Consider the following 40,930-nt stretch of genomic DNA (forward strand, 5'->3'; position numbering starts at 1 on the left):
GCATCGTCACACGGGCCCGCTGCAGTGCGCTGGTCACCGATGCGATGGTCAACTCGAGGGCGTCGGCGGCTTTCGACGCCGGCCAGCCGAGGACGTCGCGCAGGATGAACACCGCCCGCTGCCGCGGCGGCAGGTGCTGGACGGCGACGATGAACGCCAGCTCGATCGTCTCCCGCGCCACCACCGATTCCTGCGGGTCCTCGGGGAGCATCCGGTCGGGGTACGGCTGCAGGTACAGCACCTCGGAGCCGGGGCCCGGCAGCTCGGACGATACGGGTGTGCGGTCGTTGCGCTTCTCCAGGAAGTCGAGGCAGGCGTGCGTCGCGATCCGGTACAGCCAGGTCCGCAGGGCCGCACGACCTTTGAACGACTCCCGCTTGTTCCACGCCCGCAGGAACGTCTCCTGCGTCATGTCCTGGGCGTCCTCGTAGTTCGCGAGCATCCGGTAGCAGTGCACCTGCAGCTCACGCCGGTGGCGCTCCGTGATGAGCGCGAACCGCGCCGCGTCGCCTGAGCGAACCACCGCGATGAACGTGGCCTCGTCAGCGCCCAGCGGTCCAGCGTCGGTCATGGTCAGCAATCCTTCCACGGTACGAGGGGGCTACCAGAACTGACGACGTGGCGGAGGATTTCTGATCGGTGACCGGGGCCACTTCAGAATGCCGAACCGGGGCCACGTCAACTTGCCGAAATCGCGCAATCCGGCTGCGAAGGAGTCGCGGGGATCTTCATAAGCCGAGTGTGACCGGGGCGGAGGGTATGCCGGACGTGAGCAAGTCGGTCAGCGGTGTGGCGAGGTCACGGGGCGAAAACAAGTCAGGTCTGGTGTAGTTGGTGATCTCAGAGAGTCGCCACCATCGAGAGCCGGCGAGTGCTCATCAGCGGCGAGTTGGTCGCCGGTGAACTCGCCTTCGGGCTCGAAGTGGGTGGCGCGGCTGTTCCAGGTCCTGCCGGAGGCTGTCGGTCGTGACGCGCGAGCGTGCGGCGACGCGAGACGCTTCCGGCCTTGGCTAGTTTGAGCAGGCGCCGATCGACGCCCCGAGGTGGCTCCGCCCACCCAAGAAATCGAGCGACACGTCCCGCGTACGCCCGTACGGTGTTGATCGACCGCTTGGGGCCATCGCCGCGTGCGGTCGATGCAACAACCGCAAGGGCGACCGGACGCCGAGCGAGGCGCGGATGCCGCTGCTCGTCCGGCCGTTCGCGCCGACCTGGGCGGCACTCGCCTGATTAACCCGGTTTCTAGGGGGAATTCGGATAAATGGTCTTTTAAGGAGGCCATTCTAGACGACGACCGGTGGGCCGGCACGGGGGCAGGTCCGCCGGTCGTCCATTCTCTGGATAATCCAGTTACGGATAATCCGGCGCTAGGATGACGTACATGGCAGCACCCGAACGCACCGAGCGCGACATCACCGGCCTGCTCAACATGGCCGGCCACGTGCTCTCCAACCGGCTGGGCGCCGCCCTCGCCGATGTCGATCTGACCCCGCGCATGCAGTGCATCCTCGTGCACGCGCTCGAGGAGGAGCGCACCCAGATCCAGCTCGCGGCGCTCGCCGATCTCGACAAGACCACCATGGTCAGCACCGTCGACGAGCTCGAGCGGCGCGGCCTGGCCGAGCGGCGCCCGTCGGCCACCGACCGTCGCGCACGGATCATCGCGGTCACCGAGAAGGGCCGGCTCGCCGCCGAGGAGGGCCAGCGCATCGTCGACCAGGTGCACGCGTCGGCGCTCGGCACGCTGCCCGACGAGTCGCGCGCCGCCTTCGTCGAGGCGCTCGGCGCGCTGGCCGGGGTCTCACGCGATCCGGGTCCGCAGCCGATCCGGCGGGCGCGAGGCAGGTGACAAACAGATAGTCCGCTAGCGGATTATCTGCTACGGTCTGGCCATGAGCCTTTCCGTTAGCCGCCGCGCAGCCGCACTCGCCGTGCTCTGCGCCATGTCGCTGATGATCGTTCTTGACAGCACGATCGTCGCCGTAGCCGTTCCGGACATTCAGCGCGATCTGGGCTTCTCCGCCGCCGGGGTGGCCTGGGTCGTCAACGCCTACCTGGTCGCGTTCGCCGGCCTGCTTCTGCTCGCCGGGCGCCTCGGCGACCTCGTCGGCGCCTGGCGCGTGTTCCTGGCCGGGCTGGGGTTGTTCACGATCGCCAGCCTGCTGTGCGGGCTGGCCGGCAGCGCGGGCCTGCTGGTGGCCGGCCGGTTCGTGCAAGGGGCCGGCGGGGCGCTGGCCGCCGCGGTCGTGATCGGCATGATCGTGCGGCTCTTCCCCGAGCCGGCCGAGCAGGCGCGGGCCATGGGGATCTACAGCTTCACCCAGGCCGGCGGGGCCGCGGTCGGGTTCGTCGTGGGCGGTGTGCTCACCGACGCCGTCGGCTGGCCGGCGATCTTCCTGGTCAACGTGCCGATCGGGGTGGGCGTGTGGCTGGCCGGGCGGCGGCTGATTCCGCGCGAGGCCGGGCCGGGGCTCGCCGGCGGGCTCGACCTTCCCGGGGCTTTGCTGATCACGGCGGGACTGTCGCTCGGGGTTTACGCCATCGTCCGTACGGGATCGCCCGACGCCACCGGGCCCGCCACACTCAGCGGAACCGTCGCCGTGCTGCTGATCCTTGGCTTCCTGCTGCGGCAGCGGCTGGCGCGACGGCCGCTGATCGCGCTGCGGGTTCTGTTCCGGCGATGGCTGCTCACCGCCAACGCGGCCGTGCTGCTGGTGTTCGCGACCGGGATGGGATTCCAGTTCCTGAACGCGCTTTTCGTGCAGCGGGTGATGGGGTACGACGCGCTGGGCACCGGGCTAGCGTTCCTCCCCACACCGATCGTGATCGGGCTGGTGTCACTCTTCGTGGCGCCTCGCGTGACCGGGCGGTTCGGCCCCCGGCCGGTGCTGATCGGTGGGCTGTCATTGCTGCTGGTCGGGTTGCTGTTGCTGTCGCGGGTGCCGGCTGAGGTGTCGTACGTGGCGGATCTGCTGCCTCCGCTGCTGGTGATGGGGCTGGGCGTGGGGGTCACCGTGCCGGCGATCATCATGCTGGCCATGACGGGGGCCGCGCCCGCCGACACCGGGATGGTGTCGGGGTTCAGCAACACGGCGCAGCAGGCCGGTGGGGCGCTGGGACTGTCGGTGCTGGCGGTGGTCGCGGCGGCTCATACGTCGGGGCGTGCGGCGGTGGGAGTTCCGCTGGTGGAGGCGCTGCGGGACGGGTATACCCGGGCGTTTCTGGTGGCGGCCGGCTTTGTGGTGGTGGCAATTCTCATCACTGCGATCTTGCTGCGCCGGCCGCCGGTCTTGGCGTCGGCTGCTGCCGCGACACCGGTGGGGGGTGGCGGTGGCGAACAGTTCAGGTCGCCGGTAGGGGTTGGCGGTGGCGAGCAGCCGAGTTCGCCGGGGGTTGCTGCGGGGTCCGGGTTGGCCGAGCCGCGGGCGGCGTGCAGCTCTGCTTCCTGACGGCCGGCCGCTTCGCTTCGCTTCGTGGAGATCGCTTCTGGAGATCGTTTCGCGGAGATCGTGGAGCGGGCTGGGCACGGTGCCCCACGGCGGGTTTCAGCCGTGATGAGTTGGCGGGCGGTGTGCGCGGCGACTTATCAAGGTCGCGACGGCGTTGGGGCTTTGCCTGCGGCGCGGGTTGAGCCCTGACGAGTAGGGGTGCGGTGTGCGCGGCAGTTCATCAAGGTTGCTGGTGGGTGGGCGGCGGAGCCTGGTGGGAGCTGGCTGCGAGTTTTGGCTGGTGCAGGGTTGTGGCGGCCGCGGTCAGGGACAAGATGGCGGTGGCCAGGAACAACGGGGTGGGGCCGAAGTGGACGGCGGCCGAGCCGAGGGGGATGGCCAGGGCCACCGGGCCGAACATGACGGTGTTGGAGGTGGCGGCTACCCGGCCCAGCAGGTGGTCGGGGGTGCGGGTCTGGACGGCGGTGACGCCGGCGATCAGCGACCACACCAGGCCCAGGCCGGCCAGGGCGCTGCCGGCGATCATCGCGGGCCACCACGGGATCGACGAACTGACGCAGCCGGCGGCGAAGACGGTGGCGCCGAGGGCGGCTACCGGCAGTGGGGAAAGGCGGGCCAGGAGGCGGCCCACGAGCAGGCCGCTCAGGATGGAGCCGGCGCCCTGGGCGGTGGAGAGGTAACCCAGGCGGGTGGCGGGGAGATGGAGGCCGTGGACGACCTGGCCGATCACCGCGGCGTTCGCCAGACCCGACAGGCCGATCGCGGCGGCGGCGACCAGGACGGGAGCGCGGACGGCCGGGTTCCCGAAGAGGGCCGCCAAGCCGACCCGGATCTCACCGCGTTCCGGTCGGTGTGCGCCCGTGGCGGGCGGCGCGGTTGGCGGCGTGCCGGCCAGCAAGACCGGCAGGTTGAGCAGGGCGTAGCAGGCGGCGGTCAGCAGGGGAATCGCGGCGCAGATCAGGACCACCGGAACGGGGCCTTGCCAGGCGTACAAGCCGGCGCCCACCAGCGGGGCCAGAAGCTTCATGCCCTCCTGCGCGCTCGATCGCCAACCGTTCACGTCGCCCAGCAAGGCGGTGGGCAGAGCGGCGGGGAGGATCGCGGTCTCGCCGGCGTCGAGGAGCACGTAGCTCACGCCTCGGGCCAGGAGGATCGCGTAGATCAGCCAGGCGTCCCGGGCGGCGGAGACCGTCAGCAAGCTCAGGAGCAGGGCGCCCAGGGTGACATCGACCCAGATCAGCAGGGGACGGCGGGGGAGGCGGTCCACCAGCGCGCCGAGCCAGGGCGCCGCGAAAGTAGGTGCGTAGATGCACAGGCCGGTCAGGGCGGCCAGGGACACCGAGCCGGTCAGGTCGACCACCCAGATGCCGGCCGACAAGGTCATCGCGGTGCTGCCGAAGCCGGACAGCAGTGAGATCAGGACCAACAGGAACGCATTTCGGCGCACGGCGACGGCCTCCCGAGGATTGAGTCGAGTGGACTCATATCTTCAAGAGTTGAGTGGCGATCTGTCAACGGGGAGTGGCGGCCTCCATGGCGGTGCTGAGCCGCTCGGCGCAGGTACGGGTCGGTCCGGGCAGGGCGACGCCGGCGAGGTCGGCCACCACGTCGGCCACCAGCGAATACAGGCCGGACACCGGGGCGTCGGCGGCGAACGAGAGGGTCTGGCGTACCAGGGTCGCTCGCCGGAAACGGGTGTCCCAGCGGCGGTCGGCCCCGACTCGCCGGAACAGCTCGACGGCCGCCTCACGCAGGGCCGCAACCTCCGGGCCGTACGGGGAATCGGTGCGCACGGGGCGCAACGCGGATGTTAACCGCAACCGGCGTTGCTCGGCCGCCTGCCGGCTGCCCAGGCCCAGCGCCGAGGCGATGTCGGCCCAGGTCGCTCCCTCGCGCCGGGCCTGGTCGATGAGTTCCAGCTCCGAGGCGTCCAGCCGCGCCCGCGCCGCGGGGATCTCGCGTAGCGCGGTGAGGTCGGCCATGCGGGGACACTATCAGTTGTCAACGTGTTGTTGACATATGGCTAGGCGCCGCGGCGGAGCTGGAAGTCCCTCTCCTCGGCGGCCAGGCGGGACGGGCGGTTGCCGTCGTCGCCGCGGACCAGGGCGGCGATCTCCTTGCGGGCCTCGTGACGCAGGCGGCGCAGGCGCGGCGCGGCCGGCTCGCGGGTGATGTAGCCCTGGATGTGCTTGATGCGGCGCTCGAAGATCTGGCGGAGCGTGAGCGGGGACTCGTCGTCAACGCCCTCGACGATGACCACGCGCGGGCCGTGGCTGGTGTCGCGGGCGACCGCCACCACCAGCGCCAGCTCTTGCAGCGCCTGGGGGTGGTGCAGGATCGCGCGGTCCACCTTGATCTGGGTCAGCGGCAGCTCGGCCATGCGGGACAGCGAGGCGTAGCCGGTGCCGAAGTCGTCGACGGCGAAGGCCACCCCGACGTCGCGGGCGATCGCGGCGAGTCGTTTGTGGAAGTACGCGTGGGGCTCGTCCGGCCACTGCTCGCCGTCGCGCGGCTCGATCGGGTCCTGCTCGGAGATCTCCAGGGTCACCGCGTCGGGCCGCAGCGACGCCTCGGCGATGGCCTCGCGCAGCGTCTCGACGTACGAGTCGTCGAGCAGCGCGCGCACGGAGACGTTTACCGACACCGGCTTGGGCTCGTCCCACGGGCCCTCGGCGTGCGCCACCGCGTACGACCGCAGCGCGGACCGCAGGATGACCTTGTCGCGCTCCACCACGAAACGGTCGCCCCAGGTCCGCGCGATCTGCAGCATCGCGAACGGCGCCCGGGACTCGTCGAGCGAGCGCCGCGCCAGGGCCTCGTAGCTGTGCACGCTCACGTTCGCGGCGGCGGGGCCGATCGTGATGACCGGCTGGAACACGATGCGGAACGACTGCAGCACCTCGTGGTAGAGGCGGAAGCAACGCTCGTACAGCGGGTTCGGCAGGCGGCCGAACGTCTCGCGCAGCGCGGTCAGCACCTGGATCTCGGCCTCGGCCGGCGACGCCGCGAAGTCGGTGCGCCAGATCGTCTCGATCACCTTGGCCATCGGCTGGCCGATCGCGACCAGCGCGGGCGGCGGATCGACCACGGCGAGCAGCAGGACCGTGTCGTCGCTTCGGCTGACCGGGACGCACAGCACCGTACGGGTCGCGTCGCGCGAGATCCGCCCGAACCACTCGAGGCTCGGCGGGCGCACCGGGTCGTCGGCGAAGTGCAGCAGCGTCTGCACGCCGTCCTGGTCGAAGCGGGCGGTCGCGTCGATGGTGGTGATGCCGGTGGGCGTGTATTCCAGCAGCGCCACCGACTCGGCGCCGGTCGCCGCCATGAGGTAGTGCACGCGGTCGGCCCGCAACATCGCGCCGGAGACCTGTGCCTCGCGGGCGGCGCCGGACAGCCGGTCGATGAGCCCGGCGATCGCGGTGGCGTGCCGGTCGATCGGGTTCTCCAGCGGCATGACCTCAACCGGACCCGGCCGTCGAGCGGAAACCGGCTGGGCAGCGGAAACCGTTTGGGCCGCGGGACGCGGCTCTGACGTGGAACTCGATCGCGGCGCGGGAATCGGCTCGAGCGTGATGACCGGGAGGGGATGCGGCGCGGGAACCGGGCCGGCATCGATCACCAGAGGCGCCGAACCGGGACCGAAGACGGTGAGCGCGGCCGTCGCGCCCCAGGACTGCACGACCGCCGACGGCAGCGGCTCGAGATCCTGGGACAGCACATAGCTGCTCAGCGCCGAGAACGTCACCCGCCCGTCGGCGTCGGCGGCCCCGCCGCGCAGCGCCTCGAGCACGTGGTGGGTGAGCACGCCGTGACCGTGTGACGGGTCTTCGCGGGCCGCGCTGTCGCCGGCGCAGGTGGCGAGCGCGCAGTACCGGGCATCGTCGCGGCCGGCGACGCTGATCAGGTCGACCGGCCGGCCGGGCGCCGCCAGGGGGCTCCCGGCGCGGCAGCAGTCGAGGATCAGCGTGGCCGAGCCGGCGAACAGCTCGAACACGTCCTGCTGCAGGTACGACATCCGCAGGCCGGCGTCGGGGTCGTAGCTGAGCGCGGCCTCGTCGAGGTCGGGGGTGACCAGGTAGACGTCGCTGCCGGGACTCCACGCCGGGGTCAGCGTGTGCCCGGCGAAGTAGACCAGCAACGAGTCGGTCGGGTCGGAGTTGAGGGCGATGCGGCGCAGCGCGGTCTTGATCGCGGCGGCGCTGCTCTGCGGGCCCGCGAAGATCTCGACGTCGGCCGGGTCGTGGGTGCCTATCCGGGGGTCGCAGAGCAGGTCACGGATCGCTTCGGCGTCGCGGACCGCGTAGCGCAGGCCGGGCAGGGACGCGCTGATACTCGAGTCGTCGACACCGACGACTACCGCAAAGCGCTTCTCTGTCACGGACTGTCCCCGGGGTCTGACGAATGCGGCGCCAGGTGATGGTACCGATTCGGCGGCGCCGATCAAGTTGATCAGATCTTGGGGACATCCACACTCGACCCTTGGGTCAGAAACCCATCGACGCACGGTAAGCGGCCACATGCGCCGGGTCGTGGGTTGCGCACCCGACGTAGTTGTCCGGTCGCACCAGCATCAAGGTCGGCGTGCTCACGTCGTACGCGAAAAATGCCGCCGGATCACTGATGCGATGGACCGGAAGCTGGGGTGTGGCGGCCGGTAGGTCGCCCGCCCAGTCGAAGGCGAGCAACGTGGCGTGCGGGCCGCGGAGAAGATCGAAGATCGTGGCATCGCCGCAGGGCGCGTCGGGCGCCCGGTCGCCGGCCCGGACGGCGCCAGGCGCATCGCGATGCTCGGCGGCCAGCGGACCGTGGCGGTAGTTGAGCGAGAGCTGGCGCAGCACCGGATCCTCGCGCGAGATCGCGTCCTCGTCGCCGTCCACGTGCCGGCGGTGCAGGCGGGTGCTGATGCCGAGGACGTCGGCGGCGACCGGCAGGCGCTCGGCCTCATAGGTGTCGAGCAGGGAATCGACGTCCGCCGCGAGCTTCCAGCCCAGGTTGTAGGCGTCCTGGATGCCGGTGTTGAGGCCCTGGCCGCCGGCCGGCGAGTGCACGTGCGCGGCGTCGCCCGCGAGGAAGACGTCGCCGACCCGGTAGCGCGAGACCATCCTGATGTTCGCTCGGAAGTGCGACGTCCAGCCGACGTGCGTGACCTTGATCGACGGGTCGACGGACGCCACGAGGTCGGGAATGGACAAATCGGATGGTGGCGCCGTGAGCTGGAAGTCTTCGGTGCCGGGGAGGGGGCACAGGCCAAGGCGGAACGAGTTCTCGGACGGCCATATGTGCCAATTTTCCCGGTCGAGCCCTTCGATCCGGACGTCGGCGATCATGAGGCGCTCGGTCTCGTGGGTCGTGCCCTCGAAGGGCACGCCGAGCAGCTTGCGAACCGTGCTCTGCCCGCCGTCGGCGCCGACCACGTAGCGCGCGGTGACGACCTCGCCGCCCTCGAGCGTGACCCGTACGCCGCCGTCGAGCTGTTCCAGGCCGGTGAGGCCGACCCCGAGCTCGACCGGTACCCCCTCGGCGAGCAGGGAGCAGGTCCGCCACTGCGGGACCATCAGGATGTTCGGGTACGGCACCTGGGGCGTCGGCGCGTGCAGCGGGTCCATCCGCCGCCGCATCTCGCCGCCGCCCGGCAGGTGGATGAGCAGCTCGGGGTAGTCGCTGCCGGCCGACCGGAACGCGTCGACGAGGCCGAGGTCGTCGAGCACCTCCTGGGTGCGCGGCTGCAGCCCCTTGCCGCGCGAGCCGGTGAACGGCGCGTCCGATTTCTCGACGATGCGGAACGGGACGCCGCGCCGCTGCAGGTCGCGGGCGAGGGTGAGGCCGGTCGGGCCGGCGCCGACGATCATTATGAACTTAGATTCACTGAACATGGATTCACCATACGGCGCGTTGGTATCCTGCGTCAATGGCGGAAACGGGTGTGCGCAAGCAGCGCGCGGCGCAGACCGAGGCGGAGCTCAAGGCGGCCGCGGTCCGGGTGTTCGCGCGCGTGGGCTACCTCAACGCCAAGATCATCGACATCACGGCGGAGGCCGGGCGCGCGACGGGCTCGTTCTACCAGCACTTCACGAGCAAGGAAGAGTTGCTGCAGCGACTGCTGGCCGACCTGCTGGCCGAGGGCGACGCGAGCGCCGGGATGGCCGAGCACTCCGACGATTTCTCGGACCGCGAGGCGATCCGCTTCCACGTCGCGGCGTACTGGGGGTTCTACCGCCGGCACCGCGTGGTCATGCAGGCGCTGCAACAGGCGGCCATCGTCGACCCGGAATTCGATCGGGTGCAGCGGGAGATGCTCGAGCCCGACCAGCGGCACATCGCCGATCACATGGCCAAGGCGGCCCCGTCGAGTGATCCGGTGGTGCTCGCGTCGATCTTCGCGGCCCTCATCTCGACGTTCGCGGCCACCTGGTTCGACAAGATCCCCGACGACGACGCGATCAAAACCTTGACCGATTTTCTGTACGGGGGGATCAACCGTTGATGCCGTGCCGGGCACCCCATTGTGCCCGGCACGGAGCCATCCGACCGCCCCGCCCGCCACCCAAAAGCGGACTAAAGCGTCACTTGTTCTTCAACGCCTTGCGGTAGTCGCTGTTGAGGCGGCCGATCAGCGTCAGCGGAATGCCCTTGGGGCAGACCGTGGTGCACTCGCCGGCGTTGGTGCAGCCACCGAAGCCGGCGTCGTCCTGCGCCTGGAGCATGTCGATGACCCGCGAGTCGCGCTCGGGCTGGCCCTGCGGCATCAGGCCGAGGTGGGCGACCTTGGCCGCGGTGAACAGCATGGCCGAGCCGTTCGGGCAGGCCGCCACGCACGCGCCGCAGCCGATGCAGGTGGCCGCCTCGAACGCCAGGTCGGCGTCCTTCTTGGGCACCGGGGTGGCGTGCGCCTCGGGGGCCGCGCCGGTGGGGGCGGTGATGTAGCCGCCGGCCTGGATGATCTTGTCGAACGCGGTGCGGTCGACCACCAGGTCCTTGATGACCGGGAAGGCCGCGGCCCGCCACGGCTCGACGTCGATCACGTCGCCGTCCTTGAAGTGCCGCATGTGCAGCTGGCAGGTGGTGGTGGCCCGCTCGGGGCCGTGCGCCACGCCGTCGATGACCATGCTGCACATGCCGCAGATGCCCTCGCGGCAGTCGTGGTCGAACGCGATCGGGTCGTCCCCGTCGAGGATGAGCTTCTCGTTCAGGACGTCGAGCATCTCCAGGAAGGAGGCGTCGGGGGAGATGTCCTTCACGTCGTACGTGACCATGCGGCCGTTGTCCGCCGAGGAGGACTGGCGCCACACGCGTACCTGGATGTCCATTACTTGTAGCTCCGGGTGCTGGGGTGGACGTACTCGAACTCGAGCTGTTCCTTGTGGAGGGTCGGCTTGCCGTCGGCTCCGGCATACTCCCAGGCCGCGACGTAGCTGAACTCGTCGTCGTGGCGCAGCGCCTCGCCGTCCGGGGTCTGCGACTCGGCGCGGAAGTGGCCGCCGCAGGACTCCCGCCGGTGCAGGGCGTCGATGCACATCAGCTCGGCGAGCTCGAAGAAGTCGGCGACCCGGCCGGCCTTCTCGAGGTTCTGGTTGAGCTGCTCGCCGGTGCCGGGCACCTTGACCCGCTGCCAGAACTCGTCCTTCAGCGACCGGATCAGGCCGATCGCCTTGGTCAGGCCCTCCTCGGTGCGCTCCATTCCGCAGTACTCCCACATGATGTGGCCGAGCTCGCGGTGGAAGGAGTCGACGGTGCGGTCGCCGTCTATCTCCAAGAACCGCTTTATACGGCCCTCGACTGCTTCGCGCGCCTTGACCACTTCTTCGTGATCTTGGGGAACCGGCGAGAACGGCCCGGCGGCCAGGTAGTTGCCCAGCGTCGTCGGCAGCACGAAGTAGCCGTCGCCCAGTCCCTGCATCAGCGCGGAGGCGCCGAGCCGGTTGGCGCCGTGGTCGGAGAAGTTGGCCTCGCCCACCACGAACAGGCCCGGGATCGTCGACTGCAGGTCGTAGTCGACCCAGAGCCCGCCCATCGTGTAGTGCACCGCGGGATAGATGCGCATCGGCGTCTCGTACGGGTCCTCGCCGGTGATCCGCTGGTACATCTCGAAGAGGTTGCCGTACTTGGCCTCGACCGCCTTCTTGCCCAGCCGGCTGATCGCGTCCGCGAAGTCCAGGTAGACGCCCAGCCCACCGGGGCCGACGCCGCGGCCCTCGTCGCAGACGTTCTTGGCGGCCCGCGACGCGATGTCGCGGGGGACCAGGTTGCCGAACGACGGGTAGATCCGCTCGAGGTAGTAGTCGCGCTCGTCCTCGGGGATGTCGCCCGGGGCTCGCTTGTCGTCGCCGCGAAGAGGCACCCAGACCCGGCCGTCGTTGCGCAGCGACTCGCTCATCAGCGTGAGCTTCGACTGGTGCGTGCCCGACTCCGGGATGCAGGTGGGGTGGATCTGCGTGTAGCAGGGGTTGCCGAACAGCGCGCCCTTGCGGTGCGCCCGCCAGCTTGCCGTCACGTTGCAGCCCTTGGCGTTGGTCGAGAGGAAGAAGACGTTGCCGTAGCCGCCGGAGGCGAGCACGACCGCGTCGGCCATCTCGGTGGTGATCTCGCCGGTGACCATGTCCCGGACGACGATGCCGCGGGCCTTGCCGTCCACGATGATCAGCTCGAGCATCTCGTGCCGGGCGTTCATCTCGATGTTGCCGAGGCCGATCTGCCGCTCCATCGCCTGGTAGGCGCCGAGCAGCAGCTGCTGACCCGTCTGGCCCCGGGCGTAGAACGTGCGCGACACCTGGGTGCCGCCGAACGAGCGGTTGTCGAGCAGGCCGCCGTACTCGCGGGCGAACGGCACGCCCTGCGCCACGCACTGGTCGATGATGTTCACCGACACCGTCGCGAGCCGGTAGACGTTGGACTCGCGGGCGCGGAAGTCGCCGCCCTTCACGGTGTCGTAGAACAGCCGGTAGATCGAGTCGCCGTCGTTGCGGTAGTTCTTGGCGGCGTTGATGCCGCCCTGCGCGGCGATCGAGTGCGCCCGCCGCGGGCTGTCCTGGTAGCAGTACGACTTGACGTGGTAGCCCGCCTCGGCCAGCGTCGCCGCGGCCGAGCCGCCGGCCAGGCCGGTGCCCACCACGATGACGGTCAGCTTGCGGCGGTTGGCCGGGTTGACCAGCTTGGCCGAGAACTTGCGGCGCTCCCACCGGGTCTCGATCGGACCGTCCGGGGCGGCGGTGTCGGCGATCGGGTCGCCGTCGTTCCAGTATTCGGACATTTTACTCAATCCACCAATCCCGTAAGGACCGCGAACGGCACCGACAGGTAGCCGACGACCAGGATCAGGCTCAGTACGAGGGCCGTGGCGCGGGCGATCACCTCGCCGCGGGCGGTCTGCTGGCCCAGCGTGCGGACCGCGCTGAACAGGCCGTGCCGCAGGTGGAACCCGATGGCCACGATCGCCAGCGTGTAGAAGAGCGTCACGTACCAGCGGCCGGGTGCGAAGTCGGCCACGACGTTCGCGTACGGCTTCCCGGCCTCGGCGTTCGGGTTCAGTGTGAGCGTCGTGAGATCCAGAACGTGGTAGATCACGAAGAGCAGGATGATCACGCCACCCCAGCGCATCGTGCGCGCCGCGTAGCTGCCCTGCACCTTGGGCCGGTGTGCGTACTTGACCGGCCGGGCCGCGCGGGCGCGCCGGGCGAGGATGGTCGCGGCCACGATGTGCCCGACCACCGCGATCGTGAGGCCGCCGCGCTGGATCCAGAGGTACCACTCGGTCGGCAGCAGAGGCGTGCCGATCGTGCGCAGCCAGTGCGCGTAGTGGTCGAAGGTCGTCTCGCCGAAGAAGATCTTCAGGTTGCCGATCATGTGCAGGTACAGGAACGCGACCAGCAGGATGCCGGTCACCGCCATGAAGATCTTCAGCGCCACGGACGAGGTCCGCTTCTTCGCCGGGGCGGCTGGCTTGGCCGCCGTCTTCGGGATTCTCGTGTCTACCGCCACAAGAGGAACGGTAGGAAGCCTCTGGCCATTCGTCTAATGCATGATCGGGTAGGTGTTCATAGAGATAGGCTATCCAGGTGCAGCTACAACAGCTTCGCTACTTCCTAGCGGTCGTGGAAACCCGGCATTTCACCCAAGCAGCGGACAATTCGGGCGTCTCCCAGCCGACTCTCAGTAAACAAATTCACACCCTCGAGCAGAGCCTCGGCGCGCCGCTGTTCGAGCGCATCCGCGGGGCCGTCACGCTCACCGTGGCGGGCGAGACGCTGCTGCCGATGGCCCAGCGGATGGTGGCCGACGCCGACGCCGCCCGCGAGGCCGTGCAGGACATCGTGGGCTTGCGCCGCGGCGACGTGCGGCTGGGCGCCACCCCCAGCCTCTGCTCGTCGCTGGTACCCGAGGTGCTGCGCACCTTCCGCGCCGAGCATCCCGACATCCAGCTGTACGTCAACGAGGGCAGCTCCCAGGACCTCATCGAGAACCTGCTGGCGCACACCCTCGACCTGGCCCTGATCGTCCAGCCCGACCAGGGCGTCGACCCGGCGCTGGCCAGCGTGCCGGTGCTGCGGGAGAGCCTGGTGGTGGCCTCGGCCTTCGACCGGCCGTCGCCGACGTTGTACCCCGAGATCGCCCTCTCCGAGCTCGAGCACACTCCGCTGGTGATGTTCCGGGCCGGCTACGACATCCGCGGCGTCACCCTCGAGGCCTGCCGGCAGGCCGGGTTCACGCCGAAGTTCGCGGTCGAGGGCGGCGAGATGGACGCGGTGCTCGCGTTCGTCGAGGCGGGGCTGGGCGTGGCGCTGGTGCCGAGCATGGTGCTGGCCAACCGGCCGATGCTGCGGGCGACGCCGCTGGCGCCGCCGGGAATGAGGCGGACCATCGCCCTGGCGCATCGCAAACGGTCCGTGCTTCCCCACGCCGCCGAGGCCTTGCGTACGACTTTGCTGGCGCACGTGGCAGCGGGGGAGCTGCCTTCGGGGGTGCGCCCGCTCTGATCGTCACCCGAAGTCGCGCTGAGTGTTGATCGAGGGCGGCCAGCGCTGATGCGTTCCAGACCCCACCCAATAGGGCGCTAGAACTGGCTGTTCTCCCACCAGCGGTCGTAAATGGTGGCGTCGCCCTCGATCAGGATCGGATCGCGGCGACGGTTGAGGATCAGCAGGAGATCTTTGACCGGCGCTTTGCAGATCGCGTCGGCCGGCCGCGCCTCGGTGATCCATTCCGGGCCGGCGGGGGTGAGCGTCACGTGCCAGCTCTGGCCGGTGTCGGTGGCGGTGAACAGTACGGTCTCGCCATTTCCGGTCAGCTTCTGGAAGTACTCGAAGGCCAGCAACAGATCGGCGATGCCGTCGGCCGCGAGGTCGGGGGCGAGATCGCCACCGGGGTCGGCGTCGAAGCGGTGGATGATCAGGTCGTGCAGCATGCGGCGCTGCCAGAAGCCGGCGGTCTGGAATTTCGGCTGCCAGGTCCAGACCTCGCCGTCGAAGCCGTGATCGGCGACGGCGGCATTCAGCCTCTGTGCGCCGGCCGTCAGCCAGGCCGCCCAGTCGTTCTTGTCGTCGGGCGCGTCGAGCAGCTTGTACTCGGCGGGGTGGTCGCGGCGCTCGACGATGATTCCGGCCGCGAGCCGGTGGCCGGTGCCGACGTGGGTGACGAGATCGCGAACGGTCCACTCCGGACATTTCTCGATTTTTTGGTCTTCATCCCGACGGGTCGCCGCGGCGGCGAAGCGGGCGGTCTCGGTCTCCAGTTCGACGGCGTACCGCTGTGGCGTCAGCCATTCCATGGGCGCGACCCTACCGTTTTCGACGTGGCTACCGCGCGCGGTTGTGACATTTCGATCTTGAATGGAGGGATCGCAGTTCACCGTGTTTCCGCCTGCTTGATCTTTCATTCGGTGGCTACTCTCCGTATTGAGTGGCGTTTCCCCGAAGAAGCGGGATCCACCTGGGATTTCTTCAGATTCCCTATTGCTTTCGACGGGCGGGTGGCTACTATTCGGCCTCGTTCCAAATCGACCAGGAGTAATCGGGCGGGAAAGGGTGGTGGGCAGTGTCGGACCTTGAGCCGGAACCCGAGCAGCCGGCCAGCCCCGCCGTCCGATTCCTCCTGGCCTTCATGATCGTGGTCGTGCTCATCGCCGTGGCCGGCGGCACGACCTGGTGGCTCTACTCGCAGAATCCCGGCGAGCAGAGCGCCCGCCCCGCGGGACCGTGCCCCGACACGCTCCTGCACGTCGTCGCCGCCCCGGAGATCGCCCCCGTGGTCCGGGACGCGGCGCGCACCGTCAACGGCGGTGCGGACTGTGGGGCGATCGGTGTCACCGCTCAGGAACCGGCCGTCACGGCCTCCGCCCCCGAGCAGCCCGACGTGTGGATCCCCTCCTCCAGCGCCTGGCTGCGGATCTCTCTGGTGGGCGGCGTCGAGGCGTACCGCGTGGACGGTGACCCGATCGCCCGCAGCCCGATCGTGCTGGCCGGGCCCACGACCATCGCCGGCCGCTACGCCAGCGGCGACCAGACCTCCTGGATGCGGCTGATGGCCGGCGTCGCGGGGCACCAGATCCCCGCGGTGACCATGCCCGACCCGCTGCACTCGAGCGTCGGCATGCTCGCCGTCTACGCCATCCAGACCGCCATGGCGAGCAGCACGCCCGACGCCGGCATCGCCCAGCTGCGGGCGCTGACCCTGCGCAGCCGGCTCAAGGACGCCTCCGCCGATCCGGCCGCGCTGCTGCAGAAGGTCGCCGCGCAGAGCGACGCGAACGCGGCCGCCAACGAGATCGGCGTCTTCCCGATCACCGAGCAGCAGCTGATCACCTATCAGCGCGGCGGGAACGCGATCGCGCTGACCGGGTCGTTCCCGTCCGACGGGCTGATCGAGGCCGACTACCCGTACGCGGTCTCCACCTCGACCAAACACGCCGGCCTCGCCGCGAAGCTGCGCGCGGCCATCGGCAAGCCGCAGCTGACCGAGGCGGGGTTCCGGACGTACGCGATGCCGCACACCGTCCCGGTGCCGGAGCGCTCCGACAAGCTGCTGGCGCCGGCCGTGCAGTGGGCGCAGTACCGCACCCTGGCGTTCCAGGTGCTGCTGCTGATCGACGCCTCGGGCTCGATGAACAAGCCGGCGACCGACAAGTCCGGCCGCCCCACGACGAAGGCGGGGCTGCTGCGCGACTCCGGGCTGGCCGCGACCCAGGTCCTCGGCGACGAGACCAGCGCGGGAATGTGGTTCTTCAACACCCCGACCCCGCAGAGCAAGCCGCACACCGAAGTCGTGCCCTACGGCCCGATCAACAGCAAGGTCGGCGCGGCGACCCGCCGTCAGGCGCTGGCCACGGCCATGAAGGGCTACAAGGCGCCCAACGAGGCGGGCACCCCGCTGTTCCAGACCATCCTGGACGGCCAGGCCGTCATGCGGCCCAAGGTGCAAGCCAACACGATCACGCTGCTGATCGTCCTGAGCGACGGCGCCGACGCCGAGTCGACGTACTCGATGCCGAAGAAGACGTTCCTCGACAAACTGGCGAAGTCACAGGACCCGCAGCGCCCGGTCCCGGTGATCGGGGTCGGCTTCGGCCCGGACGCCGACATGGCGACGCTCAACGACATAGCCAAGGCCACCGGCGGCAAGGCGATCGCCGCGAAGAACCCGGCCGACCTGTCGTCGGCGATGGCCAGGGCCTTCCTCGCCGCCCACGCCCCGGTCTGAGCCGCCCACGCCCCGGTCTGATCAGGGCGCCGGCTCGTCGCGCAGCAGATCTGTGACCAACTCGTCCTCGACTGTCGTCCCGTACTCCGCCCGGGTGGCCCGGTAGAACCTCTCGGCGCCGTCCACCAAGGACGGGTTTCCGTCGGCGCGGGCCTGGGCGAGCCGGATCGCGGCGTGCAGCGACGCGTGGCGCTTCTCGTACCGCTCGACCAGCCAGACCGACATCCGGCAGGCCTCGTCCGCCCGCTCCATCGCCTCGGCGCGCCGATCGGCCCGGGTGAGCAGGATCGCCCAGATGGCCATCGCCTGGGCGGCGCGGGGCAGCGCCGTGATGTCCCGATGCGCCAGCCGGCCGAGACCGCGCGCGGCGCGCTCGGCGGCCTTGAGACGCACGGCGGGCGGCGCGGCGCGGGTGACCGCGAGCACCGTCCAGGACGCGAGGAGATCTTGGTGGTAGCGGCCGTCCGGGGTGGCCTTGTCGATTCGCTGCCACGTCGCGGCGGCCTTGCGGGCGGCGGTGGCCGCCGCCTCGCGGTCGCCCATCGCCCGGCGGTAGCGAGCCTCGGCGGTCAGCGACCGGGCGAGCCGCACCTGCACGTCGGCGTCCTGCTCGGCCAGCGCCTCCCAGAGGACGGTTGCCTCGGCCTGGTGGGTGGCCGCGGCGCGCGGCTCACCGGCCTTGTCGAGCAGCCCGGCATGCGACTCGAGCTGGGTGGCGAGGCCGCTCGCGCTGCCCGCCGCCTCCCAGTGCCGCAGAGAGGTCAGCGAGTCTTCGACGGCCTCGGCGTGCCGGTCCAGGCCGGCCAGGGCCTCGGCCCGGCAGCCGTGCGCCCGGGCCAGGGCAAATGCCGGATAGCGAGGCCTGAGCCGCCAGAAGCCGATCGCCGTGTCGATCGGCTCGAGCGCCCGGCGGGCGGCGCCGGCCGCGACGAGTCGGCGTGCCAGGCGGTAGCCGAGGGGCGCGTACGTCGTGTCCGGCGCGCCCGTCCCGCGAAGCCGGCGGTAGAGGCGCAGGGTCAGGGTCGCCATCGGCGCCATGATCTCGGGCGGCCCGTCGAGGGGCATCGCCGCCTCCAGCGCCATCAGCGTGGCCGCGTCCAGGCCGGTCAGTCCGGCCAGGGCGTCGAGCAGCGGCCCGCCCGCCGCCAGCACGGCCTCCGGACGGCTTCGCAGCAGCACGCCGAGGTGATCGTGACCGAACGCGGCCCACCGCTGCGCCACGGCGACCGCGGTGGTGAGGAACGAGGACACCCGGTGGGGCGCCAGCACGGCGAGCACGACGGGCAGTTTGCCCGCGGTCCACGGGTCGGCGCCGAAGCCGCGGAGGCCGGTCGCCCAGAACGCGACGTAGTCCTCGGCCATGCGGTCCGGCCGGATCGGCGCGAGTACGTCGGCCGGGTAGCCCTCCCGGTGATCGTCGAGCAGGCGGCTTGCCTCGTCGCCGGTCGCGGCGAGCTCGGACGCGGTGACCAGCGCCGACGCCTCGCCGTGGCGCAGCGGGCCGGCCAAGCAGGCGAGGTAGACCGTGCGGGCCATGGCGTCTGTGCGGGCCATGGCGTCTGTGCGGGCCATGGCGTCTGTGCGGGCCATGGCGTCCGGGCGGGTTTCCAGGCCGGCTCTCTCGCGCAGCCGGGCCCAATGCTCGTACTCCCGGCCGAGCAGATAGGCGGAGATCGCGTCCGGCCCGGCGGGCACGTCGTCGTGGCGCTCGACGCCGTACACCTCGGCCAGCGCCCTCATCTCGATCTCCAGGGCGGTGACGCCGGGCGACCAGTCCTCGGGGGGCGGGACGGTCAGCGCCCCGGGGATCTCCAGCGCCTTCGCGAAGCCGTCCCGGGCTGCCTCGAAGAGCCGCTCCCGCTGGCCCGAGCCGGCCGGCAGGGGTTTGAGGGCCAGCACGGCGGGCTCGATGGCGAACTGGTCGCGCACATGGCGGCCGATCCGCTGCCACCAGCCGCCGGCCGGGCGGGTCAGCAGCAGGATCCTTGTCCGGCGGTCGTGCAGGCGGGCGTCGGCGAGCACCGACCTGATCAGCGGAGCCGGCCAGCGTTCGGCGTGGTCGACGACCACCAGCCGGCTGTGGCCGTGGGCGGGGACGCGGTCGGGCGCGGGGCGCGAGCCGGGCCGGGCCGTGAGCAGCGTCCAGCCCGCGACCGCGGACCGGCCGGCGAGCTCGCGGGCGAGCCGCGTCTTGCCCTGGCCGCCGGCGCCGTGGACGAGCATCACGCCGAACTGGTCGTGGCCGTCCCGCCAGGCGCGGAGGTGCTCGAGTTCCTCGGCGCGGCCATGGAAGGCAATGAACCGGTGCGCGTCGGCGAGCAGCCGGCTCGGCTGCCCGCGGAAACTTTCCGGCGTGGCTGCGGCCGGCAGGTCGTGCGGGACGATCCGGTAGCCCGGGTCGGTCCGGTGGGTGTGGAGGTCGCCGCCCCGCACGACGTTGACGATGCTCTTCGAGCCGGCATCATCCACCGGGCTTTCGAAGCGGTCCACTGGCACCCCCACCGTCGGAGGCAACAAGTATCGATCAGGCCGGGCCGATCTGGGTGACCGCAATCTGCGCGGAAAGAGCGACCATCGGCAGCCCGCCTCCGGGATGGACGGAGCCACCGACCAGGAAGAGGTTGTCCAAGGGACCGCGGTTGGCGGGGCGCAGCAGGGCGCCGGTGGTGCCGTAGATGGCGCCGCCCGGCGTAGCGGTGGCGGCGGCCAGGTCGGCGGGGGTGCGGGTCTCGCGGAAGAGGACGCGGTCGCGGACGTCGAGGCCCCGGTGTGCCAGCAGGTCGAGGATGTGGTCGGCGTAGGAGTCGGCGAGGCCGGGGCGGCGCCAGTCGGTGGCCTGCCGGGACGTGCCGTGGCGCGGGGCGTTGACCAGGACGAACCAGGCCTCGGCGCCGGGCGGGTGGACCGTGGGGTCGTTCGCCCGGGTGACGAAGATGGTGGGGTCGTCGGCGGGGCGGGCCCGGCGGGCAGGAGAGCCGAAGATCGCGTCGAACTCGGCGTCGTAGTAGGCCGGGAAGAAAACGTTGTGGTGGGCCAGTTCCCGTGTCTCGCCGCGGATGGCCAGGAGCAGCACGAAACCGGCGAGGCTGCGGTCGGTCAGGGCCGGCAGCCGGCCCGGCGTCGGTAGCAGGTCGCGGTAGAGGGTCAGGGCGTCCACATCGGACACGATGACGTCGGCCGGAACGAAAGTGTCGTCGGCGCGGACGCCGGTGGGCTCGACGGCGGTCACCTCCGAGTTGAGGACCAGGCGGGCGCCGAGGGCCTCGCAGCGGGCGACCATCGCGTCGGCCAGGGTGGTCAGGCCGCCGGGCAGGTACCAGCCGCCGAAGGCCAGCTCGGCGTACGGGATCGCGGCCAGTGCGGCGGGAGCGTGCCGAGGGTCGGCGCCGGCGTAGGTGGCGTAGCGGTCGAGGAGCATGCGCAGATGGGGGTCACGCAGGTAGCGATAGCCCAGGTGGCGCAGGGTGCGGCCAGGGGCGATCGCGGCCAGGTCGGTCAGGCGCCAGGACAGGGCGGCCAGGGTGGCGGGGGTGACCGGGCGGCGCAGGACGGAACGCCAGGAGGCGCGCCAGATGCGTTCGGCCCGGCGCCAGAAGCGGTGCCAGTCGTCGGCGGCTTCGGGGCCGAGGACGGCGGAGATGCGGTCCAGGAAAGTTTCGTGGGAGGACGAGGAATCGAGGACGGCGCCGTCGGCGAAGACGTGCCGGACCACCGGGTCGAGCGGCTGAAGCGGCAGGGTGAGGCCGAGGTCGGTGAAAACCTGGGGGAGTGTCAGCAGGCTCGGGCCGGTGTCGAAGCGAAAGCCGTCCCGCTCGTAGCGGCCCAGCTTGCCGCCGGGGGCGGAGGCGCGCTCGTGGACCTCGACGTCGTGGCCGGCCTCGGCCAGGCGGATGGCGGCCGCCAGACCGCCGACGCCCGCGCCGATCACCACTGCGCGGCTCATAGGGAACGGCCTCGCCAGGTGAGGGCGCCGCGGCGGCGCAGGGCGAAACTGCGGGCGGTCAGCCAGGCGAACAGGATCACGGACACGGGGTGGGCCAGGGCATCGGGCCAGGCGCGGGCACCGGTGGCGTACGCGGTGATGGCGCGGCCCGCTACGGCCAGGACATACGCGCCGAGGGCGACCAACGACGCGCGCGAGAAGCCGGTCACGGCCAGGATCGGCGTGGCCGCGGCCGGCAGCGCGTACAGAAAAAGCAGAAAGACCACGACGAAAGCCGCCGCCGGACCGGAGCCGAACGATGCCCAGAGCGACTTGGTGTATCCGGCCGTGAGGTCGCGCCAGGAGGTGTACATCCGACATGTCGCCTGGTGGGAGGCGTCGGCGAGGGCGATGCGGCCGCCGGCGCGCTTGATCTGCCGTGCGAGCGCGATGTCCTCGAGGATCTCGGCGCGCACGGCGGCGTGACCGCCCGCCCTTTCGTAGCCGGCGCGATCGATGACCAGCCATTGGCCGCCGGCGGCCGCCAGCGACGGGCGCGGGGAACGCTCCATCAGGCGCAGCGGCAGGAAGGTGATCCAAGACCATTGGAGCAGCGGTTGCAGCAGGCGGCCGGTTCCGGTGATTTTCGGGTACGGCGAAAGCAGCGTCACCCGGATTTCGCGAAACATGGTCGTCGCCCGGGCGAGGGCATGCGGGCCGAGAATCACGTCGGCATCCACGAAGGACAGGACGTCGGCATCGCCGGCCGCCGCGGCCAGTTGCTGGCAGGCGTGCGGTTTGCCCAGCCAGCCGTGCGGGAGCGGGGCGCCGGCGATCAGGTTGACCTTGTCGCCGACGATCGATCGGACCAGTTCGGCGGTGCCGTCGGTGGAGTTGTCGTCGAGGACGTGGATCGTCAGATTCGGGACGTCGCGCTGGGCCAGCAGCGCCTCGAGGCAGGGGGTGACGCGGTCGGCCTCGTTGCGCAGGGGCAGGAGAACGGCGACTTTCTCGGTGATTTCGTTCGGGGTTTCCGTCGTTGTCCGCAGGCGTCGCAGGAGGGCGGCGTTGACGGCGGTGTGCGCGGTCAACGCCGCCCAAGGGAGCAGAAGCAGCCAGATCATCGGCGTTTCACCTGATGGGCGGCCAGCGGAAGGATGGCGATGCCCATCAGGAGGGCGCCCCAGGCCGCGGACACCGGGAGGCCCAGGAACACCGCGTGGGCTAGCACGGAGGAAGCGTACGTCCAGAACCAGAGCGCGATGATCGGCGCGTCGGCGCCGGCCGGGGTTTTTATCGAGTTTCCGCCGGCGACGGAAAGCGCGGTCATCAGAAGGATGGCGAAGGCCAGCCAGCCCAGGTAGTTGCCGAGCGGGACGCCGGGGATGCCGGGGAGCGCGGGGGTGGGGTCCTGCCAGCGCCAGTAGCCCTCGGCGACCATCTGCGGGTCGAGGAAGACATCCCATGCGGCGAGGCCGAAAGCGGCGATCGACACGCGGGCGGCTCGTGATCTGCTCAGGCGGATCGCCGCCAGCCACGCCGGCCAGGCCATCCAGGTCCAGGCCAGCGGGATGATCAGGGGGACGCCGAGAAGCTTCGGGCCCAGTTCGCCGGAATAGTCGTAGGCGCCGAAAGGAAAGCCGGTGGCCACGCCGATCGCCTCCACGGCGAAACCACCGAAAGTGGCCATGGCGACGAGGGCGAGGGCGGCTCGCGGGCCTCGGGTTGCCGCGGCATGGGCGACCGAGAGGATGTATCCGATAAGGACCGTTAGAACGGTCAATCTTGCCCGAGCGTCGCCCTCGGCCAGCGGGTAGCAGATCTGGGTGAGGACGAGGGCGGCCAGCAGCCCCCAGAACGGGTATTTCCTCAAATGCCGACGATGCCCGGTGCGTCCTCGGCGGGACGGTCGACCATCGGCAACTCGCGGCCCAGGATCGCGAACGCCCGCTCGTCGCCCGGGAAGTAGAAGTCCCGCAACACGTCGACGAACTCGAAGCGGCGATAGAGCCGCCATGCCCGCGACTTCTGCTCGTCCGCCTCGGGCGTCGACAGCAGCACGGTCTTGCCGTCGGCCATCGCCAGCAGGGCCCGCAACTGGCGCGCCCCGATGCCGTGGCCCTGGGCGGCCGGCCGCACGTGCAGCTCGACCACCTCGAAGCAGTCGCTGAGCCAGTGGTCGCGGGCCGGGTCGTCGAGCGCCGAGCGCACCTGGTCGTGCCACCACTGGCCGGGGCCGGACGTGTAGCCGTACCCGAAACCGGCGAGCCGGCCGTCGGTGGTGAGGGTGGCGACCGCGCGGAAGCCGGGCCTGCGCACATGGGCGCCGATGTAGCCCCGGCGGGTCTGCAGCAGCTCCTGGCGGTAGCCCATCGCCTCGCCGTAGACGGCGACCACGTCGTCCAGCCGCCGCAGCAGGTCGTCCGGCTGCCACGCAACGAGCCTCATACCTAAGTCTGCCCCTCCTCCAGCCACCCCAGCACCGACCGGTCGCCCGTGATGCCGCGGACGGCGAACCGGGCGAACAGCTCCTCGGCGTACCACCGATCGGCGGCGGTGCGGGCGATCACCGCACGGTGCTCCGGCTGACGGTACGCGAACCGCGTCAGGTCCGCCGCATCCCGCCACACGCTGACCGTGCCCTGCCAGCCGATCGGCGCCTCGCCGATGCCGAAGCCGGCCAGCAGCCCGGGGGCCGTGTGCAGTTCGCGGATCACCGGAGGGATCGCCTGCCAGAACCGGAATGCCCTGGTGGGGCGCAGGCGGGCCCGGGTGATCGCGAGGACCGTTCCGTCGGGTTTTCTTGCCGCGGCCTCTTTTGATCCGGCCTCGAACGGCTTGCGGCCCGACCAGCTGCCCCGGCTGTGCAGAGGGTCGAGCTCGACGACGGCTCGTTGCACGGCCAGGCGGTTCCAGGCGGGGTAGTCGACCGGCCGGTCGCTGACGGTCACGGCCGCGTACCTCGTCAAGTCCGCGTTTTTGAGTTCAAAGCCGTTACTCGTACCCAAGAATTTGACAAAACGGGCCTGATGCCGCCGTGCCCGGGCGAGTTGCAGCATGGCCGCGGCGATCCGCCGGCGGGGCACCCGCCAGACGTGCAGCGTGACCAGCATGCGGCCTCAGGCCACCTCGGCGGGCGTGCCGTCGGTGACCCGCACCAGCTCGGCGTAACTGATCGGGAAGACCGCGCGCGGCACCCCGCCGGCTGCCCAGATCACGTCGAACTTCTCCAGGTCGACGTCGACCAGCGTGCGCACCGGCTTGGGATGGCCCAGCGGCGCGACCCCGCCGATCGCCTGGCCGGTGTGCTCGCGCACGAACTCGGGGGTGGCCCGGCGCAGCTTGGCGATGCCCAGCCCGGCCGCGACCTTGGCCGTGTCGACCCGGTGCGCGCCCGAGGTCAGCACCAGCAGCGGCTCGCCCTCGGCGTCGAAGATCAGCGAGTTCGCGATCTGGCCGACCTCGACGCCGAGCGCCTCGGCCGCGGCCACCGCGGTGTGCACGGCGTCGTCGAGCACGACGACCTCGGAGGTGTGCGCGCCCGCGGCCTCGAGGGCCTCGCGGACGGCGACCACATTGGGATGCGATTCCATGCCACTCATTCTGCGATCAGGGCCTTGCCGAACACCCACGGGCCGATGCCGTCGATGAAGTCGTGCGGGAAGCCGCGCTCGAAGTCGGTCGCGGTGGTGAGTTTCTCCACCTGCTCGGGGCTCAGGGTCACGTCCTTCGCGCCGAGGTTGTCGGTGAGCTGCTCGAGTGACCGGGCGCCGATGATCGGGACGATCGCCTTCGATCTCGCCGCCGTCCAGGCGATCGCTACCTGCGACGGGGTGGCGCCGATCTCGTCGGCGACGTCCTGCGCCGCTTGCGCCGCCTTCCGTTGCCGGTCGTCGATCTTGGCGGGGTCATGTCGCGTGGATCCCGTCGGATTTTTCCCGTATTTTCCGGACAGGATGCCGCCGGCCAGCGGGCTCCAGGCGGTCACGCCGAGTCCCAGCGATTCCGCCATCGGCAGAAGCTCGCGCTCGATGTCGCGGTCGATCACGTTGTAGGGCACCTGGAGGGCGGTCAGCGGGTTCCATCCGTGCCACTCGGCGAGGGTCTGGCCGCGCGCGACGACCCAGGCCGGCGCGTCGGAGATGCCGACATAAAGGACCTTTCCCGATCGTACGGCGTCGTCGAGCGCCCGCATCGTCTCTTCGATCGGCGTCGACTTGTCCCAGACGTGCACCCAGTAGAGGTCGAGGTAGTCGGTGCGCAGCCGGCGCAGGCTGGTCTCCAGCGAGAGGCGCAGGTTCTTGCGGGCGTTGCCGCCGGCGTTCGCGTCGTTCTGATCGCGGCTGGTCGTGTACTTGGTGGACAGCACGAACGACTCGCGGCGGCCCGCGAGGAGGTCGCCGAGGATCTCCTCGCTCTGCCCATCGCGGTAGTTGATCGCCGTGTCGATCGCGTTGCCGCCCGCCTCCACGTACGCGTCGACGATCTTGCAGCACTCCTCGGCCGGCGCGCCCACGCCGCCGTGCTCGCCGAAGGTCATGGCGCCGAGAATCAGCTCGGACACGCGCAGGCCGCTGGTGCCGAGGGTGCGGTATCTCATGCTGCCTTTTCTACAACCCTGTTCGCCGGCTCGCCTCTTCTTTCTTACTCGCCTCTTCTTACCGGCCGACGGCCTCGGCGCTGGCGTCCCACAGCCGGCTCGCCAGGGCCGCGTCGGCCGCATGCGGCTTCGGCTCCTTCGTCCGGTGACCGACGTAGTAGCCGCCGCCGGCCAGGTCGTCGTCGGGGACGGTGGCCAGCCAGGTCAGCAGCGCGCCGGCCTTCTCCGGGCTGACCAGGAAGGGGGCGTACCGGTAGAAGAGGCGCAGGGCGCGGCCGGCGCCGAAGTTGGTGCGCACCACGCCCGGGTGGAACGAGATGCTCTTGATATCGGGCCAGCGGCGATGCGCCTCGGCGGCGAAGAGGATGTTGGCGGACTTCGACCGGCCGTAGGCGCTGTAGGCGCGGTACCTGGCCGGGTCGCCGACGAATTCTCCGGGGTCGGGCGGACCCTCGCGGTGCGCCTCGGAGGCGGTGTTGATCACGCGCTGGCCCGAAAGCCGTTCGCGGAGGAGGTGGGTCAGCAGGAACGGGGCGAGGTGGTTGCCCTGGATCGTCGCCTCGAAGCCGTCCTTGGTCCGGCGGTACTCGCCGACCATGCCGCCGGCGTTGTTCGCCAGGACATCGATCTTCGGGTACGTGGTGAGCAGGTGATCGGCCAGCCGGCGTACGTCGTCGAGGGACTCGAAATCGGCACGGAACTGGCCGGGCTTGCGGCCGTTGGCCGCTCTTTCCACTTTCTGTACGGCCGCGGCGAGCCGCTCGGGATTGCGGCCGACCACGACCACCTCGTCGCCCTTGGCGGCCAGCTGCTCGGCGGCCGCGAGGCCGACGCCGGAGCTCGCGCCCGTGATCACGATGGTCCGGTCCATGCCGAGCCCCTTCACCTGTCGATGTGTCGCACCTCCGCTGCATCCTGTCATCCGGATCCGTCTGAGAGGGGACTAGAAATCTCTGACCTGAGTCAGAGATTATCGGAGGCGTGAACCAGATCGAGCTTGTGCGTGATTTCAACCGGTATTACACGCGGCGCCTCGGGGTGCTGGGAGACCACTACCTCGGGCTGGAACGGCCGTGGAGCGAGTCGCGGCTGCTCTTCGAGATCGGGGAGGGGGCCGATCTGCGCTCCCTGCGGTCGTTGCTCGGGCTCGACTCGGGCTATCTGAGCCGGATGCTGAGGTCTCTCGAGGGCCAGGGGCTCGTGGAGGTGCGGCCGCACCCCCGGGACGGGCGGGTGCGGGTCGCCTCGCTGACGCCCGCGGGTGCGGCGGCGCGGGCGGAACTGGATTCCCGGGCCCGGGAGAGCGTGGGTTCGCTGCTCGGGCGGCTCACGTCCGCCCAGCGGGACCGGTTGGTCGCGGCCCAGGAGCAGGTTCGCCGGCTGTTGCGGATGGCCTCGGTGGAGATTGCCCTCATTCCGGATTCATCGGATATCGCGCGGTGGTGCCTGCGGCAGTATGCGGGCGAGCTCGACGCCCGCTTCGCGTCGGGATATTCGGAGAGCGCACTGCTGCGGCCGGGCGAGCTGGCTTCGACGGGCGGCGAGTTTCTGGTGGCCTCGGAGGAGCCGGACTCCGCCGTCGGGTGTGGAATCTGGCAGGTGCTCTCCCCGGGGGTGGCCGAAATCCGCCATGTCTGGATCGACCCGGACTGCCGAGGGCTCGGGCTGGGGCGGCGGATGCTCTCCGAGCTGGAGAGCCGGGCCGGCGTGCAGGGGTATCGCACGCTGCGACTCGGCACCAACCGGGCGTTGCCCGAGGCCGCGGCGCTGTACCGGAGCAGCGGATACCGCGAGATCCCGCCGTACAGCGACGCGGAGTACAACGAGCTCAACTTCGAGAAAGTTCTGTCGTAGCGGGCGGGCGGATTTTGTCGTACAGGCGTGCTAGTCTCTCGGATAGTTAGAACGGATGTTCGAAGCCTCCCCTCGGGAGCTTCGGGGTTCGTCCTGGCACCGGGAGCGATGTTTCGCGGCGTGGCTCCCGGGTGCGGCACCCGCGAAGTGCCGCACGAGAGGCTCCGGGCATTCGCGGGTCCGGTGCCCTCAGACAAGGCAGGACCGTCGCCCGCCGCCCCCCGACCCCCGGGTGGTGGGCGACGGGCCCGCCGGCAGGGTCCGGCCGGGTGTGGTGTGGGGAAGCTTCACGCCCGGCCGGCTCGCCCACACGGGCGCTGCGTCTTCCTCCGCAGCGATCGGTTCGACACGGCGACCGGTCGAGACAGCGATCGGTTCGACACCACAGCACGTCGGATGCGACACGCGAGGAGACACGACCTATGGCGAGCAACACGGCGCCGGCCCTCCTACGGGCTCCCGGCTTGGCGCACGCGCCGACAGCGGCCGTCCAGGCGGAGGCGCCCACGGTCCCGGCGCACATGCTGCCGCACCGCACTCCCGCCCAGCTGCTGGTCATAGCCAGGCAGGGCCTCGCCGAGGCGGCGCTGACCCGCCCCGACGGCCTGCGCTACGCGGCGGCCCACCTGGCCGCTCTGCGAGCCGCCGCCGCTGTGCTGGCCGCGCGGGCCCGCCCGGCCGCGCCCACCCGCCGCAGCCGGGTGACAAGCGTCTGGTCCCTGCTGGTCCTGGTGGCCCCCGAGTTCGCCGACTGGGCAAGCTACTTCGCCCTGGGCGCCACCAAGCGAGCCGCGGCCGAGGCCGGCATCCCGCGCGTCGTGAGCCCTCGGGAAGCCGACGACCTCTTGAGAGCAGCCGAGCAGTTCGTCACGGTGGTCGAGTCGTCCTTGGGCGTGGCCTACCAGCCTCCGCTGGCCGCCTGATCCAGAAGCTCACCGTGCGCTCGGCCGCTGCCATCGGCGACGGCGTAACGGCTGCCTGATCGACGGCGTAACGGCTGCCTGATCGACGGCGCAGCGGCTGCCTGATCGACGGCGCAGCGGCTGCCTGATCGACGGCGTAATGGCTGCCTGACCGCCCGCGGCTTGACTGTCTGGCCCGTGGCCGGGCTGCCTGGCCGCTTGACCCGCGGCCTGACCGTCTGGCCTGGCCTTGCGGCCCGGCTGCCTGACCCGCCGGACCCTGGGCCTCGCGGCCTGGCCGCCTGGCCTCGCGGCCCGGCGGCCTGACCCGCCGAACCCCTGACCTCGCGGCCTGACCGCCTGACCTCGCGGCCGGCCGCCTAGCTCGCGGCCCGACCGCCCTGGCCCGGCCGCCTGGCCCGGCCGCAGCGGACGCGCGGCGGGTAGAGCCATCCCTCTTTCCGGCGGCCCAGAGCATTCGTCTTGGGTTGGGCCGCCGGGATTGGCTTGACGGTGGCGCGCGGTTCGTCCGAGTTCGGGCGAATTTGGTAAGCACGGCAACACGGCAACACGGAGCGGGGCAATGATGGCGGGACGCATGATCAGCGGTGCGGCCGCCCTTGCGGAGCTGGTGCGGGCGGCGGGGGAGACGGCCGAGCCGGGTGTGCATCGGATGCTTCCGGTGGCGCCCGGGCTGAGTGGGCTGCTGCCCGGGCGCGGCCTGCGGCGGGGCAGCACCGTCGCGGTCGCCACCGGGCGGGCGGCGCCGGCCAGCGGCGGGACGTCGCTGCTGCTCGCGTTGCTGTCGGAGGCCTCGCGGACCGGATCCTGGTGCGCCGTCGTCGGGGTGCCCGCGCTGGGCGCCGTGGCCGCGGCCGAGAGCGGCATCGCCCTGGACCGGCTGGCGCTGGTACCCAACCCCGGACCCGAGTGGGCCACCGTGGTGGCGGCCCTGATCGACGGCGTCGACGTGGTGGTCGCCGCCGTTCCGGGCAGCGTCTCCCCGGCGATCGCCGGCCGCCTGGTGGCCCGGGCCCGTCAGCGCGGCTGCGTGCTGGTCCCGTTCGGCCATTGGGACGGCGCCGACGTCACTCTCCAGGTGACCGCGGGCCGCTGGGAGGGCCTGGGCGCCGGTCGCGGACGCCTGCGCCGCCGTGAGGTGACCGTCCTGGCCCGGGGCCGGGGCGCCGCCGCCCGCCCCAAGGAGCTGACCATGTGGATGCCGGGGGTCACGGTCCGCCCGCCCACGCTCCCACCCACCACCGGATCCACTCCACCCGTCACTTCGGACAACCCATCCGAACGCCCGTCCCCGGCTCCCGCCGTTCCTCCCCGGCAGCACTCGGGAGCAACTGCCCGCTCGGCCACGGTGCGCTCCGTCTCGCGGTTGCGTTCCGCTCCGCCGTCGCCCCCGGCTTCGATGATGTCGCCTCCAGCCTTGACCGCGCCGCCTCCGGCCTTGACCGCGCCGCCTCCGGCCTTGACCGCGCCGCCTCCGGCCTTGACCGCGCCGCCTCCGGCCTTGACCGCGCCGCCTCCGGCCTCGATGGAGTCGGCCCCCGCCTCGATGGCGTCGGCCCCCGCCTCGATGGCGTCGCCTCCTGCCTCGATGGCGGTGGTGTGACGTGGGCGGGGAGGTGCGGACGCTTCTTGTCTGGTGCCCGGACTGGGCCGTGGTGGCGGCCGAGATCGTGGATGGGGTGGACGGTTCGGGGCCCGTTGTCGTGCTGCGGGAGAACCGGGTGGTGGCCTGCTCGGAGGCGGCGCGCCAGGAAGGCGTACGGCAAGGGCTGCGTCGCCGGGAGGCGCAGAGCCGGTGTCCGCGGCTTGTTGTCGTCGAGGATGACCCGGGGCGGGATGCCCGGGCGTTCGAGCCCGTCGTCGCCGCCGTCGAAGAGGTCGCCGTGGGGGTGGAGGTGATCCGGCCGGGGGCCTGTGCGCTTGCGGCGCGGGGGCCCGCGCGGTATTTCGGCGGGGAAGAGGCCGCGGCCGAGCGGATCGTGGAGCAGATCGCGGAAGCATGCGCGGTGGAGAGCCAGGTGGGGATCGCCGACGGGGTGTTCGCGGCGGGGCTGGCGGCGCGGGACGGGCGGGTGGTGGCGCCCGGGGAGACCGCGGCCTTCCTCGCCGGGATGCCGATCGACGCGCTGGAGCGGCGCGAGCTGGTCGACCTGCTCAAGCGGCTGGGAGTCAAGACGCTGGGAGGCTTCGCGGGACTGCCGGCGGGGGACGTGCTGAGCCGGTTCGGGTTCGACGGGGCGCTCGCGCATCGGCTCGCCTCGGGGCGAGATCATCGGCCGCTCGCGGTGCGGCAGCCGCCGCCCGACCTGGACGTCGCCGGCACCTACGACGAGCCGCTCGCACGGGTGGACGTGGCGGCGTTCGCGGGCAAGGTGCTGGCCGAGCGCCTCCACGAGAAGCTCGCGGCGCACGGGCTGGCCTGCACCCGGCTCGGCATCGAGGCGGTCACCGCGGACGGGCAGGAGCTCCATCGCGTGTGGCGGCACGACGGCACGCTGACCGCGGCGGCGATCGCCGAGCGGGTCCGCTGGCAGCTGGACGGCTGGCTCACCGGCGCCCGGCGCGGGACGGCCACCCGGCCCACCGCGGGCCTGGTGCGTCTGCGGCTCATCCCGGACGGCGTGCTCGTCCATCTTGGACTTCAGCCGGGCCTCTGGGGCGACGCCGGCGCCGATCGCGAGCGGGCCCACCGTGCCTTCAGCCGGGTGCAGGGCTTGCTCGGGCCGGAAGCGCTGGTCACGCCGGTCCTCGGCGGCGGACGCTCCGCCGACGACCAGATCCGCCTGGTCCCGTGGGGCGACGAGCGCGAGGTCGCGCGCCCGGCGGCCGCCCACACCGAGCCGGTCCCGGAGATCAGCACGGTCCCCCTGCTCGCCCACTCGGAGGCCCCGGTTCTCTCGCTGCAACTGTTTCTGCCCACGGCAGAGGAATCCGCGGACGAGGAGCCCACAGAGGACACTGATCCGCGAACGCCGACCGAAGGAGCCGAGGTGATCCAGCTGGAATCCCGCCGGGCGGCCCGGGCCGCGGGCGCGCCGAAGGAGCAGCTCGAGCCCGCGAAAGCCAGGCTGAGGGTGGTCGAGCCGGCTCCGGAAACAACAGCCGAGCCGGCTCCGGAGACAACGGCCGAGCCGACGGACGGCGTGACGGTGGTGACGGTGCCGGCCGGACGGCACCGGGGTGGCGGCCGTCGCGTCCCCGCGCTGGTGGCGCTGCCCCCATGGCCGGGGCGCCTGCCCAAGCCGGCCCCCGCCGTGGTCCCCCTGCAGCCGCTGGGCGCGGTGGTGCTCGACGACACCGGCACCCCCGTCGGGGTCAGCGCCCGCCTCGAGCTGACCGGCGATCCCGCCTCCCTGATCGTCGAGCGCGGCAACCCGATCACGGTCACCGGCTGGGCCGGCCCCTGGCCGCTGGACGAGCGCTGGTGGGCCGACGAAGAGAGCCGCCGCCGGGCCCGTTTCCAGGTGGTTCTCGACGACGGCCGGGCCCTCCTGCTCTCCCTGGTCGGCGGCCACTGGGCGGTGGAGGCCATATATGACTGAGCGGACATGTATGACTGAGCGAGGGCAATGAAGATGGGCTTCAACAACCCGAAGAAGCCCTGGTCCGAGCTCGAGGCCGCGCTGACCGGCCGCCCCGTCAGACCGCCCAGGGGCGAGGGGGTCCGCCAGATCGGCGAAGACAAGCAAAAGCCGTACGCGGTGGATCCTCTCGCCATCGACGCCGACGGCGGCGATTCCCCGGTCTGGAGCCGGAAGCGCCAGCCCTATCAGGCGCCGCCGCTCATCAAGAGCAAAGAGAAGACCGTCCCGTACGCGGAGCTGCACTGCCACACCAACTTCAGCTTCCTCGACGGCGCCAGCCACCCGGAAGAGCTGGCCGAGGAAGCCGCCCGCCTGGGCCTCACCGGGCTGGCCGTCACCGACCACGACGGCTTCTACGGCGTGGTCCGCTTCTCCGAGGCGGCCCGCGACCTCGAACTGCCCACGATCTTCGGGGCGGAGCTCTCGCTGGGCCTGACCAAGCCGCAGAACGGCGAGCCCGATCCCGAGGGGCAACATCTGCTGGTGCTGGCCAAGGACGCGGCCGGCTACGCCGCGCTGGGCAGCCTGATCGGCGAGGGTCAGCTGGCCGGGGGCGAGAAGGGCAAGCCCGCATACGGCGGCGTAGAAAAGATCGCCGGACACCTGAGAGACCACGTCATGGTGCTGACCGGCTGCCGCAAGGGCCTGGTACCGCACGCGCTCGCCACCGGCGGTGTCGATGACGCCGCCCGGGAGCTCGATCGTTTGATCGAGCTCTTCGGGCGGGAGCACGTCGTGGTCGAGCTGACCGACCACGGCGACCCCTACGACGGCGACCGCAACGACGTGCTCCACGAGCTGGCGCGGCTCAAAAGGCTGCAGACGGTCGCCACCAACAACGTGCACTACGCGATCCCGGCCCGCCGCCGGCTCGCCACCGCGGTCGCCGCCGTGCGGGCCCGGCGCAGCCTCGACGAGCTGGACGGCTGGCTGCCCGCCGCCGGCACAGCGCATCTGCGCAGCGGCGCCGAGATGAGCCGCCGCTTCGCCGCCTACCCGGGCGCCGTGGAACGCGCCGCCGAGCTGGGTCTCGTGCTCGCGTTCGACCTGCAACTGGTGGCGCCGCAGCTGCCCGCGTTCCCGATTCCCGAGACGGGCTACACCGAGATGGGCTGGCTGCGTGAGCTGGCCCTGCGCGGCGCCCAGGCCCGCTACGGCCTGCCCGAGGAGGTGCCTGAGGTCTACGTGAAGCTCGAGTACGAGCTCGCGATGATCGAGGAACTCGATTTCCCGGGCTACTTCCTGGTGGTCTACGACATCGTCAAGTTCTGCAAGGACAACGACATCTACTGCCAGGGGCGGGGCTCGGCGGCGAACTCGATCGTCTGCTACGCGCTCGGCATCACCAATGTGGACGCCTTCGAGTACGACCTGGTCTTCGAGCGGTTCCTGGCGCCGGAGCGGGACGGCCCGCCCGACATCGACGTCGACATCGAGTCGGACCGCCGCGAGGAGGTCATCCAGCACGTCTACATCAAGCACGGCCGCCGGCACACCGCACAGGTCGCCAACGTCATCTCGTATCGCCCGCGTTCGGCCGTACGCGATATCGCCAAAGCTTTTGGTTTTTCACCCGGCCAGCAGGATGCGTGGAGCAAACAGATCGACCGCTGGGGCGACGTCGCCACCGTGGACATCGACGACATTCCCGAGCAGGTGGTGTCGTTCGCGAACGAGTTGCAGACCTTCCCGCGTCACCTCGGCATCCACTCCGGAGGGATGGTGATCTGCGACCGGCCGGTGAGCGAGGTGTGCCCGGTCGAGTGGGGACGGATGCCGGGCCGCACGGTCCTGCAGTGGGACAAGGACGACTGCGCCGCGATCAACCTGGTCAAGTTCGACCTGCTGGGCCTGGGCATGCTGTCGGCGCTGCACTACGCGTTCGACATGATCGACAGCAAGCTCGACTTCGGCGACATCCGCCCGTCCGATCCCGAGGTCTACGAGATGTTGTGCCAGGCCGACTCGGTCGGGGTGTTCCAGGTGGAGAGCCGCGCGCAGATGGCGACCCTGCCCCGGCTCAAGCCGCGCGAGTTCTACGACCTGGTGGTCGAGGTGGCGCTGATCCGGCCCGGCCCGATCCAGGGCGGCTCGGTGCACCCCTACATCCGGCGCAAGAACGGCATCGAGAAATGGACGATGCCGCACCCGACGATGGCCCGGGCGCTGGAGAAGACGCTGGGCGTGCCGCTCTTCCAGGAGCAGCTGATGCAGCTCGCCATGGACTCGGCCGGCTTCAGCCCGCTCGAGGCCGACAAGCTGCGCCGGGCCATGGGCTCGAAGCGCTCGGTGAAAAAGATGGAGGAGATGCGCGAGCGCCTCTACCAGGGCATGGCCGCGAACGGCATCTCCGGCGAGCTCGCCGACGACCTGTACATCAAGCTGTGCGCGTTCGCGAACTACGGCTTCCCGGAGAGCCACGCGATCAGCTTCGCGTACCTGGTCTATGTCAGCGCCTGGCTCAAGCGCTACTACCCGGCCGCGTTCTGCGCGGCGCTGCTGAACGCGCAGCCGATGGGCTTCTACTCGCCGCAGACGCTGGTCGACGACGCGCGGCGGCACGGCGTGGAGGTGCGGCGTCCCGACATCAACCTCAGCGACGCGGCGGCCACGCTGGAGACAACGCCGGAGACCCGGCGAAAAAGCGAGGAGAAGGAGCCTTCGCACGCTTGGGGGCTGGGTGGGCCGGCCGTCCGGCAGGGGCTTTCGAGCATTCGTACGGTGGGGGAGGAGCTCGCCAAGGCGATCGAGGAAGAACGTCGCGCCCATGGGCCGTATCGCAGCATGACGGACCTGTCACGACGTACGGGATGCACCACCACCCACCTGGAGGCCCTCGCCACGGCCGATGCCTTCGCGGGGTTCGGCCTCTCGCGCCGTGAGGCGCTCTGGGCGGCGGGCGCGGCCGCGCAAGACAAACCAGACAAGTTGCCGGGCACGGTGAGCGGGGCCGACGCGCCGATGCTGCCCGGGATGAGCGAGGTGGACAAGCTGGTCGCGGACGTGTGGGCGACCGGTCTCTCGCCCGAGGCGCACCCGGCGCAGTTCATCCGGGCCGAGCTCGACCGGGTGGGCGCGTTGCGGATCTCGCAGCTCGGCCGGGTCGAGGCCGGGACCCGCATCCGGGTCGGCGGGATCGTCACCCACCGGCAGCGGCCGGCGACCGCGGGCGGGGTGACGTTCGTGAACCTCGAGGACGAGACCGGGATGCTGAACGTGACCTGCTCGCCGGGGCTGTGGCAGCGGTACCGGCGGGTCGCGAAGACCAGCACGGCGCTGATCGTGCGGGGGCGGCTGGAGAAGGCGGAAGGCGTGCTCAACCTGGTGGCGGATCGGCTGGAGGCGGCAACGGCGCCAGTCACCCCGGCATCCCGCGATTTCCGGTAACGGTATCATCCGGATTTATCGGTTTTATTCCGCTACGTCGGGAGAGCGCGATGATCCGTACGATGATGGGCCTTGCCGCGGCAGCCACCGTGATCCTCACCGCGGGGCCGGCGACCGCCGCCACGCCCGATCCGGGGTACGCCGGCGGCGGCCGGGTGAAGCCGGGCGCGAGTCTCACGATGAAATACGCGGGAGACGCCGGCCCCGCGAAATCGGTCGAGCTCGAATGCGACCCGCCCGGCGGAAGCCATCCGAAGGCCGCCGAGGCGTGCGCCGCGCTGGCGGCCGCGGGCGGGAATCCGTTCGCGATCGAGCCCGCCCACCACGCCTGCTTCCTCGTCTATTCACCGGTCACGGTCGAGGTCAGCGGCACGTGGCACGGCCGGCACATCGACTGGCAGTTCAGCTACGGCAACAGCTGCGAGATGGAGCGGGCGCTGGGGGTGATCGTCGACTTCTGACCGCTCCGGATGAGCCGGTCCCGAGAAGAGCGGTGCCGGGCCGATACGCTGGCCGCGTGGACACCGCATCGACGCGAACTGAGCGGCCGATTGTCAGCGCGCGCACGGCCGCCGTGTGGGCCGTGCTCCGACGGGAGCTCGACCGGCACGCCGGTCGGAAGCTCACGGTCGTGGACGTCGGCGGCGGCACCGGTGGGTTCGCCGTGCCGCTCGCGCAGTCGGGACACACCGTCACCGTCGTCGATGCGAGCCCCGACGCGCTCGCGGCGCTCACCCGGCGGGCCGCCGACGCGGGCGTGGCCGAGCGGGTGCGGGCCGTGCAGGGCGACGGCGACGCGCTCGCGGGCCTCGTCGAGCCGGCGAGCGTCGACCTGATCCTCTGCCACGCGGTGCTCGAGGTGGTCGACCAGCCCTCCGACGTGGTTTCGGCGGTCGCGGCGGCGCTGCGGCCCGGGGGCGCGGTCAGCGTGCTGGTGGCCGGCCGGGCCGCGGCGATCCTCGGGCGGGCCATCAACGGGCACCTGCGGTCGGCGTCCGCGCTGGTCAGCGATCCGGAGGGCCGCGCGGGCGCGCGCGACACGCTGCGCCGCCGCTACGACGTGGCGAGCGCCGCCGAACTGTTGCGCTCGGCGGGTCTCGAGGTGGAGCAGACCCATGGCGTACGCGTATTGGCCGATCTCCTTCCCGCCGCGGTGATCGAGGAAGATCCGCAGGCGCTGCTCGACCTCGAGTTGGAACTGTCCTCCCGCCCGCCGTTCCGTGACATCGCCTCCCAGCTGCACCTGTTTGCGCGGCGGCCGTGATCACGGAGGTCCCGCCCGATCATCTGCGCGCCGATGCGCTGGCGCCGGTGACGCCCGCATACGGCAGCGGGAGCCTGGCCGACCTGCTGCCGAGCGTGTGCGCGGTGCTCGGGGTGCCGGGTTCGGTCGATGTGCTGGGGCTGGGGCCGTCTCTGGATGGGGTCGACCGCGTCGCGGTGCTGCTGGTGGACGGGCTCGGGACCTACCAGGTGCCCGTGGCCACGCCGTACGCGCCGATCTTGAAAGATCTCGCGGCGGGAAGCCGCAGCTTGACCACGGGTTTTCCGTCGACGACGCCGGTGAGCCTGGTGACCGTGGGCACGGGTGTGGTGCCGGGCGCGCACGGGGTGCTGGGGTTCACGACGCGGCGGCCGGACGGGCGGATCCTCAACCACATCCACTGGGGTGATGATCCGGATCCGCGGGTGTGGCAGCCGGTGCCTACTCGTTTTGAGGGTGTCGTGGCGGCCGGGCTGGGCGCGACCGTGGTGAATCGTCCCGAATTCGAGGGAAGCGGACTCAGCGTCTCGGCCAATCGGGGCGCGATCTACGTCGGCGCCTCGAACGGTGCTGAGCTGGCGGCCGGAATGTTGGGGGCGCTGGCGGCCGGGCCGGGGCTGGTCTACGGCTATCACCCGGATGTGGACAAGGCCGGGCATGAGGACGGGGTCGACTCGCCGAGCTGGCGAGACGCGGCGGCCGGGGTGGGCGCGCTTCTCGATCGGCTGGTGTCGGGGTTGCCTCCCCGATCCGCTCTGCTGGTCGTGGCCGACCACGGGCAGCTGAACGTTCCGGCCGACGGCCGTTTCGACATGGCCGACATTTCCGACTTGTCGAGCGGGGTGGCGGGGGTCGCGGGGGAGCCGCGAGTTCGCTACCTCTATCCGGCGGCCGGGGCTCGCGACGACGTTCTCGCCGCTTGGCGGGGTGTTTTCGGCCCGCAGGCATGGGTGCTGGAGCGCGAGGAGGCGATCTCGCGCGGCCTGTTCGGCCCGGTGGCTCCTTCGCACCTCGACCGCATCGGCGAGATCGTCGTCATCTGCCTCGATCGTGTGGTGGCGCTCGCGACCGGGTGGGAGCCGCCGGTGGTCGGTGAGTTGATCGCCTACCACGGATCGCTGACCGCCGCCGAAATGACCGTTCCTCTCCTGATTGCCACCCGAACCTGATTTGTCCGTTTCTGATTTTTGTCAGAGGGTCGGACTAGGGTCGCTGACGTGGGACGTAGCCAGGTGGTGCCTCGGGGGCGCGACCCGCGTTTCGGGCCTGATGCCGACGACGCGGGGTGCACGATCCTGCACGTCGACATGGATGCGTTCTTCGCGTCCGTCGCTGTCCGCACCGATCCTTCGCTGCGCGGAAAGCCCGTGGTCGTCGGCGGTGTCGGGCCGCGGGGCGTGGTGAGCTCGGCCAGCTATGAGGCGCGGCGGTTCGGCGTGCGCAGCGCCATGCCGACGGCGCGGGCCCGGGTGCTGTGCCCGCGGGCGATCTTCCTGCCGCCCGACGGGCCGGCGATCTCGGCGGCGTCCCAGTCGGTCATGGCGATCTTCCGCGACGTGACGCCACTGGTCGAGCCGCTCTCCTCCGACGAGGCGTTTCTCGACGTCGCGGGGGCGCAGCGGCTGCTCGGCCGCCCGGCCGAGATCGCGCGGCAGATCCGCGAGCGCATGCTCGCCGAGCAGCAACTGACCTGCTCGGTGGGGGTGGCGCCGACGAAGTTCGTGGCCAAGCTCGGCTCGACCCGGGCCAAACCCGACGGCATGGTCGTGGTCCCGGCCGGTCTCGTGCTCGAGTTCCTGCATCCGCTGCCGGTCGACGCGCTCTGGGGCGTGGGGGAGCGGGCCGCCGAGACGCTGCGCCGGCTCGGGCTGACGACCGTGGGCGAGCTGGCGCGGGCGCCGTACGGCATGTTGCGGCGGGCCGTGGGCGAGGCGGCCGCGGCGCACCTGCACGAGCTCTCCTGGGGCCGCGACCCGCGCAAGGTCAGCCCCGAGCGCGAGGAGAAGTCGCTCGGCGCCGAGATGACCTTCGACGTCGACGTGACCGACCGCGAACTGCTGCGGCGGAGCCTGCTCGCGCTCTCCGAGAAGACCGGCGCCCGGCTGCGGGCGAGCGGCCAGGTGGGCCGCACGGTGGCGATCAAGGTCCGGCTCGCCGACTTCCGCACCGTCAATCGATCCCGTACGGTGCCGGCGAGCACCGATGTGGCACGAGAGATATTCGAGATCTCGTGGGCTCTGTTCGAGGCGCTGGGCCCGGCCGACCAGATTCGGCTCATCGGCGTACGGGTCGAGGGGCTCACCTCCGCGGCCACCACATCGCGGCAGCTCAGCCTCGGCGAGCCCGAGCGTGGGTGGCGCGAGGCCGAGGCCGCAGCCGACGCGATCGCCGCCCGATTCGGCCGCGCGAGCGTCGGCCCAGCCAGTCTTTTGGGACGAAGTGATCTCCGGCGGACCGAAAATCACCCGCAGCGGACGGTCGTCCCGCTTTCCGAGCCGCCAACCCCCTCGTAGACTTGCTCGGTAAGGCAGCCGACGGCTGTCCCGCGCCACCTACCTTGTTTCACCCCGACCCCGACTTCGGGATCGGGATATGCGCCCGGGGAGGAATGCCGTGCCGCTCTCGGAGCACGAGCAGCGGCTGTTCGATCAGATCGAGCGGTCGCTTGCCGAGGACCCCAAGTTCGCCTCGGCTGTGCGGGCCAGCGACCCGCGTTTCCACGCACGGCGCCGGCTCCTCGTCGCCGCCTTCGTGATCCTTGTTGGTCTTGCCCTCGTCGTCCTCGGCACGGTGAGCAGCAATACGCCGCTCGGCGTGGCCGGTTTCGTGGTGATGCTCGGCTCGGCCGCCTTCGCGATGCAGTCCCGTCGCAAGGGCAACGCCCCGGACCTCCACGCCGTCGGCGGCACGGCGAGCCGTCGCACGCGCCAGACGCGCAAGGCAGGCTTCATGGATCGGCTGGAGGACCGTTGGCGTCAGCGCCCGGAAGGACACCGCTGACCCAGCGCGCTCGCCGGCGAGCGCGCACAACCTGAACACGCTGGCGCTCACGCCCAGCGACAAGCAGATGGCGGCCCACGGCCGCCATCGCCGTTTCTCGATGCGCGGCTGGCGGCTGCGCTTCTCCTAAGGCACCAGGCCTCGGTGGCGGGGTGCGTCGCTGCGGGCGCGTGCGCGGCGAGGCGCGCGAGAACGCGGCGCTCGTGGGCGCGCGGGGCGCGTGTGGGCGCGGGCGCGCGGCACTTGCGGGGCGCGCGGCACTTGCGGGCGCGCGGCACTTGCGGGGCGCGCGGCACTTGCGGGGCGCGCGGCACTTGCGGGGCGCGCGGCACTTGCGGGGCGCGCGGCACTTGCGGGACGCGCGGCACTTGCGGGACGCGCGGCACTTGCGGGACGCGCGGCACTTGCGGGACGCGCGGCACTTGCGGGACGCACGGCACTTGCGGGGGCCCGCCGCAGTGCGGCGCGCGGCATTTCCGGGGGGTGCGGCAGTTGCAGGGCGCGCGGCACTTGCAGGGCGCGCGGCACTTGCAGGGCGCGCGGCACTTGCAGGGCGCGCGGCACTTGCAGGGCGCGCGGCACTTGCAGGGCGCGGCCGGCGCGCGGGCGGGAGCGCGGCATTTCCGGCAGCGGCGTGCGTGGCGTCGGCGCGGGTCAGCGTGCGGGTGCGCAGGCTCGTGCGAGCGCGTGCGGCGGTGGGTGCGAGCGCGTGCGGCGGTGGGTGCGAGCGCGTGCGGCGGTGGGTGCGAGCGCGTGCGGCGGTGGGTGCGAGCGCGTGCGGCGGCGTGCGGGCGTGGGTGCGCGGGCATGCGGTGGGAGTTAGGTCATGGAGCCGGCCAGGCGTCGAGGACCTCGGCGTGGCGCAGGCCGCCCGACTTGGCTATGTGGGACAGCCAGGCCGCGCACTCGGGGATCGTGATGATCTCGCGGGCGGACTGTTCGGCGTCGGCGTGGGTGCGCCACAGGATGATGTCGAGCCAGGTGCCGTCTTCCTCCTTTGTCAGGTACGCCGCCAGGCACCCCGGGAAACGGGAGCGCAGGGCGGCGAGCATCGCCGGGCGGTCGGCGACCATTTGAGCTTCGGCGCCCTCGCGGACGGTGAAACGGGCGAACTCCATAACCATCGTCACGCGAGGGAGACTAGACGCCGCCTACGACATTTTTGGCTCTTGTGATCGGTGTGTGGGTGGGTTTGCGGTCATCGGTCGGGTAGTTCGGGTCGGTGGCCGCCGAGGGTGAGCATGGCCAGGGCGATGAT

34 protein-coding genes (1 of these 34 cut by a window edge) are annotated in these 40,930 nt (G+C 71.2%); 15 read left to right on the plus strand and 19 right to left on the minus strand.

Annotated features, from left to right (window positions below; translation table 11 throughout):
* Positions 1 to 571, minus strand: the 5' portion of a protein-coding gene (locus tag ACIA5D_RS38730) for an RNA polymerase subunit sigma-70 (RefSeq protein WP_396035463.1). Its footprint begins 437 nt before the window's first position; 571 of the gene's 1,008 nt are visible here — the first part of the coding sequence; it begins with the start codon at positions 569 to 571; its stop codon lies off the left edge, out of view.
* Between the two features lie 810 nt (positions 572 to 1,381).
* Between ACIA5D_RS38730 and ACIA5D_RS38735 the strand changes: the two genes are divergently transcribed.
* Entirely contained in the window at positions 1,382 to 1,849 is a 468-nt protein-coding gene (locus ACIA5D_RS38735; protein WP_396035464.1) for a MarR family winged helix-turn-helix transcriptional regulator, read from the plus strand.
* Between the two features lie 43 nt (positions 1,850 to 1,892).
* Positions 1,893 to 3,449, plus strand: a complete 1,557-nt coding sequence (locus tag ACIA5D_RS38740; RefSeq protein ID WP_396035465.1) for an MFS transporter — start codon at positions 1,893 to 1,895, stop codon at positions 3,447 to 3,449.
* Positions 3,450 to 3,669: 220 nt separating this feature from the next.
* Here the strand turns inward: ACIA5D_RS38740 and ACIA5D_RS38745 are convergent, their stop codons facing one another.
* The 4 genes from ACIA5D_RS38745 to ACIA5D_RS38760 form a co-directional block, all read right to left on the minus strand.
* Positions 3,670 to 4,896, minus strand: coding sequence for an MFS transporter (locus ACIA5D_RS38745; RefSeq protein WP_396035466.1), 1,227 nt, complete (start codon positions 4,894 to 4,896; stop codon positions 3,670 to 3,672).
* Positions 4,897 to 4,960: 64 nt separating this feature from the next.
* Positions 4,961 to 5,431, minus strand: coding sequence for a hypothetical protein (locus tag ACIA5D_RS38750; protein ID WP_396035467.1), 471 nt, complete (start codon positions 5,429 to 5,431; stop codon positions 4,961 to 4,963).
* A 41-nt stretch (positions 5,432 to 5,472) separates the two neighbouring features.
* Positions 5,473 to 7,827 (minus strand): EAL domain-containing protein, encoded by a 2,355-nt coding sequence (locus ACIA5D_RS38755; RefSeq protein ID WP_396035468.1) that lies wholly within the window; start codon positions 7,825 to 7,827, stop codon positions 5,473 to 5,475.
* A 106-nt stretch (positions 7,828 to 7,933) separates the two neighbouring features.
* Complete coding sequence (locus ACIA5D_RS38760; protein WP_396035469.1) at positions 7,934 to 9,322, minus strand: FAD-dependent monooxygenase; 1,389 nt, start codon at positions 9,320 to 9,322, stop codon at positions 7,934 to 7,936.
* A gap of 35 nt (positions 9,323 to 9,357) precedes the next feature.
* On the opposite strand from ACIA5D_RS38760, the gene ACIA5D_RS38765 reads away from it, so the two are divergent.
* A complete protein-coding gene (locus ACIA5D_RS38765; protein ID WP_396035470.1) occupies positions 9,358 to 9,933 on the plus strand; it encodes a TetR/AcrR family transcriptional regulator in 576 nt (191 codons plus the stop codon).
* 79 nt (positions 9,934 to 10,012) lie between these two features.
* Here the strand turns inward: ACIA5D_RS38765 and ACIA5D_RS38770 are convergent, their stop codons facing one another.
* From ACIA5D_RS38770 to ACIA5D_RS38780, 3 genes are read right to left on the minus strand one after another with little or no spacing between them, the layout of a single operon-like run.
* Positions 10,013 to 10,756 (minus strand): succinate dehydrogenase/fumarate reductase iron-sulfur subunit, encoded by a 744-nt coding sequence (locus ACIA5D_RS38770; protein WP_396035471.1) that lies wholly within the window; start codon positions 10,754 to 10,756, stop codon positions 10,013 to 10,015.
* Complete coding sequence (locus ACIA5D_RS38775) at positions 10,756 to 12,696, minus strand: fumarate reductase/succinate dehydrogenase flavoprotein subunit (protein ID WP_396035472.1); 1,941 nt, start codon at positions 12,694 to 12,696, stop codon at positions 10,756 to 10,758. Before ACIA5D_RS38775 ends, ACIA5D_RS38770 begins: the two co-directional genes overlap by 1 nt.
* Positions 12,697 to 12,701: 5 nt before the next feature.
* Positions 12,702 to 13,352 (minus strand): succinate dehydrogenase cytochrome b subunit, encoded by a 651-nt coding sequence (locus ACIA5D_RS38780; protein ID WP_396035500.1) that lies wholly within the window; start codon positions 13,350 to 13,352, stop codon positions 12,702 to 12,704.
* Positions 13,353 to 13,495: 143 nt separating this feature from the next.
* On the opposite strand from ACIA5D_RS38780, the gene ACIA5D_RS38785 reads away from it, so the two are divergent.
* The gene (locus tag ACIA5D_RS38785; protein ID WP_396035501.1) at positions 13,496 to 14,419 is read left to right on the plus strand and encodes a LysR family transcriptional regulator; all 924 of its coding nucleotides are present in this window, start codon (positions 13,496 to 13,498) and stop codon (positions 14,417 to 14,419) included.
* A gap of 77 nt (positions 14,420 to 14,496) precedes the next feature.
* Here the strand turns inward: ACIA5D_RS38785 and ACIA5D_RS38790 are convergent, their stop codons facing one another.
* Positions 14,497 to 15,210: a maleylpyruvate isomerase family mycothiol-dependent enzyme gene (locus ACIA5D_RS38790; RefSeq protein WP_396035473.1), complete on the minus strand. Its 714-nt coding sequence runs from the start codon at positions 15,208 to 15,210 to the stop codon at positions 14,497 to 14,499.
* 266 nt (positions 15,211 to 15,476) lie between these two features.
* Here ACIA5D_RS38790 and ACIA5D_RS38795 point away from each other — a divergent pair, with 266 nt between their 5' ends.
* Positions 15,477 to 17,138, plus strand: a complete 1,662-nt coding sequence (locus ACIA5D_RS38795) for a hypothetical protein (RefSeq protein WP_396035474.1) — start codon at positions 15,477 to 15,479, stop codon at positions 17,136 to 17,138.
* Positions 17,139 to 17,159: 21 nt separating this feature from the next.
* On the opposite strand, the gene ACIA5D_RS38800 is transcribed toward ACIA5D_RS38795, so the two are convergent.
* Genes ACIA5D_RS38800 through ACIA5D_RS38840 form a run of 9 tightly spaced genes read right to left on the minus strand, consistent with a single transcriptional unit; the run spans position 17,160 to position 26,531 of the window.
* On the minus strand, positions 17,160 to 19,628 hold the full coding sequence (locus tag ACIA5D_RS38800) for a hypothetical protein (protein WP_396035475.1): 2,469 nt from the start codon (positions 19,626 to 19,628) through the stop codon (positions 17,160 to 17,162).
* 34 nt (positions 19,629 to 19,662) lie between these two features.
* Positions 19,663 to 21,081, minus strand: coding sequence for a phytoene desaturase family protein (locus ACIA5D_RS38805; protein WP_396035476.1), 1,419 nt, complete (start codon positions 21,079 to 21,081; stop codon positions 19,663 to 19,665).
* Positions 21,078 to 22,184 carry a glycosyltransferase gene (locus ACIA5D_RS38810; RefSeq protein ID WP_396035477.1) on the minus strand — a complete coding sequence of 369 codons (1,107 nt, stop codon included), beginning with the start codon at positions 22,182 to 22,184 and terminating at the stop codon, positions 21,078 to 21,080. Before ACIA5D_RS38810 ends, ACIA5D_RS38805 begins: the two co-directional genes overlap by 4 nt.
* Positions 22,181 to 22,933, minus strand: coding sequence for a carotenoid biosynthesis protein (locus ACIA5D_RS38815; protein WP_396035478.1), 753 nt, complete (start codon positions 22,931 to 22,933; stop codon positions 22,181 to 22,183). Before ACIA5D_RS38815 ends, ACIA5D_RS38810 begins: the two co-directional genes overlap by 4 nt.
* On the minus strand, positions 22,930 to 23,508 hold the full coding sequence (locus tag ACIA5D_RS38820) for a GNAT family N-acetyltransferase (RefSeq protein WP_396035479.1): 579 nt from the start codon (positions 23,506 to 23,508) through the stop codon (positions 22,930 to 22,932). Before ACIA5D_RS38820 ends, ACIA5D_RS38815 begins: the two co-directional genes overlap by 4 nt.
* A gap of 2 nt (positions 23,509 to 23,510) precedes the next feature.
* Positions 23,511 to 24,173 (minus strand): monooxygenase, encoded by a 663-nt coding sequence (locus tag ACIA5D_RS38825; protein WP_396035480.1) that lies wholly within the window; start codon positions 24,171 to 24,173, stop codon positions 23,511 to 23,513.
* A 6-nt stretch (positions 24,174 to 24,179) separates the two neighbouring features.
* Complete coding sequence (locus ACIA5D_RS38830) at positions 24,180 to 24,653, minus strand: YbaK/EbsC family protein (RefSeq protein ID WP_396035481.1); 474 nt, start codon at positions 24,651 to 24,653, stop codon at positions 24,180 to 24,182.
* Between the two features lie 5 nt (positions 24,654 to 24,658).
* Complete coding sequence (locus tag ACIA5D_RS38835) at positions 24,659 to 25,660, minus strand: aldo/keto reductase (RefSeq protein WP_396035482.1); 1,002 nt, start codon at positions 25,658 to 25,660, stop codon at positions 24,659 to 24,661.
* A gap of 58 nt (positions 25,661 to 25,718) precedes the next feature.
* Positions 25,719 to 26,531 carry an SDR family NAD(P)-dependent oxidoreductase gene (locus ACIA5D_RS38840; RefSeq protein ID WP_396035483.1) on the minus strand — a complete coding sequence of 271 codons (813 nt, stop codon included), beginning with the start codon at positions 26,529 to 26,531 and terminating at the stop codon, positions 25,719 to 25,721.
* Positions 26,532 to 26,641: 110 nt separating this feature from the next.
* On the opposite strand from ACIA5D_RS38840, the gene ACIA5D_RS38845 reads away from it, so the two are divergent.
* The 10 genes from ACIA5D_RS38845 to ACIA5D_RS38890 all read left to right on the plus strand — a co-directional run bounded on the left by ACIA5D_RS38845 (position 26,642) and on the right by ACIA5D_RS38890 (position 39,672).
* Positions 26,642 to 27,514 carry a GNAT family N-acetyltransferase gene (locus tag ACIA5D_RS38845; RefSeq protein ID WP_396035484.1) on the plus strand — a complete coding sequence of 291 codons (873 nt, stop codon included), beginning with the start codon at positions 26,642 to 26,644 and terminating at the stop codon, positions 27,512 to 27,514.
* Between the two features lie 521 nt (positions 27,515 to 28,035).
* Positions 28,036 to 28,437 (plus strand): SAV_6107 family HEPN domain-containing protein, encoded by a 402-nt coding sequence (locus ACIA5D_RS38850; protein WP_396035502.1) that lies wholly within the window; start codon positions 28,036 to 28,038, stop codon positions 28,435 to 28,437.
* Between the two features lie 565 nt (positions 28,438 to 29,002).
* Complete coding sequence (locus ACIA5D_RS38855; RefSeq protein WP_396035504.1) at positions 29,003 to 30,040, plus strand: hypothetical protein; 1,038 nt, start codon at positions 29,003 to 29,005, stop codon at positions 30,038 to 30,040.
* Positions 30,041 to 30,053: 13 nt separating this feature from the next.
* Entirely contained in the window at positions 30,054 to 31,979 is a 1,926-nt protein-coding gene (locus ACIA5D_RS38860; protein ID WP_396035485.1) for a DNA polymerase Y family protein, read from the plus strand.
* Between the two features lie 33 nt (positions 31,980 to 32,012).
* Positions 32,013 to 35,408, plus strand: a complete 3,396-nt coding sequence (locus ACIA5D_RS38865; protein WP_396035505.1) for an error-prone DNA polymerase — start codon at positions 32,013 to 32,015, stop codon at positions 35,406 to 35,408.
* 50 nt (positions 35,409 to 35,458) lie between these two features.
* Positions 35,459 to 35,869 (plus strand): SSI family serine proteinase inhibitor, encoded by a 411-nt coding sequence (locus ACIA5D_RS38870; RefSeq protein ID WP_396035486.1) that lies wholly within the window; start codon positions 35,459 to 35,461, stop codon positions 35,867 to 35,869.
* Between the two features lie 56 nt (positions 35,870 to 35,925).
* A complete protein-coding gene (locus tag ACIA5D_RS38875; protein ID WP_396035487.1) occupies positions 35,926 to 36,672 on the plus strand; it encodes a methyltransferase domain-containing protein in 747 nt (248 codons plus the stop codon).
* Positions 36,669 to 37,841: an alkaline phosphatase family protein gene (locus ACIA5D_RS38880; RefSeq protein ID WP_396035488.1), complete on the plus strand. Its 1,173-nt coding sequence runs from the start codon at positions 36,669 to 36,671 to the stop codon at positions 37,839 to 37,841. The genes ACIA5D_RS38875 and ACIA5D_RS38880 overlap by 4 nt, the downstream gene beginning before the upstream one ends.
* A gap of 48 nt (positions 37,842 to 37,889) precedes the next feature.
* On the plus strand, positions 37,890 to 39,185 hold the full coding sequence (gene dinB, locus ACIA5D_RS38885; protein WP_396035489.1) for a DNA polymerase IV: 1,296 nt from the start codon (positions 37,890 to 37,892) through the stop codon (positions 39,183 to 39,185).
* Positions 39,186 to 39,285: 100 nt separating this feature from the next.
* Complete coding sequence (locus tag ACIA5D_RS38890) at positions 39,286 to 39,672, plus strand: DUF3040 domain-containing protein (RefSeq protein WP_396035490.1); 387 nt, start codon at positions 39,286 to 39,288, stop codon at positions 39,670 to 39,672.
* Positions 39,673 to 40,496: 824 nt separating this feature from the next.
* Here ACIA5D_RS38890 and ACIA5D_RS38895 read toward each other — a convergent pair.
* Positions 40,497 to 40,796, minus strand: a complete 300-nt coding sequence (locus tag ACIA5D_RS38895) for an antibiotic biosynthesis monooxygenase (RefSeq protein ID WP_396035506.1) — start codon at positions 40,794 to 40,796, stop codon at positions 40,497 to 40,499.
* Positions 40,797 to 40,930: the final 134 nt, after the last annotated feature.

Source organism: Actinoplanes sp. NPDC051513 (assembly GCF_044454685.1).
In the GTDB taxonomy this organism is placed as follows: domain Bacteria; phylum Actinomycetota; class Actinomycetes; order Mycobacteriales; family Micromonosporaceae; genus Actinoplanes.

Coding starts and splice junctions, on each gene's coding strand:
- ACIA5D_RS38760 (WP_396035469.1), bottom strand. CDS start 9,322: ATGTTCAGTGAATCTAAGTTCATAATGATCGTCGGCGCCGGCCCGACC.
- ACIA5D_RS38825 (WP_396035480.1), bottom strand. CDS start 24,173: ATGCTGGTCACGCTGCACGTCTGGCGGGTGCCCCGCCGGCGGATCGCC.
- ACIA5D_RS38870 (WP_396035486.1), top strand. CDS start 35,459: ATGATCCGTACGATGATGGGCCTTGCCGCGGCAGCCACCGTGATCCTC.
- ACIA5D_RS38810 (WP_396035477.1), bottom strand. CDS start 22,184: ATGATCTGGCTGCTTCTGCTCCCTTGGGCGGCGTTGACCGCGCACACC.
- ACIA5D_RS38865 (WP_396035505.1), top strand. CDS start 32,013: ATGGGCTTCAACAACCCGAAGAAGCCCTGGTCCGAGCTCGAGGCCGCG.
- ACIA5D_RS38895 (WP_396035506.1), bottom strand. CDS start 40,796: ATGGTTATGGAGTTCGCCCGTTTCACCGTCCGCGAGGGCGCCGAAGCT.
- ACIA5D_RS38855 (WP_396035504.1), top strand. CDS start 29,003: ATGGCGGGACGCATGATCAGCGGTGCGGCCGCCCTTGCGGAGCTGGTG.
- ACIA5D_RS38790 (WP_396035473.1), bottom strand. CDS start 15,210: ATGGAATGGCTGACGCCACAGCGGTACGCCGTCGAACTGGAGACCGAG.
- ACIA5D_RS38850 (WP_396035502.1), top strand. CDS start 28,036: ATGCTGCCGCACCGCACTCCCGCCCAGCTGCTGGTCATAGCCAGGCAG.
- ACIA5D_RS38765 (WP_396035470.1), top strand. CDS start 9,358: ATGGCGGAAACGGGTGTGCGCAAGCAGCGCGCGGCGCAGACCGAGGCG.
- ACIA5D_RS38735 (WP_396035464.1), top strand. CDS start 1,382: ATGGCAGCACCCGAACGCACCGAGCGCGACATCACCGGCCTGCTCAAC.
- ACIA5D_RS38770 (WP_396035471.1), bottom strand. CDS start 10,756: ATGGACATCCAGGTACGCGTGTGGCGCCAGTCCTCCTCGGCGGACAAC.
- ACIA5D_RS38830 (WP_396035481.1), bottom strand. CDS start 24,653: ATGGAATCGCATCCCAATGTGGTCGCCGTCCGCGAGGCCCTCGAGGCC.
- ACIA5D_RS38740 (WP_396035465.1), top strand. CDS start 1,893: ATGAGCCTTTCCGTTAGCCGCCGCGCAGCCGCACTCGCCGTGCTCTGC.
- ACIA5D_RS38775 (WP_396035472.1), bottom strand. CDS start 12,696: ATGTCCGAATACTGGAACGACGGCGACCCGATCGCCGACACCGCCGCC.
- ACIA5D_RS38840 (WP_396035483.1), bottom strand. CDS start 26,531: ATGGACCGGACCATCGTGATCACGGGCGCGAGCTCCGGCGTCGGCCTC.
- ACIA5D_RS38835 (WP_396035482.1), bottom strand. CDS start 25,660: ATGAGATACCGCACCCTCGGCACCAGCGGCCTGCGCGTGTCCGAGCTG.
- ACIA5D_RS38820 (WP_396035479.1), bottom strand. CDS start 23,508: ATGAGGCTCGTTGCGTGGCAGCCGGACGACCTGCTGCGGCGGCTGGAC.
- ACIA5D_RS38750 (WP_396035467.1), bottom strand. CDS start 5,431: ATGGCCGACCTCACCGCGCTACGCGAGATCCCCGCGGCGCGGGCGCGG.
- ACIA5D_RS38805 (WP_396035476.1), bottom strand. CDS start 21,081: ATGAGCCGCGCAGTGGTGATCGGCGCGGGCGTCGGCGGTCTGGCGGCC.